This is a genomic window from Gemmatimonadales bacterium (genome assembly GCA_019637315.1).
GTDB lineage: Bacteria > Gemmatimonadota > Gemmatimonadetes > Gemmatimonadales > GWC2-71-9 > SHZU01.
Genome location: JAHBVU010000011.1, coordinates 57,672 through 109,453, shown reverse-complemented (window position 1 = coordinate 109,453; position 51,782 = coordinate 57,672). Strand labels below are relative to the sequence as shown.

The 51,782-nt window shown below is 66.7% G+C and carries 50 protein-coding genes (1 of these 50 only partly in view); 28 read left to right on the top strand and 22 right to left on the bottom strand.

Going from position 1 to position 51,782, the window contains the following annotated elements:
* The coding region (locus KF785_11880; protein ID MBX3147456.1) for a CocE/NonD family hydrolase at window positions 1-619 on the top strand (619 nt) is incomplete at its 5' end.
* Between the two features lie 164 nt (window positions 620-783).
* A complete protein-coding gene (locus KF785_11875; protein ID MBX3147455.1) occupies window positions 784-3,429 on the top strand; it encodes a carbohydrate binding family 9 domain-containing protein in 2,646 nt (881 codons plus the stop codon).
* A 65-nt stretch (window positions 3,430-3,494) separates the two neighbouring features.
* Here the strand turns inward: KF785_11875 and KF785_11870 are convergent, their stop codons facing one another.
* Both KF785_11870 and KF785_11865 read right to left on the bottom strand, forming a co-directional pair.
* On the bottom strand, window positions 3,495-4,190 hold the full coding sequence (locus tag KF785_11870) for a DUF4397 domain-containing protein (protein MBX3147454.1): 696 nt from the start codon (window positions 4,188-4,190) through the stop codon (window positions 3,495-3,497).
* A 99-nt stretch (window positions 4,191-4,289) separates the two neighbouring features.
* The gene (locus tag KF785_11865) at window positions 4,290-4,808 is read right to left on the bottom strand and encodes a fasciclin domain-containing protein (protein MBX3147453.1); all 519 of its coding nucleotides are present in this window, start codon (window positions 4,806-4,808) and stop codon (window positions 4,290-4,292) included.
* A 129-nt stretch (window positions 4,809-4,937) separates the two neighbouring features.
* On the opposite strand from KF785_11865, the gene KF785_11860 reads away from it, so the two are divergent.
* The 5 genes from KF785_11860 to KF785_11840 all read left to right on the top strand — a co-directional run bounded on the left by KF785_11860 (window position 4,938) and on the right by KF785_11840 (window position 10,354).
* A complete protein-coding gene (locus tag KF785_11860; GenBank protein ID MBX3147452.1) occupies window positions 4,938-5,870 on the top strand; it encodes a MerR family transcriptional regulator in 933 nt (310 codons plus the stop codon).
* A gap of 83 nt (window positions 5,871-5,953) precedes the next feature.
* The gene (locus KF785_11855; protein ID MBX3147451.1) at window positions 5,954-6,295 is read left to right on the top strand and encodes a PadR family transcriptional regulator; all 342 of its coding nucleotides are present in this window, start codon (window positions 5,954-5,956) and stop codon (window positions 6,293-6,295) included.
* Window position 6,296: 1 nt separating this feature from the next.
* Window positions 6,297-9,020 carry an ABC transporter permease gene (locus tag KF785_11850; GenBank protein ID MBX3147450.1) on the top strand — a complete coding sequence of 908 codons (2,724 nt, stop codon included), beginning with the start codon at window positions 6,297-6,299 and terminating at the stop codon, window positions 9,018-9,020.
* Window positions 9,021-9,181: 161 nt separating this feature from the next.
* Window positions 9,182-9,742, top strand: a complete 561-nt coding sequence (locus KF785_11845; GenBank protein ID MBX3147449.1) for a cupin domain-containing protein — start codon at window positions 9,182-9,184, stop codon at window positions 9,740-9,742.
* A gap of 24 nt (window positions 9,743-9,766) precedes the next feature.
* Window positions 9,767-10,354 (top strand): YdeI/OmpD-associated family protein, encoded by a 588-nt coding sequence (locus tag KF785_11840; protein MBX3147448.1) that lies wholly within the window; start codon window positions 9,767-9,769, stop codon window positions 10,352-10,354.
* 30 nt (window positions 10,355-10,384) lie between these two features.
* Here the strand turns inward: KF785_11840 and KF785_11835 are convergent, their stop codons facing one another.
* The gene (locus KF785_11835) at window positions 10,385-10,891 is read right to left on the bottom strand and encodes a hypothetical protein (GenBank protein MBX3147447.1); all 507 of its coding nucleotides are present in this window, start codon (window positions 10,889-10,891) and stop codon (window positions 10,385-10,387) included.
* A gap of 140 nt (window positions 10,892-11,031) precedes the next feature.
* On the opposite strand from KF785_11835, the gene KF785_11830 reads away from it, so the two are divergent.
* Entirely contained in the window at window positions 11,032-11,628 is a 597-nt protein-coding gene (locus KF785_11830; protein MBX3147446.1) for a hypothetical protein, read from the top strand.
* Here KF785_11830 and KF785_11825 read toward each other — a convergent pair.
* On the bottom strand, window positions 11,594-11,992 hold the full coding sequence (locus tag KF785_11825) for a VOC family protein (GenBank protein ID MBX3147445.1): 399 nt from the start codon (window positions 11,990-11,992) through the stop codon (window positions 11,594-11,596). The two genes, KF785_11830 and KF785_11825, sit on opposite strands and share 35 nt — an antisense overlap.
* Before the next feature lie 233 nt (window positions 11,993-12,225).
* Here KF785_11825 and KF785_11820 point away from each other — a divergent pair, with 233 nt between their 5' ends.
* From KF785_11820 to KF785_11810, 3 genes are all read left to right on the top strand, one after another.
* Window positions 12,226-12,642: a DUF1801 domain-containing protein gene (locus tag KF785_11820; protein MBX3147444.1), complete on the top strand. Its 417-nt coding sequence runs from the start codon at window positions 12,226-12,228 to the stop codon at window positions 12,640-12,642.
* The gene (locus KF785_11815; protein ID MBX3147443.1) at window positions 12,639-13,073 is read left to right on the top strand and encodes an HIT family protein; all 435 of its coding nucleotides are present in this window, start codon (window positions 12,639-12,641) and stop codon (window positions 13,071-13,073) included. The genes KF785_11820 and KF785_11815 overlap by 4 nt, the downstream gene beginning before the upstream one ends.
* 176 nt (window positions 13,074-13,249) lie before the next feature.
* Window positions 13,250-14,782, top strand: a complete 1,533-nt coding sequence (locus KF785_11810) for a serine hydrolase (GenBank protein ID MBX3147442.1) — start codon at window positions 13,250-13,252, stop codon at window positions 14,780-14,782.
* A 49-nt stretch (window positions 14,783-14,831) separates the two neighbouring features.
* Here KF785_11810 and KF785_11805 read toward each other — a convergent pair whose 3' ends face one another.
* Entirely contained in the window at window positions 14,832-15,278 is a 447-nt protein-coding gene (locus KF785_11805) for a hypothetical protein (GenBank protein ID MBX3147441.1), read from the bottom strand.
* Between the two features lie 198 nt (window positions 15,279-15,476).
* Between KF785_11805 and KF785_11800 the strand changes: the two genes are divergently transcribed.
* Both KF785_11800 and KF785_11795 read left to right on the top strand, forming a co-directional pair.
* Window positions 15,477-16,097 carry a hypothetical protein gene (locus tag KF785_11800; GenBank protein ID MBX3147440.1) on the top strand — a complete coding sequence of 207 codons (621 nt, stop codon included), beginning with the start codon at window positions 15,477-15,479 and terminating at the stop codon, window positions 16,095-16,097.
* Window positions 16,098-16,297: 200 nt separating this feature from the next.
* Window positions 16,298-17,941 (top strand): carboxypeptidase regulatory-like domain-containing protein, encoded by a 1,644-nt coding sequence (locus tag KF785_11795; GenBank protein MBX3147439.1) that lies wholly within the window; start codon window positions 16,298-16,300, stop codon window positions 17,939-17,941.
* Here KF785_11795 and KF785_11790 read toward each other — a convergent pair.
* The 5 genes from KF785_11790 to KF785_11770 all read right to left on the bottom strand — a co-directional run bounded on the left by KF785_11790 (window position 17,938) and on the right by KF785_11770 (window position 23,247).
* Window positions 17,938-18,582: a response regulator transcription factor gene (locus KF785_11790; protein MBX3147438.1), complete on the bottom strand. Its 645-nt coding sequence runs from the start codon at window positions 18,580-18,582 to the stop codon at window positions 17,938-17,940. The two genes, KF785_11795 and KF785_11790, sit on opposite strands and share 4 nt — an antisense overlap.
* Window positions 18,579-20,327, bottom strand: a complete 1,749-nt coding sequence (locus KF785_11785) for a sensor histidine kinase (GenBank protein ID MBX3147437.1) — start codon at window positions 20,325-20,327, stop codon at window positions 18,579-18,581. Before KF785_11785 ends, KF785_11790 begins: the two co-directional genes overlap by 4 nt.
* Before the next feature lie 45 nt (window positions 20,328-20,372).
* On the bottom strand, window positions 20,373-21,254 hold the full coding sequence (locus tag KF785_11780; GenBank protein ID MBX3147436.1) for a hypothetical protein: 882 nt from the start codon (window positions 21,252-21,254) through the stop codon (window positions 20,373-20,375).
* Window positions 21,255-21,556: 302 nt separating this feature from the next.
* Entirely contained in the window at window positions 21,557-22,882 is a 1,326-nt protein-coding gene (locus tag KF785_11775) for a thymidine phosphorylase (GenBank protein ID MBX3147435.1), read from the bottom strand.
* Between the two features lie 71 nt (window positions 22,883-22,953).
* Window positions 22,954-23,247 (bottom strand): YtxH domain-containing protein, encoded by a 294-nt coding sequence (locus tag KF785_11770; protein ID MBX3147434.1) that lies wholly within the window; start codon window positions 23,245-23,247, stop codon window positions 22,954-22,956.
* A 105-nt stretch (window positions 23,248-23,352) separates the two neighbouring features.
* On the opposite strand from KF785_11770, the gene KF785_11765 reads away from it, so the two are divergent.
* Genes KF785_11765 through KF785_11755 form a run of 3 tightly spaced genes read left to right on the top strand, consistent with a single transcriptional unit; the run spans window position 23,353 to window position 26,729 of the window.
* The gene (locus KF785_11765) at window positions 23,353-24,138 is read left to right on the top strand and encodes a GAF domain-containing protein (GenBank protein ID MBX3147433.1); all 786 of its coding nucleotides are present in this window, start codon (window positions 23,353-23,355) and stop codon (window positions 24,136-24,138) included.
* Window positions 24,135-26,153: an NAD-dependent DNA ligase LigA gene (gene ligA / locus KF785_11760; GenBank protein ID MBX3147432.1), complete on the top strand. Its 2,019-nt coding sequence runs from the start codon at window positions 24,135-24,137 to the stop codon at window positions 26,151-26,153. The genes KF785_11765 and ligA overlap by 4 nt, the downstream gene beginning before the upstream one ends.
* A gap of 9 nt (window positions 26,154-26,162) precedes the next feature.
* Window positions 26,163-26,729: a hypothetical protein gene (locus KF785_11755; protein ID MBX3147431.1), complete on the top strand. Its 567-nt coding sequence runs from the start codon at window positions 26,163-26,165 to the stop codon at window positions 26,727-26,729.
* A gap of 7 nt (window positions 26,730-26,736) precedes the next feature.
* On the opposite strand, the gene KF785_11750 is transcribed toward KF785_11755, so the two are convergent.
* The 3 genes from KF785_11750 to KF785_11740 are packed head-to-tail and all read right to left on the bottom strand — an operon-like array spanning window position 26,737 to window position 29,874.
* The gene (locus KF785_11750) at window positions 26,737-28,008 is read right to left on the bottom strand and encodes a hypothetical protein (GenBank protein MBX3147430.1); all 1,272 of its coding nucleotides are present in this window, start codon (window positions 28,006-28,008) and stop codon (window positions 26,737-26,739) included.
* A complete protein-coding gene (locus KF785_11745) occupies window positions 28,005-29,366 on the bottom strand; it encodes a TldD/PmbA family protein (protein MBX3147429.1) in 1,362 nt (453 codons plus the stop codon). Before KF785_11745 ends, KF785_11750 begins: the two co-directional genes overlap by 4 nt.
* Complete coding sequence (locus tag KF785_11740; protein MBX3147428.1) at window positions 29,359-29,874, bottom strand: hypothetical protein; 516 nt, start codon at window positions 29,872-29,874, stop codon at window positions 29,359-29,361. The genes KF785_11745 and KF785_11740 overlap by 8 nt, the downstream gene beginning before the upstream one ends.
* Window positions 29,875-30,135: 261 nt before the next feature.
* Here KF785_11740 and KF785_11735 point away from each other — a divergent pair, with 261 nt between their 5' ends.
* From KF785_11735 to KF785_11720, 4 genes are all read left to right on the top strand, one after another.
* Window positions 30,136-30,585, top strand: coding sequence for a tetratricopeptide repeat protein (locus KF785_11735; protein ID MBX3147427.1), 450 nt, complete (start codon window positions 30,136-30,138; stop codon window positions 30,583-30,585).
* Window positions 30,513-31,280 (top strand): hypothetical protein, encoded by a 768-nt coding sequence (locus tag KF785_11730; GenBank protein MBX3147426.1) that lies wholly within the window; start codon window positions 30,513-30,515, stop codon window positions 31,278-31,280. Before KF785_11735 ends, KF785_11730 begins: the two co-directional genes overlap by 73 nt.
* Window positions 31,277-33,127: a long-chain fatty acid--CoA ligase gene (locus KF785_11725; protein ID MBX3147425.1), complete on the top strand. Its 1,851-nt coding sequence runs from the start codon at window positions 31,277-31,279 to the stop codon at window positions 33,125-33,127. The genes KF785_11730 and KF785_11725 overlap by 4 nt, the downstream gene beginning before the upstream one ends.
* A 141-nt stretch (window positions 33,128-33,268) precedes the next feature.
* Window positions 33,269-34,342, top strand: a complete 1,074-nt coding sequence (locus KF785_11720; GenBank protein MBX3147424.1) for a transglycosylase SLT domain-containing protein — start codon at window positions 33,269-33,271, stop codon at window positions 34,340-34,342.
* Window position 34,343: 1 nt separating this feature from the next.
* Here KF785_11720 and KF785_11715 read toward each other — a convergent pair whose 3' ends face one another.
* Genes KF785_11715 through KF785_11705 form a run of 3 tightly spaced genes read right to left on the bottom strand, consistent with a single transcriptional unit; the run spans window position 34,344 to window position 35,895 of the window.
* Window positions 34,344-34,916: a hypothetical protein gene (locus tag KF785_11715; protein MBX3147423.1), complete on the bottom strand. Its 573-nt coding sequence runs from the start codon at window positions 34,914-34,916 to the stop codon at window positions 34,344-34,346.
* A gap of 3 nt (window positions 34,917-34,919) precedes the next feature.
* Entirely contained in the window at window positions 34,920-35,504 is a 585-nt protein-coding gene (folE, locus tag KF785_11710; protein MBX3147422.1) for a GTP cyclohydrolase I FolE, read from the bottom strand.
* Entirely contained in the window at window positions 35,482-35,895 is a 414-nt protein-coding gene (locus KF785_11705) for a 6-carboxytetrahydropterin synthase (GenBank protein ID MBX3147421.1), read from the bottom strand. Before KF785_11705 ends, folE begins: the two co-directional genes overlap by 23 nt.
* A 296-nt stretch (window positions 35,896-36,191) precedes the next feature.
* Between KF785_11705 and KF785_11700 the strand changes: the two genes are divergently transcribed.
* The 3 genes from KF785_11700 to KF785_11690 are packed head-to-tail and all read left to right on the top strand — an operon-like array spanning window position 36,192 to window position 38,331.
* Window positions 36,192-36,341, top strand: a complete 150-nt coding sequence (locus tag KF785_11700) for a hypothetical protein (protein ID MBX3147420.1) — start codon at window positions 36,192-36,194, stop codon at window positions 36,339-36,341.
* The gene (locus tag KF785_11695) at window positions 36,317-37,726 is read left to right on the top strand and encodes a DUF3943 domain-containing protein (GenBank protein ID MBX3147419.1); all 1,410 of its coding nucleotides are present in this window, start codon (window positions 36,317-36,319) and stop codon (window positions 37,724-37,726) included. Before KF785_11700 ends, KF785_11695 begins: the two co-directional genes overlap by 25 nt.
* Window positions 37,723-38,331: a hypothetical protein gene (locus KF785_11690; protein MBX3147418.1), complete on the top strand. Its 609-nt coding sequence runs from the start codon at window positions 37,723-37,725 to the stop codon at window positions 38,329-38,331. The genes KF785_11695 and KF785_11690 overlap by 4 nt, the downstream gene beginning before the upstream one ends.
* A 13-nt stretch (window positions 38,332-38,344) precedes the next feature.
* Here KF785_11690 and KF785_11685 read toward each other — a convergent pair whose 3' ends face one another.
* From KF785_11685 to KF785_11660, 6 genes are all read right to left on the bottom strand, one after another.
* Window positions 38,345-39,298 carry a GNAT family N-acetyltransferase gene (locus tag KF785_11685; protein MBX3147417.1) on the bottom strand — a complete coding sequence of 318 codons (954 nt, stop codon included), beginning with the start codon at window positions 39,296-39,298 and terminating at the stop codon, window positions 38,345-38,347.
* Complete coding sequence (locus KF785_11680) at window positions 39,285-41,714, bottom strand: SMC family ATPase (GenBank protein ID MBX3147416.1); 2,430 nt, start codon at window positions 41,712-41,714, stop codon at window positions 39,285-39,287. Before KF785_11680 ends, KF785_11685 begins: the two co-directional genes overlap by 14 nt.
* The gene (locus tag KF785_11675; GenBank protein MBX3147415.1) at window positions 41,714-42,892 is read right to left on the bottom strand and encodes a DNA repair exonuclease; all 1,179 of its coding nucleotides are present in this window, start codon (window positions 42,890-42,892) and stop codon (window positions 41,714-41,716) included. Before KF785_11675 ends, KF785_11680 begins: the two co-directional genes overlap by 1 nt.
* 97 nt (window positions 42,893-42,989) lie before the next feature.
* Entirely contained in the window at window positions 42,990-44,903 is a 1,914-nt protein-coding gene (locus KF785_11670; protein ID MBX3147414.1) for an ATP-binding protein, read from the bottom strand.
* The gene (locus KF785_11665) at window positions 44,900-45,829 is read right to left on the bottom strand and encodes a hypothetical protein (GenBank protein MBX3147413.1); all 930 of its coding nucleotides are present in this window, start codon (window positions 45,827-45,829) and stop codon (window positions 44,900-44,902) included. Before KF785_11665 ends, KF785_11670 begins: the two co-directional genes overlap by 4 nt.
* The gene (locus tag KF785_11660) at window positions 45,826-47,052 is read right to left on the bottom strand and encodes a pyridoxal phosphate-dependent aminotransferase (protein ID MBX3147412.1); all 1,227 of its coding nucleotides are present in this window, start codon (window positions 47,050-47,052) and stop codon (window positions 45,826-45,828) included. The genes KF785_11665 and KF785_11660 overlap by 4 nt, the downstream gene beginning before the upstream one ends.
* 147 nt (window positions 47,053-47,199) lie before the next feature.
* Between KF785_11660 and KF785_11655 the strand changes: the two genes are divergently transcribed.
* The 5 genes from KF785_11655 to gcvP all read left to right on the top strand — a co-directional run.
* A complete protein-coding gene (locus KF785_11655) occupies window positions 47,200-48,687 on the top strand; it encodes a DbpA RNA binding domain-containing protein (GenBank protein MBX3147411.1) in 1,488 nt (495 codons plus the stop codon).
* 61 nt (window positions 48,688-48,748) lie between these two features.
* Entirely contained in the window at window positions 48,749-49,354 is a 606-nt protein-coding gene (locus KF785_11650) for a thymidine kinase (protein MBX3147410.1), read from the top strand.
* Between the two features lie 2 nt (window positions 49,355-49,356).
* Window positions 49,357-49,971, top strand: a complete 615-nt coding sequence (gene coaE / locus KF785_11645) for a dephospho-CoA kinase (protein MBX3147409.1) — start codon at window positions 49,357-49,359, stop codon at window positions 49,969-49,971.
* Window positions 49,972-50,026: 55 nt separating this feature from the next.
* Window positions 50,027-50,416: a glycine cleavage system protein GcvH gene (gene gcvH, locus KF785_11640; GenBank protein ID MBX3147408.1), complete on the top strand. Its 390-nt coding sequence runs from the start codon at window positions 50,027-50,029 to the stop codon at window positions 50,414-50,416.
* A gap of 105 nt (window positions 50,417-50,521) precedes the next feature.
* A protein-coding gene (gcvP, locus tag KF785_11635; GenBank protein MBX3147407.1) for an aminomethyl-transferring glycine dehydrogenase crosses the window boundary here: on the top strand, window positions 50,522-51,782 show its 5' end (the start). 1,595 nt of this gene lie beyond the right edge of the window; 1,261 of the gene's 2,856 nt are visible here — the first part of the coding sequence; it begins with the start codon at window positions 50,522-50,524; its stop codon lies off the right edge, out of view.

Here is a 51,782-nt window from a genome sequence, read left to right as displayed (position 1 = left end):
CAGCACCCAGCTCCCAGCGCGCACCGGAGTCGATCGGTATCGCTACGACCCTGCCAACCCGACACCGTCCGCAGGGACCGAGAACGGTCACATCACCGGGGCGGCGGACACGCGCAGCTCATCAGGGCGAGCGGATGTGCTCGTGTATCAGACGCCGGTGCTGACGGAGTCAGTGACCATGATCGGGCCAATCGAGGCAACGCTGTACGCGTCAACCTCCGCCCGCGACACCGACTGGACCGTACGGCTGGTCGACGTGCATCCCGATGGCTACGCAGCACTGCTGGCGGACGGCGTGATCCGAGCCCGAAACCGCGACCCGGCGCGTGAGGGTCGCTTCACTGCGTCGGCGCTGTCGACCATCATGCCGGACAGCACCTATCAGTACACGATTCGTTTCTGGCGGGGCGTGGCCAACGTGTTCAAACCCGGGCATCGGATCCGGGTGGAGATTTCCAGCAGCTGGTATCCGTACTATCTCCGAAACCTGAACAGCGGGGCGGACAACGTCGGGCTGGTACGCGAAGATGAGGCAGTCGTGGCCGACCAGCAGATCAGCCATGGAGGGCGATACACGTCGCACTTGACCCTCCCGATCATTCCGAATCAGACGCGCTAGCGGCATCTGACATCGGTGGTGCCGCCGGAAACCTGGCCGGCGGCTCGTCCGTCTGGCGCAGTATCTCGCCGCTGACGTTCGCCCGCCGCCACTATCTTGAGGCCGGGCCAGTTGCCGGTATAGTGTTCCACGCCCTGGGCCAACCCAACCAACGACGAACCTACGTGACCCGACGAATCGATATTCGCCTGCTCCTGCTGACGAGCGCTCTTGCCGCAGGCCTGCCTGCGCTGGCGGTCGCTCAAGCCTCGCCCAAGTCTGCCCGTGCCGTCCGGCTCACCGGCTCGGCACCCCATATCGACGGCGATCTGCGCGACCCTGTCTGGGAATCCGCCGCGCCGATCGGCGACTTCGTCGAGAAGATCCCCGTCGAAGGCGCCGAGCCCAGCCTCCGAACCGAGGTCCGGATCCTGTTCGACGAGGATGCGATCTACGTCGGCGCCCGACTCTTCCGGCCCGACCCGCACAACATTCCTGTCGCCGTGACTCGACGGGATGCAGCCAGCAACGCCGAGTCGCTCGTGCTGTCGTTCGACACCTATCTCGACCGGAGGACCTCGTACAGCTTCGCGATCTCGTCGGGCGGGGTGCGCAGCGACTACTATCACGGCCAGGACCTCCAGACCAATCGCCAGTATGAGTTCGACCCGATCTGGACCGCCAAAGCTCGGGTCGACAGCCTCGGTTGGACGGCCGAGATGCGGATTCCGTTCTCACAGCTGCGGTTCAGCGCACGCGCCGAGCAGGTCTGGGGACTCCAGATTCAGCGCCTCATTCCCGATCGCAACATGGATCTGTACTGGGTGCTGATTCCGCGGGCCAACGAGATGTCGGGCTGGGCCTCCTTCTTCGGGCAACTGACCGGGATCGAGGGCATCCGAGGCGGACGCGGCATCGAAGTCGTGCCCTACACCGCCGGCGACCTGACCTTGCGCGGCAACCGAGATCCGCGCAATCCATTCGATCAGGCCTTCATCGGCCGGGCAGGCGCCGACATCAAAGCCGGGCTGGGCGCCAGCCTGACGCTCGACGCCACCGTCAACCCCGACTTCGGTCAGGTCGAAGCCGACCCTGCCGAGGTGAACCTCACCGCCTTCGAAACCGTCTTCGAGGAGAAGCGGCCCTTCTTCATCGAGGGGCATGAAATCCTGACCGGTCGCGCTCAGAGCTACCTCGGCCGGCCGACCTATTTCTATACGCGCCGGATCGGCGCGAGCCCTCGCGGCGCCATTGGCGGCGATTTCGTCGACCAGCCCCGCAACAGCACAATCCTCGGCGCCACCAAGGTGACCGGCCGGCTGCCATCGGGGCTCTCGATCGGGATGCTGACCTCTGTGACCGCGCGCGAGTCGGGTCGCGGCTACGATACGGCCACCGGGGCGTATTCTCGCGCGGCCGTCGAACCAGGCACCGGCTACGGGGTGCTCCGGCTTCAGCAGGAGGTGGGACGGAGCCGCTCGACGTTAGGCATGGTCCTGACCGGCGTACGACGCGACCTGGGCGAGACTGGCGGGCTCGACACCCTGCTGAGCCGCGACGCGGTTACCGGCGGGGTCGACTGGCGGCTTCGGTTCGAGCAGGGCAAGTACGAGATCACCGGCTGGGCCGGCTTCAGCCGCGTCGCCGGCGATGCCGCGAGCATCGACCGGGTCCAGCGGGCCAGCGCGCACTACTTCCAACGGCCCGACGCCGACTATCTGAACTACGACGCGCTGCGCCGCTCGCTCTCGGGCTACACTGCCTCGGTGCGCGCCGATAAGAACGCCGGCCGGCATACGCTCTGGGGCATTCAGGCCGGGGTACGATCGCCAGGGTTCGAGATCAACGATATCGGGCAGATGGCGCGCGCAGACGTCATCGACTTCAACGCCGACATCCAACTGCGAGACACCAAGCCCAACCGCTACTTCCGGTTTTTCAACATCGGGCACGCGGTCGTGGGTCAGTGGGACTTCGGAATGGAGCGGCAGTTGCTGCGCGCCAGCCAGAACACCAGCTTCGTCTTCAACAACTTCTGGAGCACCTCGTTCCGAGTCACCTACGCGCACCACGCGATGAGCAACACCCTGACCCGCGGCGGACCGTATATGGAGACGCCGCATAGCTGGACCTTCCAGGCATCGCTGGCCGGGAACTCGTCAGCCAAGACAACCTGGTCCACGTCGGCGGCCCGCCAGCACGATGGGCTGGGCGGTACGGGGTGGAGCCTCAACGCCACCATCCGGACTCGGCCCACTGCCCGGTGGGAGGCGTCGGTCACGCCCCGCTACGCCCGGCTGACCAATCCCCGACAGTACATCGGCCGCGCGGCCGGGGGCAGCGCCAGCACCTATGGCTCTCGCTACCTATTCTCGTTCATCGACCAGAGCACGATTGCCGCGCAGTTCCGGCTCAACTATGCCTTTACCCCGAACCTGACGATCCAGGGCTACGCCGAGCCGTTTGCGTCGAGCGGGCGGTACTATGGATTCGGCGAGTTGGCCGCGGCCCGGACCTCCGATCTGCGCACCTACGGATCAGCCGCCGGTACCGCTATCTCGACCGACGCGAACGGGCGCTATACCGTAACCGACGGCGGCGCGACGTTCGCATTCTCGAGACCGGACTTCAACGTCTTGTCCTTCCGTTCGAACCTGGTCATCCGCTGGGAATGGATGGCGGGCAGCACCTTCTTCCTGATCTGGCAGCAGAGCCGCGGCAATACCCTCAACGCCGGCGACTACGTTCGTGTCGGCTCGCTCTGGGATGCGGTCAACGCGCCAGGAGACAACTTCCTCGCCGCCAAGCTGAGCTATTGGTTCAAGGTGTAGCCCCCAAAAAGCGATGGCCCGGGTCGACCACCCCCGGGCCATGCGTCCAGCTGGCTCCCGAAACATCAGTTCCGATCCGGCAGCAACAGCGCCGACAGGGGCGCTCCACCGCCCTGCGCTTCGACGGCAATGGCAGTGCGAACCTGTCCAGCGGCCAGCGTCAACGTGCCGGTGTCGATCGCAACCGTCTTGGTACCGGCGGGGGTGATGCGGACCCGGTAGCTGCCTGCCGCAACTTCCAGGTAGTTGCTGGCACCCTTGAACGGCACACCGGTCAAGGTCGGCGACAGCGTGGCGATGTCCGCTCCAGGTGCGGTCACGTAGATATCAACGGACCCCACGTTCGGTGCGCCATGCACCAGCCGGAGCTTGATGTTGCCCGCGGCAGGCGCCGCGAGGTTGTCGGTCAGCACCAACGGCTCGATGCTGGCGAGCAGGTTGGTGGCGATGATGGTGTAGGCCCCGCCGGCCGCCACCGCCGGGTTGGCGTTGATGACCGAGGTGGTCGTGTTCGCCGCGTTGACCCTGACGTTCCGGGTGCCTGCGGGCACTTCGAGATACCCCGAAAACTGTCTGTAGGCAACGTTGCTCAGCACCCGCGTGCCATCGACGAGCACGTCAACAGCGGGGGCATTCGGTGAACCATGCACCACCCGGACCTGCGCGGTCGCATCGGGGCCCGTGGTCGAGTCACTGTCACATCCCGCCAACAGGGCGGTTGCCGCCAGAGCGGCCATTCCATAGCCAGTCAGTCTGAACATTGGTACTGCTCTCCTCATTCTGAGTTTCGTTCAAGCACGCCGCCCTGCGCGACCGTGCGAATGCGATGCGGTCGCGCCGCTCGCGTGCCGTACCGTTGATTACGCCTGCGGTGGCAGAACCACTGCATCGATCACATGAATGACGCCGTTGCTGGCCATGACGTCGGCCGCAGCAACGTTGGCGCGCTGCTCACCAACCTGGACACCATTCGCACCGAGGCGAATCCGCAGCGTCGACCCCTGCACCGTCTTGAGGGTCACGTTGCCGTCCTTGTCGGCCCGGGCCTTGAGGTCCTTAGCCGTGAGCGCACCCGCGACGACGTGGTAGGTCAGAATGCCCGTGAGCTTGGTCTTGTCTTTGAGCAGGCCCGGGACGGTACCCTCGGGCAGCTTGCCGAACGCGGCATCCGTCGGCGCGAAGACGGTAAAGGGACCTTTGCCCGACAAGGTCGGAATCAGATCAGCCGCCTGCAGTGCAGCGGCCAGCGTCTTGAACTGCCCCGCAGCAACGGCGGTTTCGACGATGGTGCCCGGGGCGGCCGACTGGGCCAGGGCGGACCCGGAGATGGTTGCGCCCAGTACCAGAAGGGCGGCGGTCGAGAGGCTCAGCTTGCTCATGACAGAACTCCTGTAGAAGATTGTTTGTACAACTCACGTCTAACAATCTCTAACAATAGTTCAACTTTGTCAAGGCTTTGTCTATGTATTTATCTTGACACAACTTATACAAGTGTATAGAATGGAATCATGTCTACCCCAACAGCCGACCCGAGGGATATCCCGCGTCACCCGGTCAGGGTCGCGGCCCAGAAAACCGGGCTGTCGAGCCACGTGCTGCGAGCCTGGGAACGGCGCTACGGAGTCGTGGCGCCAACCAGGACAGAGGGTGGGCAACGGCTCTACTCCGACGCCGACATCGAACGCCTGACCCTGCTCAGTACCCTCGCCTCGCGCGGCGGCGCCATCGGCCAGCTGGCCGACCTGCCGACCGCCGAGTTGACCCGATTGAGCCGGGAAGACATGGTGGCGGCACCGACCCCGGAGGTTCAGGACACCGCACGGTGGCGGGAGCTGGCATTCCACGCGATCGAAGCAATGGACGGGTCGCGACTGCGCCGGGAGCTGAGCCGCGGCGTCATGGCACTCGGCGTGACGGCATTCCTCGAAGAGGTCGCCGACCCGCTGTTACGGGAATGGGGCACGCTGGCACGAGGGGCGCCCTCAGCATCGCGCAGGAGCACCTCGGTACGGTGGTGGTGCGAGAGGTGCTCGGCTGTCCGCGAGTCGGCCGAGACGTCGGACTCTGCGCCGAGACTCGTCGTGGCAACCCTGGTCAACCAGCTGCACGAAGGCGGCGCCCTGCTTGCCGCCGCCGCCGCCGCCGCGGAAGGGTGGCGAGTGACCTATCTCGGCACCAATCTCCCGAGCGCCGACATTGCCGCAACCGCCGTTCGCACCGGCGCCCGTGCCGTCGCCGTCAGCGTGATCTTTCCCGCCGACGACCCGGCCGTGCCCGGCTACTTCGCGACCTTGCGACAGGGCTTGCCGGCGCACGTCGCCCTGCTCGTCGGGGGCAGCGCGACGGCGTCATACAGCGACGCCATCGATGCCGCCGAGGGAGAGATCGTCAGCGACCTGCCGGGGCTGCGCAGCCTGCTGCGAGAACTCGCCCGCCCCTGACCCCGGCCCTGGCCCTGGCCTGCTCTCCTTGACGGGATAGGAGAAGGCTGTCATTGTTCTCCTATGCAACTTAGGAGAACGGCATGACCCGCCAAGCCGACCTGCTTCCCGGCAATCTCGATCTCGTCATCCTCAAAGCGGTCTCGCTCGGCGAGGTGCACGGTTACGGCGTGCTGCTCCGGATCGAGGCCATCTCCAGGGGAGCGATTCTGGTGCAGCAGGGCGCTCTGTACCCGGCGCTCTACCGCCTGGAGCATCAGGGCCTGCTCGCGAGTACGTGGGGCACCTCGGAGAACAACCGCCGCGCCAAGTACTACCGGCTGACCCCACTCGGTCGCCGGCAGTTCGAAGCGGAGAAGGCAAGCTGGGGCCGGCTGGCCGACGCGATTGCCTTGTCGCTTGCTGCCACACCGCAGGAGGTGTGAGGTGACGGGTCGCCCCAGCATCGCGGGCCTGACAGCTCGGATTCGCTCGCTCGTGCGCGGCTGGCTGCGCCGAAACGAGGTCGAAGCCGAGATGCGCGAAGAATTTCAGCATCACATCGCGATGCGCACCGAGCACCTGCAACGTCAGGGGCTCAACCCCACCGCCGCCGCACGGCAAGCGCGGGTCGAGTTCGGGCACCAGGACTCGCACCGAGAAGAGGCACGAGCGTCACGCGGCCTTCGACTCCTCGACGAAGCCCGTTTCTCCTGGCTCGACATCAAGCTCGGCGCTCGGATGGTTGCTCGCCATCCGATGCTCAGCCTCGCGGCGATCTTTGCCCTGGCGGTGGGCATTCCCATCGGCATCGCGCCGAGCCATGTCGCCAATGCGCTCGAGGCGCCGCTTCCGGGAGACCCGGCCCACCGAATCCGCGCCATCCGAACCTGGGATCCGGTCGCATCGAGGGTCCACTCGACGCTCTATGAGGAGTTCGCCTTCTACACCCGCGAGCTCAGGAGCTTCAGCACGCTGGCCGCGTTCCGGACCTCCTCGTACAGCGTGGGGTCCGACGATGGCCGAGCCGCCCCGGTGGCTGGTGCTGAGCTGACGGGAGGAGGTTTTGCGGTGCTTCGCGCCGCGCCACACCTCGGTCGGACCCTCACCACGGCCGACGACGAGTACGGCGCACCGGCCGTGGCCGTGCTGGGCTATCACCTCTGGCAATCACGATTCGGCGGGGATCCTGGCGTCGTGGGTCGGCCAGTTCGAGTCGGCGGCACCGTGCGCACCGTTGTCGGTGTCATGCAGGAAGGCTTCCGATTTCCGAACGACGAGCAGATCTGGCTACCGATGACCGCGGCAAACGGTAGCCCGGCAGCCCGGAGCGCCCGGGTGCAACTCGTCGGCCGCCTCGCCGACGGCATCTCGGCCGAACAGGCGCAAGCGGAGCTGGCGGCCATCGGGCCACCGCCGCTCACTGATCCAGTCGAGGGACGGCGTCAGCTGCGACCTGAAGTTGTGCCGTTCGGCCTGCTCTACATGGGCCTCCCGCGCAACGGACTCGACAGCATGCCGGAGTACTGGCTGGTGCAGGCGCTCAGCCTGGCGCTCCTGCTGGTCGCATGCGGCAACGTCGCCATGCTCATCTTTGCCCGCACGGTTACCCGCTTCAAAGAGATGGCCATCCGCACCGCGCTCGGGGCCAGCCAGGCAAGGATCGTGAGCCAGGTCTTCGTCGAGACCCTGGTGCTGGCGGTCATCGCGGCAGGGGCAGGTGTCCTCACGATCGACTGGATCATCCGGCATCTGAACCTTGCGGCGCTCGCCGGAGCAACGGCCCTGCCCTACTGGCTGTCACTCAACGTCACGGGCAAAGCCATGTTGCAGGCCGTGGCCCTCGCGGCAGCCTGCGCCACGGTTGCCGGAGTCGTACCGGCTCTTCGGATCACGGGCCGCGCGGCGCGCGAGCGGGGGGCTGATCAGTCACCTTCGCGGTTCGGGGGGCTTACCTCCGCCCTGGTCGTCGGAGACATTGCGGTCTCGGTCGCGGTCGTCGGACTGGCGCTGGCCATGGCCGACCGCGCAACCGACCTGAAACAGGACGATCGCGCGGCAGGCATTCCAGCCGCGGAGTACCTCGCCGTCGAGCTCCGCCTGCCCGACGATGGGCAGCTGGCAGGCGGAGGACCGGCGCAGCAACTCTTCGCCGATCGCCTTGCAACCGTCCAGCGCGAGCTGGTCGCGGCACTCGAACGGCAACCCGGGGTCATCGGTGTGGCAGTCGCCGATGCGCTGCCTCGGATGGACCAGCGGGCCCGCCCATACCGAATCGAAGGGCGAGACCAGTCTGCCGATGCACGGCCGCGCTGGGTCAGCACTGCACGGGTCGACATCGGCTTTCTCGCGGCGCTGGGGCAATCAGTCGTCGCGGGTCGAGACTTCACGGTGAGTGACATCGCGGACGCGCGACCGGTCGTGATCGTCAACACGGCCTTCGCGGCGCGCGAGTTCGGGAGCGAAGACCCCCTGGGTCGACAGATCAGTTTCGTGAGCTCCGACGATGGCCAGCCCGTATGGCACGAGATTGTCGGGGTGGTTCCACACCTCGGCATCAACATGATCAACCCCGAGAAGGGAGCCGCCGTTTACGTACCAACCGCACCAGGGCTGCTCAATCCAATGCATCTTGCGATTCATGCCGGGCCGACGCCGGATCGGCTGGTGCCCGCGCTTCCTGCGCTGGTAGCATCGGTCGACCCGACCCTGGCAATGGGAGCGCCCGTCGTGCTGAGTGAGCTGCGCCAGAGCGACTGGTACCTCGTCATGGCTGTCGCAGGCGGGCTCCTGGTACTGGTCGGTGTACTGGTGACACTCGCCGCGTCGGGGCTCTACGCGATGCTCTCCCTCGCGGTGTCCGAGCGCACGCGCGAGATCGGCATTCGCTCGGCTCTGGGATCATCGGCCGGTGCGCTGGTCAGGACGATTCTGCGCCGCTCCCTGGTGCAGATCGGCGCCGGAGCGTTGATCGGCCTGCCGTTTGCTGCGCGGTTCGTCTTCGAGCTCCGGGGTGGCGCCGACGGGACGGCCTCAGCCGCAGGGTCACTCTTGTCGGCAATCGGCCTGGCTGGCATCATTGTGCTCATCGTAGGATTGATTGCCTGTCTGGTCCCGACCCGACGCGTGCTGGCCATCGAGGCGAGCGAGGCGATGCGAGCCGAGGGCTGATCGGCAGATTCGACATCAAAGTCTGTGCGGCGTCAGCGGTGTGGTCGGGACTCAAGCTGGTAGTCCGGAAGGGGTTGCGAGGAAAGCGCAGCTGACGCCAGCAGGGGACGTGTAGATTTCGCCGACTCGCGGGACGCGTGACGACCCCTTCTGGAGCCATCATGTTCTCCTATCCGCATACGATCGACAACGGACTCGGCGAAAGAATCACCTTTCTGCGCCGGGTCGCGACGCCGGAGGGCGAGGCGCTCGAGGTCAAGAGCGCCGTTCAGCCCGGCATCGGCCCGCCCATGCATACGCACCTGCTCCAGGAAGAAGCCTTCACCGTGGACAGCGGACGCGTCGGCTACCAGCGCAAGGGCGAGGAGGCGCGGTTTGCCGGGCCAGGCGAAGCCGTCGTCTTTCGCGCCGGCGAATCACACCGATTCTGGAATGCGGGACCGGACGAGTTGCGGTGCACCGGGTACATTCGCCCCCCGGACAACATCGAGTTCTTCCTCGGCGCGCTGTTCAACGCCCAGAGAGCATCAGGCAGCACTCGACCCGACCCGTTCGATGCCGCATTCCTGATTTCGCGGTATCGGAGCGAGTTCTCGATGGACGAGATACCGGCCCTGGTGCAACGCCTGCTGTTCCCTGGCCTGGTGCTGCTCGGCTACGCGCTTGGAAAATATCGAAAGTTTGCCGACGCCCCGCCGCCGGTGAACCGCCGACCAGCCTGAATACCCATGAGTCAGCTGGAGACAATGATGCCCGTACCAAGTGAGAGGGTCGACGCCTTCGTCAGCCGGGCATCGTCCTGGCAGGGAGAAATCAGAAGACTGCGGGCCATCCTCCTTGGCACGGGTTTGAACGAAGAGCTGAAGTGGGGCAAACCGTGCTACACGTTCGGAGGAAAGAACATCGCCATCATTCAGCCGTTCAAGGCGCACTGTGCACTGATGTTCTTCAAGGGCGCGCTCCTCGAGGACACCCATGGCTTGCTTCGGAGCCAGGGCGAGAATACCCAGTCGGCGATGCGGCTCGAGTTTACCGGCGAAGCGTCGATCAAGCAGTCGGTCATTGCCTCCTACGTGAAACAGGCCATCGGGGTGGAACAGCGCGGCGAGACGGTCGCGTTCCCGGCAAAACAGACTCTCGATCTGCCGGTCGAGCTCGACCGAATCCTGGCGGATAACCGCAAGCTGGCCAAAGCATTCGAGGCGCTGACCCCCGGACGGCGCCGGGCCTACGTGCTTCACTTTGCCAGCGCCAAGCAGGCCGCGACCCGGCTGACCCGAATCAAGAAAGCCGTGCCCGCTATTCTCGCCGGCAAAGGGATACACGACCGCTAGCCGCCTTCGCCAATCGATCGTTCCCAACCCTCATCGATCGCGGTGCCGTTCTCTCTCGGGGGCAAACCTGGGCGCGTTCGAATCCGGCACCGTGTAGGCCGAGGCGGCGCCATGACGATAGACCAGCTCACCCCCGGAGTGCCCGACCTGATATCCCGCAACGGTCAGGGCCAAGGTCGCCACCAACCCCAGACCTCGAGCGATAGAACCGACCCGCCCTCCGGCCAGGCCGACGACCATGATCGTGAGAACACCCAGCGATCCGACCAGGAAGCGATCGGCCGCCGCCTCGTGGGTTTCGAGCGGAGCCTCCGCCACGACCGTTTCGACGCGCTCCTCCTGGTCCTCACCAGTTTCGGTTGCTGCCCAGGCGGACAGCGACAGCGCTGCTGCCAAGGCGACGGGTGCCGCCCAGGCCCGCCGAGCTCCCGTCCCCCGGCGAATGGCCCACAGTGCAATGCCCGCGACGATCGGTAGCAGGACCGCAAATACGATCGGAAAATGAACTACGGCCGGGTGGAGCGGATCGGGAACCATGGTGCCTCCGTGTGATGGTCGAACCAGCGGCCTGACGTGATCACGTTGGACAGCCGAGCGGCGGCGCGCAATCCGACAGGTGCCGGAGGGGCTCCTCCCAGCCAGATTTAGGAGGTATCCGACATCTGGCGGAGGGCACCGTGGCCGATGAGACCGAGGCGAAACTGCGATTACCCCTGATCGGGCTGCTCCTCGCCATTGCGGTGGGGGGTGCGGTGGACGTCGTTCTCGACGCCCCAACGACCTGGCGTTCGCTTCACCTGCTCTACGAGCTGGGACTGATCATCGCCGCGTTGGCGATGGCCTCCTACCTCTGGTTCAGATGGCGAGCAGCGGAGCGACGGACGGTTACGCTGGAGCGGGAGATCGGCCAGCGCCAGGCAGAGCGGGATGCCTGGAAGGCCAACGCGGAGGCAGCGCTGGAAGGCATGGCGCACGCCATCAGTCTCCAGCTGGCGGCGTGGCAACTAACCCCTGCAGAGCGCGACGTCATCGGCCAGTTACTGCGGGGCCGGAGCCACAAAGAAATTGCCGCCGCCACAGGACGAAGCGACCGGACGGTACGACAGCATGCCGCGGCAGCGTATCGAAAGGCGGGCCTCTCCGGCCGAGCAGAGATGGCGGCGTACTTCCTGCGAGATCTGCCCCTCGAGGCGGCGGCAGCGCCTGCACCAGCAACCGCCGCTCCGGATTCAACTTCGATCAGCCGCCCAGCGGCGTCGAGACCCCTAACTTGAAGCCGTCCGGATCGCGGAACTGAAACATCCGGGCACCCCAGGGACGGTCGGCCGGCTCATCGATCAGGGTGCCGCCAGCAGTCTTGATCCGTTCGGCCGCGGCGTCGACATCGGCTGGGGACTTGACGTTGATCTGGAGGTAAAAGCCCTGGCCCTTGATCCGATCCCAACCGAGGGCGCCGTCGTCCTGATTGAGGACGATCCGAATATCACCCGCCACGATGACCGCGCCGACCAGCTTACCGTCGCTCTCGAAGGGAAAGGCCACAGTAAACCCGAGGGCCTGTTCGTACCAGCGAATCGAGGCGGCAACATCCTTACAGGTGATCGAGCAGCCAAGGGTAGTGGCATTCAGGGCGGACATCGAAACTCCAGGTTGAGGAAGGGTCCGCAAAGATAGCCCGCCGCGAGGAAACGGCGAGTCGGAGACGCCGCGGCGGAGAAGCGCGTGGCGACTGCAAACCGGCTGGTGAGCCAAGGACCGTGATGGTAGGTTCGATGGTCCCGACCAGCCGTGCCAACCCGACCAGACCACCGGCTCATCGGAACGAGCCGATCCACCTCAGCTCGCGACCGGACCACCGGTACGCACCCACGATGGCGACGAACAAGACCCAGCCAACCGAGGCCAGCATCGAGGACTATCTCGAAGCAAGAGGAAGCGAGGAGCAGCGTGCGGATTGCCGCGCACTGATGGCAATCCTCCAACGCGTCACGAAACAGAAGCCCAAGATGTGGGGGCCGAGTATCGTCGGCTACGGCTCGTACCGGTACACTTACGATAGCGGTCGGTCTGGCGAGGCCTGCCTCGCCGGCTTTGCCATCCGCGGCAAGGAACTAGTGGTGTATGTGTTCGCCGAGAGCGAGGCGCAACGCGCGCTGCTGGCCAAGCTTGGCAAGCACCGGATCGGCAAGTCGTGCCTCTACTTCAAACGTCTGTCGGACCTCGACAGCTCCGTACTGGAGGCGATCGTCGCGGGTTCGGTGGCTGAGATCAAGCGGCAGTACGGATGACGCCCTGCGCGTTCTGTGACATCGTCGCGGGGCGGCAAGCGGCGACCCTCATAGCCGCTGATCGCGACACGGTCGCGTTCCTCGACCTCCGGCAGTTCCACCCTGGCCACGTGCTGGTCGTGCCGCGGGACCATGTCGCGGACATCCGGGGGGTCAGTGACGATCTTGCAGCCGCGATCATGCTCACTGTCGCCCGGATGGCACGCGCGGTGAGCGCCGTTTTTCCGAACGACGGCCTCTCGGTCTGGCATTCGGCGGGTCCTGGCGCCGGTCAGGAAGTGCCCCACCTGCACTTCCACGTGCACCCCCGCATCGCCGGCGACGAGCTGCTCCGGATCTATCCAGCACCACCCAACCACCCCGAGCGAGCAGAGCTCGACGCCTGGGGGCATCGTTTGCGGCGCGCGATCGAGCAGTCCACCTCCCGATAGCGCCGAACGCGGGTCACCCAGGATCACACCTCTGGCCGGATGATCTGCCCCGGTCCATCTTTATCTGACAGCGTGCCCCTCACGGCACCGTCGAGCCAAGACCCTTGAACAATCAGAGAGCCGAGATGCCTACAGGATCACGAGCGGGAGCGTGTCTGGGAGCAATGCTATGCGGTGTGCTGATCGCGGCGCCCGCGACGGCGCAGCGAACAAGCAGCACCGCCAGCCCGGCCAAAGTGTTGACCGCCGCACAGCTTCGCGCCCTGGACAGCCACATCGAACAGGTCCGGCAGCAGTGGAGTATCCCCGGGCTGTCCATCGCAATCGTACAGGGTGACTCTGTCGTCTTTGCCAAGGGATACGGCGTCAAGGAAGTCGGCAAAACCGATCCGGTTGACGACCGAACCCTCTTCTCGATCGGGTCGAGCGGCAAATCGATGACCGCTGCCGCGACCGCGATGCTGGTCGATGAAGGCAAGATGCGGTTCGATGCCCCGGTCTGGACTTACCTGCCGGACTTCCGGGTCGAGGATCCTTTCGTGAGCCGGTACGCCACGATTCGCGACCTGCTGGCACACCGCACCGGGGTCGAGAACTCCACCGGCGCCTGGTATGGCTCACCGCTGAGTCGAGCGCAGCTGATCAAGCAGCGGTTCCGCTACCTCAAACAAAGCTTCGATTTCCGAAGCCGAATGCTCTACAACAACCTGATGCTGATGGCGGCGGGTGAAGCCGCAGCAGCCACGGCAGGATTGTCGTTCGAGGATCTGCTCGACCAGCGTCTCTTCAAGCCACTCGAGATGCGTTCGACCGTGGTGAGCATCGTGCAGGTTCCGCCCGGCAGCAACATCGTGACACCCCATCGGGTGATCGACGGCGCGCCGGTTCCGATACCGCACCGGAACACCCAGAACATCGGCGGAGCAGGCGGATACTACTCGAGTGCCCGCGACATGGCGCAGTATCTCCGCTTGCAGCTGGGCAACGGGGTCTATCGAGGCAAGCGGCTGATCTCGGAAGCATCGATGGCAGAGATGCGCACCGTCAGCATCCCCGCCCGAACGCCCGTCGTCCTGTCCGACAGCGGCACCACGTCGCTCGGCTACGGCCTGGGCTGGTTCCTCGAGTACTATCGCGGCTACCGCTCGATCGACCACGGTGGAGCGATCGACGGGATGCTGGCCGCGATGACGGTGTTGCCCGAAGCGGGGATCGGCGTCGTCGTGCTGACCAACCGCGATGGCCACGCCATGCACACGGCGCTGGTTCAGCGCATCTTCGACATCGCGCTCGGCCTCCCGGAGCGCGACTGGAACGGCATGGCATTGGCACGGATGACGCGCGCCCAGAACGCGCAAGGTGAGCAGGCGGCCGCGCCAACGGGGGCACCTCCGTCTCTTCCGGTGGCCGAATACGCTGGCACCTACGCCGATTCGCTGAACGGACCCGTTCGAGTCACCTTCGAGGCCGGGACCCTGCGTCTTGCCTGGGACAATCGCCCCGGGTTCTCGGCCCGGCTGACGCCGTTCCGATTCAACACCTTCCGGATCGTCGACTGGGAAAGCGCCGGCGTGCTCGCGCCGCTGGCTTCGCTGGCCACGTTTCAGCTCGATCCGTCAGGCAAGCCGTCCAGCCTCGAAATCAACAACCTGGGCAGCTTCGGCGTCGTGCGCGAGCGCGGCGGGCGGAGCGGTCCAGCGGGCAACTGACCCGGTCCGCGCAGAACTAGCGTTGGCCCACCCCGCCTGGCAGATGGCGTCAGACGGGTGGGCCAACATCCTCGTCCTCACCAACCGACGCCGGCAAGGCCCGCTCCGCCCCGCGCCGCGCCAGCGCGAGCGACCCTCCCGCAGACGCAGCGCCGGCCGTCCCAAATACGACGGAGAGACCCAGAAAGTCGGCCGCCGACCCGGAGACCAGCGCCATAGCGCCGGACAGCGCCATCCCGCCCACGGCCCCCCACGCGGCAAAACGGGGCACCGACATCTGATCGAACCGGCGGTGCCGCTCGACCATCGCGAGGATCCCGGAGAAGGCAGCTCCCGCGATGAAACCCAGAAAGCCGAAGAACAGGGGAAACGGCACGTCTGCAGCGTCGAGGCCGATAATCGCCAGCAGAATCATCCCGGCTCCGAACCAGGCAGCCGCCCACGCCAGCCCCACGCCGATCGCCCCCCTCAGCCGCCGTACCCAGTTGCCTCTCATCCTGCCACCGTCCCCTTGATCGCCCTCTGGAAACCGATCAGCGCCCCTGCAGAATCCACTTTATAGTACAAAGTAGATTCTGATATGCAAGTCCCCCTTTGGCCCGCACGGCATTGGGGACGCTTGCACCATCGCCAAGCGGACCGCACCTTAGACCATCATCTGAGAGCGGGGCCGTTCGACGAGCGAGGATCCGTCATGTACGTACGCCACTACTTCGTCGCGATCAGCCTCACGCTGCTGCTCCTCTCCATCGTCGCGTTCTCCGACAACCTCTTCACCGACATCCATCAGGACAGCAACCGCGATCCCAAGTTCGTCGTTCACGGCATCTTCTGGTTGGCCTGGTTCAGCCTGTTCTTCGTTCAGAGCAAGCTGATCGGCAGCGGCAACCGTGCGCTGCACCGCAAGCTCGGCATAGCTACCGCGCTGGTGGGGCTTGGAGTCTTGATCAGCACGGTGTACGTCTTCGCTGCCGTCTTTACCAGCTGGCGCGAGATGCCCTACTTCGTCAAGGCCAATCGATTCCTGATGACGGGCTTCACGATCCTCGTCGTGGCAGCTCTGGTCAAACGGGGCACGCCGGCCTTGCACAAGCGGTTCATGCTGTTGGCCAACCTTTACATTCTGCAGCCAATCATCGATCGGGTGGCCGGCCATCTCGACTTCGAGACACTGATCTTCTCACCCGTGCTCTGGAACCTGCTGTTCGGCTCGATGTTCTACTACGACTACCTGACCCTGCGCCGGATTCACCCGGTTACCTGGATCGGATTCGTGGTGTTCTGGCTGCTCTGGGCGGCGGCGGCTGCTCTGTAGCAGCCGGATCGGTTCAGGTTCACTCTGCGATGGACTTTCCGCCGTTCCCGGCGCGCCTCGAACCGGTCGAGACACCGTATCCCAGGCTCAGAACCGGGTAGTAGGTCTTGACCCGCTACCGAGAACCGGGAGGGGGGTGCGCCGGGCGCCCGACCCGCCTAGCATTCGTGCCTGAACCTCTGCGACCGGTTACTCCGACGATGTCCCGGCTGTTCGCCACCCTGCTCCTGCTCCTCGGCGCCACCCCCCTGATCGGCCAAACCGTGACGGTTCGGGTTCGGAGCGACACCGGCCCAATTCCAGGCGCCCTGGTGCGCCTGCTCGATCCGACCGGCGCCGTCCGCACGAGACTGCTGGCCGACGAACGGGGCAACGCCCGGCTCACGCTACCAGCCGGAAGGTTCAGTGTAAGGGTGGACGGGATCGGATACGCCACCCGCCTGATCGAGGGCGTCAGCGCATCGGGCGCGTCGACGCTCGATGTCGTGCTCGAACGCAAACCGTTCGTGATCGATGAGCTTGCCGTCCGCGGCGACGAGTCCGGATGCCAAGTCGATCCGAAGGCAGGCACAGCCGCGGCCGAGATCTGGGGGGAAGCGCGCAAGAACCTGGAACTGGTGCTGGCCGGCCGCCACCACCGCCCTACTCCGCTCGAGATCACACGTTTTACCCGCCACCTGAGCGACCGGGAAGTGATAACGCGCGAGCAGACGACCCGCGATCGGGGCTACTTCGTCCAGCCGTTTAGCTCCGTCAGCAGCGAGATCCTGCTGAGCGACGGCTTTGTACAGAGCGTGAACGACGAAACGGTCTACTACGCCCCGGATGCGGCGCTCTTCCTGTCCGACGCGTTTGCCGGCGTCTACTGTTTCAGGGCGGTGTTGCCGCCACGTCCGAAACGCGGCGAGCCGCCCTCCCCTCTGGTGGGCATCGCGTTCGAACCGCAGCGGATCGTCAAGCCGAGCATTGCCGGTACGGTGTGGCTCGACAGCCGATCCGGCTATGTCACCTCGCTGACGTACAACTACCTGGGCATCCCAATGCCCCACGGCGCCGAACGGCGGGCCGGCGGCCGCCTCACCTTCCGGCGGGCCGCGCACGGTCTCATCATCGTGGAAGAATGGGCCATCCGGATGCCGCGGCTGGCGTCCACTGTCGGCGCGGGCGGCTCGAGCCGCCTGTCACTGCTGGGCTTCCTGGAGGTGGGTGCCCGGATTTCCGAGCCAACCGATCGGCCGCGGCGTGACGCAATCATCACCGGCCGCCTCTTCGATTCGACCTCGGGTCGGCCCCTTGCCGGTGCGCAGATAGCGATCGGTGACGGGGCTGCGCAAACGAGCAGCGACGACAACGGACGGTTCACGATTCGCGCCGAGCAGTCTGGCGACTATGCACTGCAGGTCCGACACCCGCGCATCGAGCTGCTCGGCCTGCCGGTTCTGGAACAGACAGTGACCGCCCGCGCGGGAGACACCACCCGGGTCGTTCCGCAGCTGCCAAACCGGCTTGCCGTGATTGCCGCGGCGTGCCCGGCGGCAGCCAGCGACACCACGACCAGTCTCTTCGCGGGACGAATCGTCGATGGGAATGGAGCCGGGCGCGCAGGAGTCCCGCTGACGGCCCGCTGGCAGGACCTCCGCAAATCGGGCTCCGCACTGCTGGTAACTGATCGGGAGGCCAGGCTCGAGTCCGACACCCTGGGCATCGTGCGGCTTTGCGGGCTGCCGACCAACCGAGCTGCCGAGCTGTTCGTCACGCCCCCCGGTCACACCCCTGTGCGGCTGTACCAGCTGCCGCCGGAGCGACCCCGGCTCTCGTTGATCGATCGCATCACGACGCCCTAGAGGAGTTTGGCCTCGATCGCGAACCGGGCCAACCCCGCGGCACTCGGAATGCCGAGCTTGCGGGTGAGCGTTTCCCGGTAGGACTCGACGGTTCGGACGCTGAGGCCCAGGTCGGTGGCGATTTCCTTGTTGGTCTTGCCGCTGGCAACGCCAAGCAGCACATCACGTTCCCGTCGCGTCAGCAGGTTGAGGCGCTGAACCGCGGCCGCCAGAATGGGCGCCGCCGTCTCGACCGACGCGCCCCCCTCCGCCGCCCCGAAACAGGTCTGGCCGGAGGCAACTTTCCGAATCGCGGCACGCAAGTCATCGGGCAGACTGTCCTTGCGCAGGTACCCGTGCGCACCAGCCCGGATGCTCTCGAGCACATACTCGGGGTGGTCGTGCACGCTCAGCATCAGGACCCGGACGTCCGGCAACCGGGCCCGGAGCCGCTCCGCCGTGACGATGCCGGAATCGCCCGGCAGGCTGATGTCCATGATCACGACGTCGGGCCGGAGTTCGGCGGCACGCTCGATTCCGTCAGACCCGTTGCCGCTTTCACCCACCACCTCGAACCCCGGCACCGACAGGGCCTGGCGAATGCCTTCCCGCACCAGCGGGTGGTCGTCGACAATGACGACTCGGACCGTCTGCTCGCTCATAACACCCGCTCCAAGGGCAGCTCGGCCGCAACCGAGACACCGGATCCCGACTGCGACCGCAACATGACCGACCCACCCAGCGCGATGATCCGCTCCCGCATCCCGAAGAGACCCGAACGCCCCGGACCGCTCTGCAGCCGATCGAGGTCGCCTGCCGAGAGACCATCGCCGTCGTCTTCGATGCTCAGGGTCACGAGCCGGTCGGCCACCTGGAGGTGCACCGCGATCCGGGTGGCGTGAGCGTGACGCGCGACATTCGACAGCGCCTCCTGCAGGGTCCGAAAGAGGGCCAGCTCAGCCTCTGACGACAAGCCTCGAACCTCGGCCGGCGCCTCGAATGTCACCGTCAGGCCACTCCACTCCCGAAAGTCGCTGATCAGCGCACGAAGCGCCGGTACCACGCCCAGATCTTCGAGCACCGCAGGCCGGAGGTCGTCCGTCACACTCCGAATGCTGCGCGTCCCGGCATCGACCAGTTCCACCAGTCGATCGACTCGCGGCGAAAGCTCCACCGGAGCGCTTTCCCGGAAAGTACCGAGCTGCAGCTTGAGCGCCGAGAACACCTGGGCCGTTTCGTCGTGCAACTCACGACCGAGCCGACGACGCTGCTCCTCGTGCTCGCTCAGCATCCGCACCGAGAGACGCTCGAGATCCGCGGTGCGCTGCTCCAACCGGACGGACAGCTCCGACCGCTCCAGCGCGGATCCGATCTGCTCACCAACCGCCTCGAGCAGACTCTCATCGAGCGCAGCAAACGACGCCGCCAGGTCGCCTGAGATCACCAGCACCCGATTGCCGCCCCCGGCGCCTCCGAGCCGGATCACCCCGGTATAGGAGGGCGTTGCCGTGGTCTCGGCAGACTCGCCGACGAGACGCGACTTGCCGGCTGCCATGGCCTCCGCCACCACAGCGCGCACGGTCGCCGGGATGCCGGTCGAGCCCCAGTCGCGACAGATCCCGACCCCACGATCGAAGACAGGCCCGTCCGGCCCGACGTACAGCAATGCCGCGCCATCGACCCCGCGGAGCGCCAGGGGGCGCGCCAGGAGCGCCGCGCGAGAATCCTCGAGGCCCTCCCGGCGAAGATCACCAGACAGCGCCACCAGAGTACCGAGGCCTTCGCGCAGCTCCTCGAAAATCAGCAGCATGATGCCGGCGCCGGTCGCGAGGACGAACACGGTGTCGAGCATGTAGCCCCAGGGGCTCCACGCCCCCCGAGCCCGCAGGATGGGGTAGTCCAGGTGATGCAGGCCCCACAGCAGCAGTGTAACGGCCAGGAACCCCGCCGCCGCCGAGCCGGTCCGCTTGCGGTAGCGCCAGAAGACGACGCCGGTCCACCCTGTCGTCAGCGCCAGAAACCCGACCATGGGCCCCGCCGCGAGGGCAAAACTTTCCAGTACGAAGATCGCGATGTAGGCCCAGCCGACCGGAAAGGCCAGGTAGCCGAGATACCACCAGCGCCACCGCAAGCCATGACGGGCAAAGACGAGCGCCGCATAGAGGAAACCCAGCGCGGTCCAGCCGATGATGATCTGGTGCCAGTAGAGGAAGCCGCGGGCTTCGGTGAGGATGAAGGTGACGATGGCCGCGGGCGCGAGGGAGTAGAGCCCGAACGCAATGGCCCACCAGAAGAAGTGGATCTTCCCGTAGCGGCGATAGAGGTAGGCAAAGAACCCGGCCAACCCCGCGAGGACCGCCGTCTGAAAAATGGCCGCCGACAGCTCGGCGAGCTGAAAATCCGGCATCGGGCCCAAGCAAACCGCGCCGAGGCCCTGGAGCAAGGCCCCGGTCTAGCGGTGGTCTCTGACTTTGGTGAGGTAACGCTCGAAGCAACGGAGGGTCCAGCCAAAGCCGCCCGGGTCGCGCAGCACCTGCGGGACTTCGTTGGTGCAGCGTTTGAGGAGCCGACGCAGCGCAGAACCCGACGAGAACCCGAGCGACCGCGCAATCACCGCCACCGGTTCGGTCGTCTTCTCGAGACGGTAGGCGGCCACCAGGGCCTTGCTCCACATCACCAGGGCACTCACCGGCGGGAGGCCAACCCGCCGGAGCTGCACGCCAAGCGCCTTCGGTGTGAGGCCGACGGACCGGGCAATCACGTCCGCCCGGGGCATGCTGGCCGCATGGTCGAGACAGTACCGTACCACCGGAATGAACGGATACGGCACCCGGCGATGCAGCGCCTGATCGGTCAGCTGCTGGAAGGCAACGTCGCTCGCCCGGGTTATCGCCGAGAGGAGGCGCCGTTCGAGTTCGGTATCGTCGCGAAAGACGACGCTCGAAATGCCGGCCGTGGCAAGCGCACCGAGATGCTCGGCAGCGGCGGCACGATCACACCAGAGAATGGCCGGCAGCTCCGGACGGCGAGTCCTGATCCGAGCCACAGCCGCCGCGGTGGAGGCGCCGCCGCGATCCGTCAGATCGACCACGACCGCCAGCGCCTCACGCGCCGACGACCGGGCAACCAACTCATCGAGATCATCGCACCAGACGACATCCCCGAAGGCCTTGCACGCTTCGGCAAAGCGAGGCCGGAGCGCCACCTCGCTCAGCTGAACCAGAATGTGGTGCAGCGTGGCAAGCCCGCGCGCGTCGAGTGCCCGGGGTCCCTGCACCGTTCGCCCGCCCTCACCGCCGGTCGGGGTGAGCCAGGCCGCAACCGACACTGTCATGGAACTGCAACCTTCGGCATGACCCGATCCTTGGTGGACGCCCACCGCTTGCGTTTTGCCGCAACCGCACCCCAGCGCCCTGAAGCACCGCTGAGAGCTAAGTCCAAGGCGCACCGGAACCTGCCCCGCGTCGCCGAGGTACCCCGTGCCGTTGACCGAGCAATCAGCACGCCAGCACGAGGCTGGGTCGGGATGCACAACTCTGCAGTGTGCGGGGTCGCTTCCGCGCCTATCGAGGGGGAGACGCCGATGGGTCTCACGAACAGCACGACTCAATTTCGATCGAACGAGGAGCGCCGGAGTCAGGTGAGCGGGATGACACCATCACGGGAGACGCGATGACTGACGAGCGGCAGCGGGGCCGCGGATTCGCCGATCGGGAGTGCAGCACTGAGGGCGGCCAGCGCGGCCGGAACCTGATCGGCGCTACGAGCCAGCACCGTGGCCAGTCGAGCACCCCGATCGACCCCGTCACCCGGCTTGACGTACACCCGGAACCCGACGGCCGGGTCGACGGCGTCTTCGGTTCTGGATCGGCCGCCGCCTAACGCTACGATCGCGTGGCCGATGGCGCGCGGGTCGGCCGACGTGACGACTCCTGAACGGTCAGCGAGCAGGTCGACCACGACCGGCGCTTGGGGCAACCGGGCTGGATCGTCGATGACGCGAGGATCGCCTCCCTGCGCCTCGATCAGGCGGCCGAACCGCTCCAGCGCGGCGCCACTCGCCACCACCGCCTCGACCTTGCGCCGAGCCTGATCACGGTCGGCTTCGAGCGAGGAGGCCAGCAGCATCTCGGCACCGAGCGCGTAGGTGACCTCCATCAGATCGGGCGGCCCCGCGCCACGCAGGCCGGCAATCGCCTCCTCCACTTCGATCGCATTACCGCAGGCAATGCCTAGCGGGCGATCCATCGCCGTCAACAGCCCGACCGTGCGGCACCCGCTCGCCTCACCGAGCCGGATCATCGTCTCGGCCAGCACCAGCGACTGCCCGGGATCACGGATGAACGCACCGCTGCCCGTCTTGATGTCGAGCACCAGCCCGGTGAGAGACTCCGCCAGCTTCTTGGACATGATGCTGGCGGCAATCAGGGGGATCGACTCGACCGTGCCGGTGACGTCCCGAAGCGCGTAGAGCTTGCGATCGGCAGGCACCAGTTCGGGCGTCTGCCCGACCATCACCGCGCCGATCCGCTCGAGTTGCGCGCGAGCGGCGTGGAGGGTCAGCCTGGTATCGAAACCCGGTATCGCCTCCAGCTTGTCGAGGGTGCCTCCGGTGTGGCCGAGCCCGCGTCCCGAGATCATCGGAACGGCCACATCGAGCACAGCAAGCATGGGAGCGAGCAGCAGTGAGGTCTTGTCGCCCACGCCACCGATCGAGTGTTTGTCGACCCGGGGTCGGCCAAGATCGGCGAGCGCGAACTGGTCGCCGGAGGTGCGCATGGCAGCCGTCAGCGCCACCAGCTCATCGGCCTCGAGGCCGCGAAAAACGACGGCCATGGCCAGCGCCGCCATCTGATAGTCGGGGATGTCGCCCGTAACGTAGCCCTGGATCAGGGCCTGCCACTCGCCGGGCGTCAGGGCAGCGCCGTCCCGTTTCCGCTCGATCAGGCGGGGAACGAGGATGCCGGGCGCACTCACGTCGGAGCACGCCCGGCAAAGTGATGCGGCACGTCGAGCGGCCGCGGCATGGTCGGCTACCGATCGCGCCGACGGCGGATCTCGCTACGGACCCGATCGTCCAGCTCTTCCAGCCGATCGCCGACCTGTTCCTTGGCCTGGCGGATTCGGCGGCGCAGGTGACGCCGGGTTTCCCGACCCGAGCCGGGCGCAAGCAGCAGAGCGGCCATACCGCCAAGCAACGCGCCTACGAACAGGCCCAAGCCAAAACTCCCGGCGGAATAGCGGGGCGTGGTGGTAAAGCGCACGGGCGTTTCCTCCTCGACTTCGTCGTCGCTCTCGATCTCGATTTCTCGGTCGTCAGTGCTCATCTCTCGAAGCTACCCAACCCGTCCGCCCGGTACAACCGATGGCTCGCTTGACCGGCCCCGACCCGCGCGACCAGTTTTCACCCCCTCTGCCGACCCCGGACCTCCATGATCTCGACCACTCGCCTTCCGCCGTCCGACGCCGACCAGTTGCGGGCCCGCGTCGAAGAGCTGGAGGCCGATCGCCGGCGGCTCCTGATGGTGATCGAGCTGTTGCGGGAACTGGCCGGGTCGCTCGACTACCGGGATATCGTCCATGCGGTGGCGCGCCGGATCGGCTATGCCCTCGAACTGGATCGCTGCTCGGTGTTCCTGACCGAAAAGGGCGGCACCACGGTTCACCTCGTCGCCAGCTACGAAGACCCCGCCTTGCGGAGTCAGATCATTCAGCTGGGCCGTTACCCGGAAATCCGCCAGGCGCTCGAGACCGCCTCGGTCGTCAACATCCCGGATGTGCTGCACGAGCCTTCGCTCGAGGCGGTCCAGGACCAGCTGGCGGCTCGCCGGGTGCAGTCGATCACGGTGATTCCAATTGCCTGGCGCCGAGTCGTCATCGGCGCCCTGTTTTTGCGCACCGACCGTACCCGGCCCCCGTTGTCGCATCCCGACATCCAGTGGGCCAAGCTGGTTGCCGGCGTCACCGCACAGGCCCTCCGTACCGCCCACAAGTTCGAGCGGCTCCAGGCCCGCCGCCGCGGCGATGACGGCGCCGCCCTCGAGCGCGATCGGGAACGCGCTGCCCTGATTGCCTTTCTGGCCAAACTGCTGGCCGGCTACCAGAGTCAGGATGAGGGCACGGCAGATGACGAGCTGGTTCCGCGCACCGGTCAGGCCGAGCTCGATCGGCTGGTGGGCGTCGCGCTGACGGTGCTGCGCCGAGAGCCGCGAGGATGAGCCTCAAAGCCGCCCGGGCCCGCGCGACGGAACTCCGCGCGGTGATCGATCGTGCCAACCACCAGTACTACATCGACGACGCACCCGAGCTCTCCGACGCCGAGTATGATCGGCTCTTCCGGGAACTCCAGGCGCTCGAGCTGGAGCACCCGGAGCTGGCCGATCCCGACAGCCCGACCCAGCGCATCGGCGCCGACCCCGCCGTGTCGCTGCGCAAGCACACCCACCGCCGGCCGATGCTCTCGCTTGCCAATGCGTTCGACGAGGCGGAAGTGGCTGCCTGGGAGGAGCGCAACGCGGGCATCAATGCGGACGTCCGGAGCGGCGGCTACACCACCGAGCTCAAGATCGACGGCGCCGCCGTCAACCTCACCTACCAGCGCGGCGCCCTGCTGATCGGCGCGACGCGCGGCAACGGCATCATCGGCGAAGACGTCACCGCCAACCTGCGCACAGTTCCCGATGTGCCGCTCGTGCTCAAAGGGTCCGGCCACCCCGACCTGATGGAAGTCCGGGGCGAGGTGTATTTCTCCCTGGGGGCCTTCAGGAAACTCAACGCTCGCCGCGCAATCGAGGGCGAACCACCCTTTGCCAATCCGCGCAACGCGGCCGCCGGGAGCCTCCGACAGCTCGACCCCGAGGTCACGCGCAGCCGCCGGCTCCGTTTCTTTGCCTTCAGCATCGAAGCTATCGAGGGCAGGCTTCCGGTTGCCACGCAGACCGAACTCCTGGCGCTGCTCCAGGAGTGGGGCTTTCAGGTCGCCTCGCACCACCGGCGCTTCGCGTCGCTGGCTGAGGTCCAGGCGGCGGTACCGGAGTACGAAGCGCTGCTCGGCAGCCTGCCGTTCGAGTGCGACGGCGTGGTCATCAAGGTCGACCGGCGCGACCTGCAGGACGATCTTGGCATCGTGGGTGGCCGGGTGCCCCGCTGGGCGGTGGCCCGGAAGTTTGCCCCCGAAGTGGCCGTGACCCGATTGCGGGAGATCCGAATCAACGTCGGGCGCACCGGGGCGCTCAATCCCTATGCCGTGCTGGAACCGGTCGAAGTGGGCGGAGTTACCGTCTCCAACGCGACGCTCCACAACGAAGACCTGATTGCCCAGAAGGACATTCGCGAGGGCGACTGGGTCGAGATCATGCGGGCAGGCGAGGTCATTCCCCAAGTGATCGGTCCGCTGCGCGACCGGCGCGCCGGCAGCGAGGAACCGTGGGCCATGCCCGATCGCTGCCCGGCCTGCAGCACCCCGGTCGAGCGGTTGCCCGACGAGGCCATGCGCTACTGCCCCAATGCGAGTTGCCCGGGCCGGATTCTCGAGAGCATCGTCCACTTTGCCTCCCGCGACGCGCTGGACATCCGGGGCCTGGGCTATGAACGGGTCCGACAGTTGCTCGACGCCGGCCTGATCCGCAACGTGGCCGATCTCTACCAGTTGACCGTCGATCAGTTGATCGAGCTGGACCGCTACGCGCAGCAATCCGCGACCCAGCTCGTCGAGGCCATTGCCGCGTCGAAGGCGCAGCCGCTTTCGCTGCTGCTCTTTGCCCTGGGCATTCGTCATGTCGGCAAGAATGCGGCGCAACTGCTGGCTCGCCGCTTCGTTTCGCTTCCCGCTCTCGCAGCGGCCAGCTCCGAGGAGATCGGCAGCATTGCCGGAATCGGCCCGACCATTGCCGACGCCGTCGTCGAGTTCTTCCGGAACGAGGCCAATCAGGCTCTGATCGAGAGGCTCGCAGCAGCCGAGGTCAACTTCGTCGAGCCCAACGCCGCTCCCACCGGCGACGCCCTGGCCGGCAAGAGCTTCGTGCTGACCGGCACGCTGCCGACGCTCTCGCGCGCGGATGCGGCGGCGTTGATCGAGGCGCATGGCGGGCGCGTGACCAGCAGCATCAGCAAGAAGACCGACAGTCTCGTCGCGGGCGAGGAGGCCGGCTCCAAGCTCGACAAGGCCCGAGCGCTCGGTGTCGAGGTGATCGATGAGGCCGAGCTCTTGCGTCGAATCGGGCGCAATACCTAGCTTGGATCGATGGCAACTACCCATACCCCGCCCCGGTTGGCCCTCGGTCGCGCCACGCTCGACCAGGTCCGCACCGTTCTCGAGCGCGAGCTGCCGCAGCAGGCCGCGAGCTTGCTCCGGGAAATCGGCTTTGCCGCCGGTGATGCCTGCTTCGAGGGCTTCGTCGCGTCGGTCGTAGAGCGGTACGGCGTGGAAACGCCCCAGGCGCTGGATGCGCGGTATCTCTCCGAGGCGGTTGGCGGATATTTGCGCGAAGAGGGCTGGGGTGCGGTGGCGCTCGAAACGCTCGCCCCCGGTCTCGTCGCCCTCGACAGCCCGGATTGGACTGAAGCCGGCGGTCGCAGCGCTGCCGTGCCTTCCTGCCATTTCAGCTCAGGCATGCTGTCCGACTTCTTTACCAGGCTCGGCGGTTATCCGGCGGCCGTGATGGAAGTGGAATGCCGCAGCCGCGGTGATGCGCGCTGCCGGTTCCTGACGGGCAGCCCGGATGTTCTCACCTGGATCTACGAGGGCATGGTCGCCGGAACAGCCTATACGCAAATGGCGGATCAGCTCCGCACCGGTACCCGAAGCTGATGCGCTGCTAGCACCGGAGTTCAGCTCCAACCCCATCGATCAGCAGCGACGGCAGCAGGGCGCCACCGACCGCCTCGGTCGTTGTGCCGATCGCCACGACCCGCGCCAGCAGTTCGAAGACGTCGCCGGTCAAGACCACACCCTCGAGCCGGCCTGTGACCCTCCCCCCTTCCATCCGGTAGGCCCAAGGCGCCTCGGCGCGAAAGACACCAGCGGCCGGGTTCGGCGCCGTGCCAAAGGTCCAGTCCGCCAGGTAGAGGCCGCGCCCCAGCTCCGCAGCAAGCTGATCGTCCGTTGCCGTGCCCGCCCTGAGCACGAGATTCGAGAACCCGGCATGCGGCGGCGCAAAACCGCGGCGCCAGCCGTGACCGGTGGCGGGCCGGCCGGTCCGCGATGCCACGGTCAGGTCGAGGATACCCTCCACCAGCCGGCCATCATCGATCAGGGTGATCGACCGCGTCGGCACTCCGTCGTCACAGATCGGCCGACTGCCAGGCCGGCCGTCGATCAGCGGATCATCGATCAGGGTGATCCGATGGTCGAGCCCGGGCCAGCGATCCCGGCCGGCCGCCCAGCGTTCGCCGATCAGACGTGGCAACAGTGGCGCGAGCAGCGCCCGCACCGCCCGCGGGCCGAACCAGACCCGTTCGGCCCGAGCGACAGCCCCCTGCTCGAGCAGGGGTGGCGACAAGCGGCGCTCCACCTCGTCGACCAGGTCAGCCACGTCATGCGAAGCGAGCGGCGCCACCTGACTGTGATAGATCCGGCAGATCTGGCCGTCTCGCGTGGAGGCCTCGACGCCGAGGCCAACCAGGCTGACGTCATAAGCGGCGTGCACCCCGCGCGTGTTGCCGACCTCCACCGTGCCAGCGGAGCGTTCGGCCCAGGTTTCCAGCTGCCAGCCGTGTCGGCGGAGTCGGTCGCGCAGCTGGCTGGCATCCTCGAGCAGCTCCCGGGGGCCCAGCATACCCGCCGCCGGTGAGCGCGTCACCACCGCAGGCAGCGGCGCCGGCGCCGGCAGGAACAGGGCGGCCGGACCCGCGCACGCGGCCGACCGGTAGGCGGCGTCGATCACCTCCCGGACCGACCGGGTTGCGCCGGCGGCCCAGCCGACCCGCCCATGCTGCGCCACCCGGACGTGGACCGAGTGATTACCGTCGGCGGATACCGACGCGGCGCCGTCGGGATCGAGCGAGACGGTCAGGGTATCGTCGACGACCAGCGTGACGTCGGCTTGTGCGCCTCGTGCCGCGAGGTCGCCGAGTAGCCCGCCGATCATAGATGGAGTGGGGAGATCTCGAGGTCGATGAACCGGGTGTGCGGCGCTCCGGTCGTGACCGGGCGGAGAGCACCGCCCTCCTGCAGGGTTGCCGCGCTGGGGTCCCAGCTGAAGTCGCCGGCCACCCGGTCGAGGCGGCCGTACAAGCTGAGCAGGTCGGAAGTAATCGGCGCGCATTTGACCGGCTCCGCCAGCTGGCCGCCCCGGATCATCCGCGCCACGGCCGGCGTGATCGTGACGTGGCGACCCTCGACCGCCACACCGAGCACATCGGCCACGTAAACACCGAGCGGGATCTCCTCGATCAGTTGCGCGGCGGATCCCTGGGTACCGGCTACGTAGGTGTTGGCAGGCCGAGCCGCGGGCACCGAACGGAGGGTCGGCGCGAGGCCGTGACCGGTAGGCGCCACGCCGGCGCGCGCGGCGGTTTCACGGGTGTGCAGGTGACCGACGACGACGCCGTTGCGGACCACCATTGCGTGGGTCACCGGGGTGCCTTCGTCGTCGAGGACCAGGCTGGTGCGCAGCCCGGGGGCGGTCGGATCGTCGCCGACGGACAGGCACTCCGGCCCGATCCGCTGTCCCAGGGGCAACAGGTTCCGATCCACTCCGCGCGAGGGCGCCCGGCACAGATTCGTGATGGTCTGCAGCGCCAGCGCACCGCTCGCCCGGGGGTCGAAGACGACGGGGTACCGCGCCGAGACGATCGGCTTGGCATGGAGCCGGGCGATGGCCCGCTCCGCCACCTGGCGGAACATCGAACGGCGCTCACCGAACGCGCCCCACCCGCCTGCCACGGCGATGGATTCGAGGGCCCGTTCCTGCCCGCCATCCTCGCCCGCCACGGCCAGCGCACCGAGCGTGCTCTCGCTCCGCAAGTCGTGGAGCCAGGCGCCTTCGCTGGTCACCAGCCAGGTCTCCAGCACCGTGTCGCCGTAGCTGGTGCGCGAATCGACGATGCGACGATCGACTCCATGCAGCTCGGCGGTCAGCCCGTCGAGCAGATCGCGTTTGTCCGGGAGGGCCGCGAGGCGAGGGTCGTCGGTCAGCCCGTCGGCCCGCTCCACCTGGCGGACGGGAATCGGCGCGAGGATGATGTCCCGATCGGGGCGGGTTTCGGTGGAGAGCTCATAGGCGCGCTGCACTGCGGCAGCCGCCTGCTCCGCATCGGTGAAGGCCACCGCCCCCCAGCCGTGCCCCGGTGCGAGGCAGCGGACCACGCCGCCACTGGCGTGGTACTCGGTGGCCACCTCGAGCCGGTGACGACGGAACACCACGGCGGTCGACCACCGCCGTCGCAACCGGATTTCGACGTACCCGGGTGCGGCCGTCAGCGCCCGGGCCAGCAGTTCACGCATTCGGTTCGGGATCGAGCGGCCATTCGGGACGGCGGACCAGTTCACCGTTCCTGATCACTTCGCGGTCCCACGGCAGGATGATGACCTTCTCCGTCTCGAAGGAAAAGAAGTCGGGCCGAAACGATCCGGTCTTGAAGGACACCGCAGTGCGGATCTCCGAAGGACCAAGCGCGCGGACCTCGTTCAAAGCCAGCTTGAGCGTATGGCCGGTGTCGCAGGTTTCGTCGACCAAGAGAACCCGACGCCCCCGCAATGACGCCGGCGGACCGCTGACCAGTTCCGGATCGCCGCCGGCCCGACGACGGGTGACGGTCATCGAGCTGAACTCACGCTCCAGCAGGGCCGAAACGACGGCACCGGGAATCACGCCGGCCGTCGCGATACCGAGCACGATCTCGGGGTCATACTCCCGGGCCACTTTGAGGGCCATGGCCCGGCAGAGCTCACCGAAGAGCGCCCAGTCGATCTCCAGAAAGCCGCGAGCCGGATCCAGCCGTGGACGAGGCATAGGGTTCCTCCGATTTCGGGTCAGCGGGTCGAACCGCACGCCAGAGAGCCTGCCCCCGGTTCGCCCAAGTATACGGCCTTGTCATGAGGTCCGAAAGTCGGCCGCAAGGTCGCGGTGATCTCGTAGATGCCACAACAACTTGTATTGCACCGCTTGAAGAACTTTCTTATGTTGTAGCAGCGGTGCATCGCTCCGCATCAGTCTGCGCCGGATCCCATTCGATCGCAGCGACTTGCGAGCCTAGAGGAGCAGCCACGGATCATGAGCTTCTGGCAACGCGTCTTCGGTAAACTGAACTCGGACCAATCCGGGCCCCAGCGCCTCGACTATCTCAACGAAGCGCTGGCGCTCGAGCGTCAGGGCGATTTCACCGCCGCGATTACCTCGTATCGGCTCGGCCTGCGGGAACATCCGGATGACCCTCGGATCCTCCAGAATATGGCCATTGCCTTTACCAAGACAGGCCAGCCCGACGAAGCCATTCGCCACTACCGCCGCGCCCTGGAACTGGACTCTTCGCTGACGGGCGCCCATTATGGATTGGCGTTCCTGCTGCTCAAACGCGGGAACGAGGAGAAGGCAGCGGAGCATTTGCGCGCCTTCCTCAATCGCCCACCCCGTGGACCGGACGCCGACCGTTGGATTCAGCACGCCGAATCAACCCTGCGGGAACTCGAACCCGTCGCCGCCAAGGCCTACGGCTCGGCCTGATCGGCGCGGGCCTGGCGGTTGCCGCCTGTAGCGGCATCTCCGAGAACAACGACGGTATCGCCTCACTGGAACTCCGCTACCCCGCGACGACCTTTCTCGAAGCGGGGTCGTCCGTCCAGTTGTCGGCCGTTGCGCTCGACCGCAATGGCAATGTGGTGGAATCTGCCCCGCTCCGCTGGCGCACGCCCGATACGACTGTCACCGTCAACGAGACGACCGGCCTGGTCCAGTCACAGGTCGGCGCAACCGGCAGCGCCCGAATCCAAGTCGGCGTCTTCGGTTCAGACACGATCGCCACCTCGCTCACCGCGCTGACGATCACCCTCACCGGCAGGGCGGACACCGTATACCTGGTGGGAGACGATTCGCTCACGGTCGCGAGCGACAACGGCACCGCGTCATTCCAGATCCGCGCCGATGGCGGATCACCAGCCGTCGGAATCCAGCAGCGTCCGATTACGGCCCGCATCATCGAGCCCGTCCCGGTCGATTCGCCGACGGTGGTCTTCCAAAGCGGGCGCGTCAACGATTCCTTGATGACCGCGAGCAACGGCGTTGCAACTTTCACGGTGCGCAACCTGCCCAATCGGCCGGTGCCCGACCGCGCCGTGATCCAGATCCGCGCCCGCCGGGCCAACGGCAATGAGATACCCGGGTCCGGGCGGACCCTGGTCGTCCGGTTCCTGCACCAATGAGCGCCCCCCAGACAGGCGCCGAGCCGACCACGCTCACCGGGCTCTACTTCGGAGCCATTGACCGCTACCGCGACCATCCGGCCGCGATGCGCGTCAGGCGGAATGGCGAGTGGATTGCGGTCACGCACGCGGAAGTGGCTGAGCAGGTCGAAGCCTTGAGTCGCGGTCTGCTGGCGCTCGGTATCGCCCCCGGCGATCGGGTCGCCATCCTCTCGGAAAACCGGCTGGAATGGGCTCTCGCGGACTATGCCTGCCTGACCGCCCGCGCGATCGATGTTCCGATCTATCCGACGCTCACGCCGAAACAGATCGGCTACCTGCTGCGCGACTCGGGAGCGCGGCTGGTGTTCGCCTCGACCGCGGCCCAGTATGCGAAGCTGACGGAAGTCCTCGCCGAAGCACCGGCGGTGGAATGGGTGGTGGGCTTCGACCCCGACATCGAAGGACCACAGGTGCTCTCGCTCGAGGCGCTCAAGGCCAAAGGCGCCCAAGCCGCGCACGATCACGCGGCCTGGCGCGCCGCCGCCTTGGCCGCCGCCCCCGACGATCTCGCCACCATCATCTACACCTCAGGCACGACCGGCGAGCCCAAAGGGGTGATGCTGACGCACGGCAACATTTCCTCCAATGTTCGCGGCGGCTTTGCCGTGCTCTCGATTGCCCCCGGCGACGAATTCCTCTCGCTGCTGCCGCTCTCGCACATCTTCGAGCGGATGACGGGCCATTACTGCATGTTCCACGCGGGCGTGGTCATCAGCTACGCTCAGAGCATCGAGACCGTGGTACAGGACATCGGCGAAGTCCGGCCAACCGTGGTGGCCGCAGTGCCTCGGCTCTACGACAAGATTTACGCTCGGGCGCTCGAAACGGCATCCCAGGGCGGCAGCCTCAGGCGCTCGATCTTCCTCTGGGCCGTGCGAGTCGGCGGTCGCTGGGCCGACCTGCGGGTAGCGGGACAACCGATCCCGTTCGGCCTCGGGCTGGCTCACGGCTTGGCCGATCGGCTCGTCTTCAGCAAGCTGCGCAAGCGCGTCGGCGGCCGGATCCGGCTCTTCCTGTCGGGCGGCGCCCCGCTCTCCGGCGATATTGCCCGGTTCTTCTATTCGGCGGGCCTGCCCATCCTGGAAGGCTACGGTCTGACGGAAACGTCACCGGTGATTACCGTCAACAGCTTCGAGCACCTGCGCTTTGGCACCGTCGGTCGCGCCATTCCCGAAGTCGAGGTCCGGATCGCGGAGGATGGTGAGATTCTGACGCGCGGCCCCCACGTGATGCGCGGCTACTACAAGAAACCCGAGGCCACCGCGGAGGTGCTCGATGCCGACGGCTGGTTCCACACCGGCGACATCGGGGAAATCGACAGCGACGGTTTCCTCAAGATCACCGACCGCAAGAAGGACCTGATTGCCACTGCGGGCGGCAAGAAGATCGCACCCCAGCCGATCGAGAACGAACTGCGGAAGAACCCCTTCATCGCCAACGCCGTGATGTTGGGCGACCGGCGCCGATTCCCCATCGTGCTCCTGGCACCGGAGTTCCCCCCGCTGGAGGCCTGGGCCAGGTCCGCCGGGCTGCAGTGGAGCTCACGGGAAGAGCTGATCGGCCTGGAACAGGTTCGGAAACACCTGGAGGCCGAAGCCTCCAAGCACCTGCGCGAGCTGGCCCGCTACGAACGGCCCAAGAAGTTCCTGATCGTTGCGCGCGAGTTCTCGATCGAAACCGGCGAGCTGACCCCGAAGCTCTCGGTGCGCCGCAAGGTGGTCGAAGAGCATTATCGCGAGTTGATCGATGCAGCCTACGATGACGCAGAATCCGACGGGCACACCGACAGCCACCTGACGCTGTAGGGAAAAGTTGGCCGCGACCCGGCCGGCCTTGCCGGACCGACCGGGCACACGCCGCCAGTACCGACCACCGCAACCACCTGCAAATCAACAAGTTACAGAGATCCGCCAGGGACGGCTCGGTGCCTGCACTCCGGCCCAGCTATGCGACGCCTCATTCCCCTTCTCGGCCTGGCCCTGCTGGCGACCCCCGGTTCCGGGAATGCACAGCGTGACTCGTCTTCGATCGACGCCGAGTTGCTGCAACGACCCGACGTAACCCGGTACATCGACTTTTTTACCGGGCCCGCGCGTGACCGGATGAGCCAGTGGCTCAACCGGGGCACCCGGTATCGCGAGCTGATCGACGAGCATCTCGAACGGGAAGGACTGCCCCGCGAGTTTGCCTATCTCCCGATGATCGAAAGCGGCTTCTCGAACACCGCCGTCAGCCGGGCAGGCGCGGTCGGCATGTGGCAGTTCATGCCGGCAACCGCGCGCGATTATGGCCTCCGGGTCGATCGCTGGGTCGACGAACGCCGCGATCCGTTTCGGGCCACGGACGCTGCGGTGCGCCACATCCGCGACCTGAACCGAACCTTCGGATCGTCGCTGGTAGCGGCAGCTGCGTACAACGGAGGCGCCGGTCGACTCACCCGCAGCCTGGCACAGCTCCGCGGTGTTTCCCTGCGCGAAGGAGGCAGCGCGACGGACCAGGATTTCTTCGCCCTTGCCGGGCGCGGGATGGTGGCGAAGGAAACCCAGAACTACGTGCCCCAGCTGCTGGCCGCGGCAATCATCGGGCGGGACCCGACCAGGTTCGGCTTTTCGGTGGACTCACTGGCGCCCATTGCCGTGGATTCGATCCGGCTCGAGAAGCCGATCCGGCTGGCGGCTGCGGAGCAGGCCCTTGGCCTCGATCGCCAAACGCTGACCCAGCTCAACCCGCAGTTTCTCCTCGGGGTAACCCCGCCCGGCGGCGCCTGGCTCCGAATCCCGGCCGATGCCGAGTCGGGGGCGGCAGAGCGTCTCAACGGGTTGCCGAGCGCGTCACTCCATCGCCTCGAGGATCGGCCGCGCTACCGGCTCGGCGAGCTGGTCCGTGTCAAACGGGGTGATTCGCTCGGCGATATTGCCCGGCGACACGGCGTCGACGAGGCGGCACTTCGCCGCATCAACGCGATTCCCGAGTGGTATCGGATTCGAGCCGGCCAGGCGCTTCGGCTGCCGGCGAGCTGAGCTAGACTCGCACCACCGATACCCCGCCCGCCTCAGCGAGAACCTGGGCGCCGGCCCGGACGGGCACGGGCGCCTCGACCACGGCCCGATTGCCAGGCAGCACCGCGCCGAGGGCGGCATCGACCCAGGCAGGGTCGCCGTGGTCAGCGGAGACAACGACGCCTCGCATGCTCCGCTCTTTGATGGGCAATCGATCGGCATGGAGCACACTGGTCCAGGGCGACTCTCCGCCGCCGGCCGGCGGATTGACCAGCACCCAGCGAATCCCCGGCATCAGCGCGGTCAGCGCGTCCGCCAGCCCGCCCGCCGCACCGAGCAGCGCGACGTAGCCGCCGGGACCATCGAGGCCGAGCAGCGCAGCAACCGCCTCTGCCGTGAGCGACGTCGACCGGACCGGCGGGGCCGCTCCGAACGCCGCCACCCCACCCTCGATTCGCACTTCCCGATTGCAGATCGGGCACCCCAGCACTCCGGAGACCACCCGACGGCCTTCGAGCGCGTCCGGCAGCAGAACGAGGAATGCCTCAGGGTGCGGTTCAGTACAGCGAAGGTGATCTGTCAGCTCGATGAACATCGATCAGATCGTCTGGGTCCGCGGTCCGTGCACCAGGCGGAGGAACTCCTCCCGCGTCCGCGCGTCGTCGCGAAAGACGCCCCGCAGCGCGCTGGTGATGGTCGTCGAGTTCTGCTTCTCGACACCGCGCATCATCATGCAGAGGTGCGACGCCTCGATCACGACGCCGACGCCACGGGGATGGAGCACGTCCATCACGGCATCGGCCACCTGATCGGTCAGGCGCTCCTGCACCTGCAGACGGCGGGCAAAGACATCCACGATCCGGGGCAGCTTCGACAGCCCGATAATCTTGCCCGCCGGGAGATACGCGACATGCGCCTTGCCGAAGAAGGGCAGCATATGATGCTCGCACATCGAGTACAACTCGATGTCGCGCACCAGGATCATGTTCTCGTGGCTTTCGTCGAAGACGCCGTCCCCCACCACCTCGGCCACCGACATCTCATAGCCGCGCGTCATCCAGCGGTAGGCCTTGGCAACCCGCTCCGGGGTACGCACCAGTCCATCGCGCGCAGGGTCCTCTCCCAGCGCCTCGAGAATGGCGAGAATGTGCTGCTCGAAATCAGGACCCGTGGTATTCGACATAGTTCCGCGGCGTCTCCCAGAGCCGAATCAGTTTGAGGCGCCCGGCCGGCAGTCTCGGTGCGATCTGCTCCCAGCAGAAGATCGCGATATTCTCCGCCGACGGCAGGCGGGTGCTGAACCAGGGTACGTCGAGGTTCAGATTCCGATGGTCGAGCAGATCGAGAACGTGCTCCTGCGCAATGGCTTTGAGAACGGCAACGTCGACGACGTAGCCGGTCTCGGGGTCGATTTCGCCTTCGACCAGGACATCCAGCTCGTAGTTGTGGCCGTGGTAGTTGGGGTTGTTACACACCCCGAAGGTGCTCCGGTTCCATTCCTCGGAGCGAGCAGGGTTGTGCAGCCTGTGCGCAGCATTGAAATGCAAGCGGCGCGCGACCACGCAGTGAGCCATACGGTGACGGGCCTCTCGCTAGGGGCTTGCCAAAACGAGAGGCGCCGACCCGACTCGCGTCGATCGGCGCCCCAAGCGTCGACTGGCAACCAGGAGGTTTCTTGAAGCCCGAAGAAGAATGTTCGGCGCCCTCACCACAAGATCTGCCTTCCCCTGGGGGGCATGGCATCACCTACAGTATGTGGGCCCAACCTCGGACCTGTTGGCTCAATAACGTGGTTCCCAGTCACCAGCCGACGCCTCTATAATACGGACGGCGCGGCAGAGCGTCAACGTACCCTGGTTCGAGGTGATCTGTGGTAAATCTGATCGGCGCGGTGCTGGCTCTGATCGTCTGGTTCGTTCTGACTTTCGTTACTCCGGTCGGCATTGGACTGGTCCACCTCCTTCTGACCATTGGCGTGGTCCTGCTGATCCGCTGGTGGGCACTCCGACCCGCCGAGTAGCGCGCGGCCTGGCTCTGGCCGCCTGCTGTGCTGTGCTCGCGCCGACCCCGGCGCGAGCCCAGCAGCGGCCAGACAATCCCGTGCCGGCAGACTCGCTCGCTCTGCGAGTTCCCTCCCGCGCCCTCCGTAGCATCGGGACGGGGCTGGTCGTCAACGTTGCCGTCAATCGCTTCAACATGTGGGTCCTGAAGGAGGACTTTGCGCGGGTCACGCCCTCGTCCTGGATGCGCAACCTCCGCCTCGGATGGGAGTGGGACGAAAATCAGTTCGGCACCAACATGTTCGACCACCCCTATCACGGTTCGCTCTATTTCAACGCCGGCCGACATAACGGTCTCAGCTACTGGGAGTCGATCCCGCTCGCGTTCATCGGCTCCTGGACCTGGGAGTATCTGGGGGAGCGGTATCGCCCGTCGCTCAACGATTTCGTAATGACGAGCTTCGGCGGCGTTGCCCTGGGGGAGATCTTCGGCCGGATCGGCGCGGGCATCCGACAGGCGGCTCCCGGCAGTCCCGCGCCACTCTGGCGCGAACTCATGGCGCTGCCCTTCGACCCGATCGGGAGCTTCGATCGCCTGACCGGCGGGCGCGGGCGCCGGACCCACCCGACCATGATGGCGCACCCCGACGCCTTCATGCTCCGCACCTATACGGGCATTCGGACGACCGGCGACCGTGAAGTCGCCGACAGCTCGGCACGATCGATCACCGCGCTGATCGATTTTCTCTACGGCGACCCGCTGGACACGCCGTACACCGCCCCCTTCGACGTCTTTGCCATCCGGGGCCAGGTGAGTTCCGGCGGCGGCCTGCACCAGCTCCGGGCGACCGGGCGGCTCTACAGCCGGAACATCACCCGACCAACGGCTCGGCACCGGCACCAGCTGACTGTCAACCAGCGCTTCGAATACATCGACAACCCGGCGCAGCGTTACGGTACGCAGAGCGTGGAACTCGGGATCCACTCGCGCTGGCGCCTGTCCAACACTCTCGGGGTCAGAACCCAGGCGTTCGGCAACGCGATTCTGCTCGGCGCCATCGACGCGCCCGACGCCGGCGTGGGCGAGCGCGACTACGACTTCGGACCCGGGGGAGGCGTCCGCATCGAAGGCCTGCTCGAGTTCCGGGGCCTGCCAGTCATCGCCGCCTACGCACAGACCGAGTACCTGCGATCCGTCAGCGGAGCCACCGCCGATCACGTGGCGCATTTCGGGGGCCTCGAGTTTACCGTGCCCGTCGGACGGGATTTCGGCATCGGGATTCATACCGGCTACTTCAGCCGCCTGAGCCGCTACTCCGACCGGCCCGAGCAGCGACGCGAGTATCCCGAGGTGAGGCTGATCAGCACCTGGACGATTGGCAACACGGGACGGAGTGCGCCATGATGAGGCGCGGCACCGTCATCGCGCTCCTGGCCACCGCACTGCTCGGCTCGACCAGCGCGCTCACGGCGCAGGAACGTTTCCGCAGCAAGCTCTGGCTCGAACTCGGCGGCGGCCCCGGCGTCGGGCGAATTTCCTGTTCCAACTGCGACCGGGTGATCTCCACGGCAGGCACAAGCTCAAACTTCCGAATCGGCGGCGTGCTGTCGGAGAAGGTGCTGGTCGCCCTCGACAATTTCACCTTCGTGAATCGCGGCTTCAGCCTCGACGAGGAGGAGGGCAAGGTCGTCGCCGAAACATCGACGGCGGCCCTGAGCGTGCTCTGGTATCCGGGCCGATCGGGATTCTATGCGAAAGGCGGCGTGGGGGTCGCGTACGGAAACTTCACAGTCGACGCCATCGACAGCGAGCCACTGGTGGCGTCAGGGGTCGGCCTCGGACTGACCTCGGGAATCGGTTACGACTATGTGCTGTCGCGGCGGTTGCTGATCACCTTCAATGCTGGTGCGCTGGTGGCCGCCATCGGCGACATCACCCTCCGCACCGGACGGGTCGACGACGTGATTGCCTCACTCTACCAGTTCACCGTAGGTCTCACGGTTCGTTGAGCAGCCCTGTCGCTCAGATTTCCCAGTTCGAAAGTACGATTCCTTCAGCCGGCCGCTGTTCAGGCAAGTCGCGGAGCGACATCCGGAGATCGGTCCAATGGGCTCGGAATCCAAGGTCGAGCAGGGCCTCATAGGCCGCAGCCTGCGCCGTCTGACACCGCACCCCTAATCGATGGATGCCCCGAGCCGTTGCTGCAACCATGACACCGTCGATGACCCGGCAGAAGGCGGCCGGATCGACCGCGGCAACCTTGAGGATCCGAATCTCTTCGACCGGGCGCCCCTGGGCCAGGGGCACATCGTGCCAGAGCGCAAACGCCAGCCACTCGCCGCTGTCCGCGACGACGGACAGATCACCGATGCCCTGTGTCAGCGTCTCGTCGATTTCCCGGGTGAAGTCGACCCCCGGGGCGAGCCGATCGAGCAGGCGGCGACCCTGCGGCCGCCACAGGTCCCGATCACCAAGGTCTCCGCTCCGCAGCGCCGGGACACCAGCCCCGCGCGGAACGGCCAGCTGCATCGAAATCGTGAGATGGCCGGGGCGAAAGCCGAGTCCACTGTAGAAACCGATATTCTCGACGGTGCGCGGCATGGTTTCGAGCCCGATGACTCGGCAGCTGCGCTCGCGCAGATAGTCGATGCCCGCCCGCACGATCAGACGACCCACGCCACCACGCTGCAAATCCGAACGCACCGCCAGCGGACCCATCCACCCTTCCGTTCCCGACACCCGGGCAAGGTTGAACGCAGCCAGCGCTCCCGACTGGTCACGCCACTGCATGGCACCATCCCCCGCCACCGCGAGGGCGTAACGCCAGATGGCCGGATTGAGCGGAGGAACCCGGACCCCCATCATCCCATCCCGGTGGTAGCGATCGGTAAACGCATCCGAAAACAGCTGGTTGAGATCACCGATCCCCTCGACCCCGATCGGTATCGGACCGGTCAGGCGCTCACGCCGCGGCATGCGACATCCCGCCTCGCTGCGGATCTTCCTCCCGCGCGGAGGCAACCCCGGACTCGACATCGTAGTCGATCCGAACAATCCGATCAAAGCTGTCGCGCACCGACTCGATATGCGTAATCAGAATCACTTGGGGGAACCGATCGGCCAGGCCGCGCAGCAGATCCATCACGGCGTTGCGACGCTCCTCATCGAGCGAACCAAACACCTCATCGAGGATCAGCAGCGAAAACGGTTGCCCCGCCCGCTCCGCAATCATCTGACTGATGGCGAGCCGCAAGGCCAGGTTGGTGACATCCTCTTCACCGCCTGAAATGACCTGTTTGGGCTCGCCGTCGTCCACGATGGTGGCGAGGTAGTCCTCGTCCAGTTCCAGGTCCGTGTACCGGCCATTGGTGAGATCTCGCAGCAGGGTCGAGGCCGCATCCGCCAGGTCGGGACGCAAGGCCGCATTGAGGTCATCCCGCAGCTCACTGAAGGCCCGATCCAACTCCTGGTTCATGGCCAGGTCGCTCCGCAAACGCTCGGCCTCGGCAAGACGCCGATCACGCTCCTCCCGCCGCCGTGACAGCGAGGCTCGCTGCTCCAGCGCAGCGGCATGCTCGGCTTGCGCCCGTACCAAAGCCAGGTGGGCGTCACGCGCCTCGCGCTCGGCTGCCAGGAACGTCTCTTTGAGCAGGGCAAACGCCTCGACGGACCATCCCAGCGCGGAGAGCTTGTCCCGCAGCGCCTGAGCAGTTGCTTCGAGCCGCGTCAAGTGCTGCTCGGCCGCAGTAGCCTTCTGGAGCAGCTCGGGGGCACGATCCGCCCGGGCCGCGATCCGCATCAGTTCATCCCGCAGCGGCGTCAGCTCGGCAACACGAGCGCGCACACGAACGTGTTCGGTTTCGTCGTACGACGACGGCGTCGCCGCGAGACGGGCATCGAGGTCGGCCAGCCGTTCCCGCTGCGCGACCAGAGCCGCCTCGATCCGGACCCGCTCCGCCACCGCCTCCGTCATCCGCCCGACTCCCGCGGTCAGACGTTTGAGATCGGCCTCGGCCTGCTCCAGCACCCGTTTGGCCGCCACAACACCCTCGGGCTCGCTCGAGAGCTGATCGATCCGGGCCCGATAGTGCTTGCCGTCGCCGCGGATGTCGGCCAGGCGCCCTTCCAGATCGTCGAGCACGCCGCCATACTCCGCACCGAGCGGCTTACCGCAGGTCGGGCAGATCCCGGCTGCGCCGGCCGCCTCGAGACGCGCTTTCTGCTCCGCCACTTCTTCGTATTCGTTGAGCAGCCCTTTCCGCATCGTCTCGGCGTCCTGCTTTTCGCGGACCCACTCGGTCCGCTGCTCTTCGAGCGTGTGCGCAGCCTGGTGGGCGCTCTCCTGCAGAATCGCCAGCTCCGCCCGAGCCGCATCGAGGCGGGCCTGATCGGGCAGTTCGCTCAGCCGCGTCTCCTGACCGGCCAGGAGCTTGCGAACCTCAGCCGCCTGAGCATCCATGGCCCGCCGCTCGGAAAACGCCGACGCAGCCTGTTCGAGCCCGTCACGTCGGGCCACCAGCGCGTCCCAATCCGCCAGACGAGGGGCCAGCTCTTCCCGCTTGGTGCTGGCGGCAATGGCATCCGCCATATCGAGGTCGATTGCTTCGAAGGCACGCTTGGCCTCGACTGCCGCATGCTCGGCAATGCTCAGGTCGGTCTGGATCGCGGCGACTTCATCACGACGGCGCTGAGCCTCTTCCCATTCCGGCGCCAGCGAGGCCAGCACGGCATCGGCCGTCTCGCGTCGGGCGCCGGCTGTGCCCAGCGCGGTATCCGCGGCGGCGACCCGCGCTTCGACCTCCGCCGCCTCGCGGTCGAGCTCCGCCAGGTCGCCCAGCGCAGACTCGGCCACGCCTAACGCTCCCCGGAGACCGGTTCGCTCGTCGCGCAACTTGAGCTGAACCATGGCCAGACGTTCGTAGCCCAGCACCCGGCTCAGGAACTTGGCCCGCTCCGGCGCCGACATCGACGCCATGATCGCCAGTTCCTTCTGACCCGTGAAGTAGGTGTTGAAGAATTCGTCCCGCGTCATCCCCAGCAAGCGGGTGATCTTGTCGGTGACGGCCGCGCCGCTGTTGGCAATCGGCGAGGGACCCCCGTCCTGGTACAATGCCGCCGTCTGCAGCGACCGCACCACCCGATAGACCTGGGCTCCGATGGCAATCTCGAGCTCGACCTCGACCCGGGACCGCGGCGGTGCATTGCGACGCCGGATGCTGTCGCGGGTGCCGCGGGCCGCCTGGGTACCGTACATCGCCCAGGCCACCGCCTCGAGCAGGGTGGACTTGCCGGCGCCGTTCGGTCCGATGATCCCGGTCAGCCCGGACTCGAACGCGAGCGTGGTGTCGGCATGCTGCCGGAAGTTGAGCAGACGGAGGCGCCGGATCTGCATCAGCCCTCCGACGCCGCCGCCGAAACCGCATCGAGCATGGCCGTCCCGCGAGTCACGAAGGCATCGCGGTCGACCCGCTCAGGCAAAGGGCGCCGAGCCAGGAAGCCCCTCAGCACGTCCGTCAGCGTCTGGCGCGCTCCAGGCGCACCAACCCCGACCGTCCGATGCACTTCCGGTCGCCGCAGATCGAGACGGAAATGGAGCGCGGTGGCCTTGGCGGTGCGAATCGCCGCATGATCCAGCTCGCGAGCGACATACCGGGGCACATCCCGCACAACCAGGCGAACCAGCTGCTCGGCATACCCGCCCCGGATACTGGCCAGCCTCTCCTGGATAGCTCGGTCGATCTCCGACGCGGCGAGGTCCCGCGCCTCGATCGGTGGCAGGTCGATCAGCCGCCTGGCTGACTCGAGGTACTGCGGCATGACTTGGCGGGTTTCGAGGTCGACCAGGAGCCACCCTTTGGCCGGAACCTTGTGCGCCTTCTGCTTCGCCAGTTCGCCCCAGGGGTTCGGGGTGACATAGTCGAGCGCCCCCGAATACCAGGCGTGCGGGCCAACCTTCAGCATGACGTGATAGTGACCGAGCGCGACGTAGTTCCAACGGGGGTCGGCAAACTCGCTCGGATCGACCGCCGCCCCGCCCGGCTCGGCCCACCAGCGGTCGAGCGGGTCGAGATCGGGGGTGTCGCCGTGGAGCACCAGAACCTGGTAGCGCTCGTCACCCTCGGGATCGAGACGCGGCCGGTCGTCGGCTACCAGCGCGGCGTGCGGCACCAGCTTGACCGCCAGATCGAGGTCGGGATACCGCACGATGGCCGCGTCGTCCGTCGCCACCTCGATCCCGAGACCGGCAAAGAGCTTGAGGATCGAACCGGTTTCGGTGGCCCGAGGCGTGTCGTGGTTGCCGGCCGCGATCAGGACCTTTGCAGCGGGAAGCGCCTCTCGAATCCGCTGGAACTGCCGGAAGCAGTGAATGATGGCCTGGTTGGTCGGGCGCACCGCGTGGAACAGGTCGCCCGCGACGACAATGACGTCAGGCTGCTTGGCAATGACTTGATCGACCGCCTGGACGAACGCGCGCGCGACGTCGGCCTCGCGCTGGTTGATGCCCGCGGCGGTCTGACGGTAATACTGGCGGTAGCCGAGATGCAGATCGGCAAGGTGAGCGAGCAGCACGGTCTAATCTAGCCCAAGAGTCGCGCCCCGGTCACCTCGTCCGAGGGGTTCGAGGTCGGCGACCGGCGGGTTCGTGCGGGGGCGACTCCACCACAGGTCAGGCGTAGGGGTCGTCGACGCTCTTGAGGCGGGTAACCCCGCCGTTGGTCGGTGCCACCGACCGGGTTCGAACCTCGCGGCCGAGGCATTTGACGAAGAAGGCGACCACATCGCCTGGCCGGTTGCGGATGGTGGCGTGGAGCGCCCGCACCACGTCATCCTGAGCTCGGCCGGCAATCAGGTCCTTGATCCGATTGCCGGGCAAGCCTGGTTCGAGGGCCCGGAGCCGGCGCACCACGGCATCCTCGAACGGCACCTCGGGTTCCGGCGGATAGCGATCGATGCCTTCCCGCCCCGACAGTACCGACGGCCGCGGAAAACGAAGAAAGATGGGCTGGGTAAAATGCGGGTGACGGATCATCAGCTCGCCCTTGGGCAGCGCCGCCAGCTTGGCCTTGATGGCCGGCGACAGAATCCCGTACCCCGGCGTAGCGAGCTCATCCGCATCGAGCCGGCCGTAGACCGCCGTACCCGCATTGCCGACGACCCGCTTGTGCACCTGGGAGCGAAACTGCTGCGCCGAGAAGAGCACCAGGCCGAGATAGCGACCCCGCTCGGAAAGGTCGAGCAACATCTTCCGAACGTAGGTGTCGTGCCCTTCCTGCGGAGCATACTTGTTGAGCTCGTCGACGAAGACCGCGACGTGCTCGACGCCAAGATCCCGACGCTCGAGATGTTCGCGCAGCTTGGACACGATCCGCGCAAAGACGAGATCCTGCGCCAGCGGATCGAGACCCGCGACGTCCACGACATAGACGGTCCGGTCGCCGAACTCGCCCCACGGCAAATCATTGACCTCACCGTTGTCGGTCACCAAGCCCTTGGACCGGGTGCTGATATTGCCAAGCCGATTGCGGATTTTCCGAATGGTGGCAACATGATGCGTGCGCCAGATCTCGCTGCCCCGAGTCGTTTCGAGAAAGTTGAAGATCGCCTTGAAGAAGTCTTCGAGCTCGGCAAAGCTGCGCACCGCAAAGGTCTGCCCCGACACCTCGTCATTAAACTCTTTGCCGACGACCCGCTCCGCCAGGAAATCGATGAAGCCGTCGGCCTTGGCATCGATGTCGTCGCGGTTGAGCAGCACTTCGGTGTAGTCCAGTACCTCGCGAAGGCCCCAGACGAGCGGCTCGGTCGGAATCAGCTCGGGATTGGTGCGCAGGGTGTTGAGATTGACGCCGTCATTCTTGAACGGCGCAAAGTAGCGCACCCGATCGAAGGGCCGCGGCTCGAGACCGAGCCGGTCATACAGGTGGCGATCCTGGTCGTTCAGGGTGCCCTGCCGATCGAGAAACAGCAGGTCAGGGCCTTTGACGTTGAAGCAGAGCGCCGCGACCCGCCCTTTGTGCGGCGGAAACCGCTGAAAAATCGAGGTCAGAAAGAACTCGACCGCCGAAGTCTTCGTGGCCAGACCGGACACCCCCGTAATGTTGAGATGCGCGGCTTCCGGGCCAAGCAGAAAGTCGGCGTCGAGGTACACGGGAGCCTCGAGCCCGCCTGCGGCATAGACGCCGACGGGCACGCCGGTCGGCTTGTCGCCGCCGATGTAGGCGTCCATCCTGAGCGCAAAGGCCACATCTTCGTCGGAGGCAAGGTGCACCTCACCGAGCGGCACGGCCTGCAGTGGCTCCTCCGGCTCGTGGCGCAGCACGGCGGTCTGGAACAGGCGGATCTCACTCCGCTCGCTGGGCTCGACCGGGCTGTTGGGATCGCCGTCGGCGCCGTAGACCGCGTCCATCGGGGTTGCCAGGTCCGAATAGGCAAACGCATCCGTCACGACGCCATAGACTGATCGCCCGGGCGACTCGACCCGGACGATGGAACCGATGCCTACGGCCGTGTCTCGCGCGGTCCAAAACAGGAACTGATGCGGCGTACTCGGTTTGAGCTCCGTCGCGACGACACGTCCGATCATCGGGCCCTCAAATGGCGTTCGACCTGGGCCACGCCGTACAGCAAGCGGTCCCACCGCGCGTCGGGCCGAGCAATCGGGGCCCGCTCGGCCAGGAGCCAGCCCGAGACGCGCTCGGCGTGCTCAGCCCGCTCGGTGCGGGCCGCGACTTCGATGCGCACCAGGCCGTGGAAAAGATCTTTGCCCTCGTGCGCCCAGAGTCGAAGCGCCCAGGAATCGACCGGTGCCGCGTGGGGCGTCGCGGGGCGGAACACACTGGTCCGGTGCCCCTGCGGCAGCGACAAGTACAGGTGACTGGTCTCGGGATCGTCGAAGGGCAGCGTCGCGTGGCTTTTCGACACCCCGATGACGCGCGGATCAGACCCGAGCCGATCGAAATGGGGTAACACACCGTCGACGACGAGCCAGGACGGATCGTCACGGCGAAACTGCGCAGCGACCCGCCACTCCAGCGCGCTGCGGTAGTCATCGACCGCTCGGTGCGCCTTCTCGAGTTCTTCGAGGGGATGAACCGGGCCGTCGAGATCGAGCTCGACCCGGCCAAAATCCGGCAGCCGATCGGCAAAGGCAGCCAGCGCATTCGGCGCACCGATCAGCAGCCGGCCGCCGTCGTGCGCCACCGTGCGGAACTGCCCGTCGACCCGGAGGCGGACCGCGGCGCCAATCAGGGCCGCCACCACCGGCGAAGTGCCGACATAACTGACGACTTCGTAGCGCTGCGTGCCGTCGAGAAAAGCAATCGGCTCAGGGCACGGGCTCCGGGTCACCGGATGCACGGCAAGAGTCGACCCTTCGACGACGGTCGACTGGATCTGGCGGTAGACATCGGGGCGCCCCTCGACAGCCGGCGGCATGGTCGAGGCCGCCACGGCGCCGGGGGTGCCCTCAATCGCCCGGCGCACTCGTGCAAAGAGGAGCCGCGTACTCACACCCCGCCCGCTTCGAACTCCGCGATGCAGCGCATCAACCGATGGATCGCCTTCTCGAGATCCTTGTCCGACGCGGCGTACGAGAGCCGAATCCAACGGTCGTCGCCGAACGCGGCGCCCGGCACCGCCGCCACACCGTGCTCGGTGAGCAGGCGTTCGCAGAACTTGGTACCGGTCACCACCGGCTTCTGGCGAATGCCGTCGACCCGGAAGAACAGGTAGAACGCACCCAGCGGCTCGACGAACTCGATGCCGGGCGCTTCGGTCCGAAACCGCTCGACCAGCCGATCGCGCCGCCGACGAAATGCGGCCGTCATCTTGACGACTTCCTGCTCGACCTTGGGATCCGAAAAGGCCGCTGCCGCCGCTACCTGGGCGGGATGATTGGCCCCGGTCGTCGTGTGCGACTGCAGGTTGGCCATGGCCTTGACGATGGTCGGCGGCGCGTAGGCCGCGCCGATCCGCCAGCCGGTCATCGCATACGCTTTGCTGGCGCCGTAGATGACGACGGTCTTCTCGAGATACTCGTCCGGCAGGTCGAAGAACGACGGAGCCGCCCCCGGCCCGTAGTAGATCCGGCGGTAGATCTCGTCGCTGATGACCCAGATGTTGTGCTTCCGGGCCCAGTCGCCGATGGCACGAAGTTCTGACAGGGTGTAGACCGCCCCGGTCGGATTGCACGGCGAGCAGAGAATGATGCCGCGCACGAGCTTGTCGAAGTGCCGATCGAGATCTTTGACGCTGACCTTGAGCCCCCACTCGACTTCGCCCGGCACCATCACCGGCTCGGCCCGCGAGAGGTGCACGATCTGGGGATACGAGACCCAGGCCGGCGCCGGAATCAGGACCTTGTCTTTCGGCCCGAACAGCGAAAAGCAGGCGTTGAAGAGCGATTGCTTCGACCCCGAGCTGATCACGAAGCGATCCGGATCGACCGCGCGGCCTCCCGAGAGCTGGCTCAAATGGGTGGCCATGGCGTTCCGTAGTTCCGGAATGCCGACGTTGGGCGGATACCGGGTCTGCCCCTTCTGAATCGCCTGGATTCCCGCCTGCGCCACCGGCGCCGGCGTATCGAAGTCAGGCTCCCCGACGCTCAGGTCGACCACGTCCTTGCCCAACGCACGGAGTCGGCGCGCCTCGGCGTTGATGGCGACCGTTTCGGAACCTTTGATGTGGGTCAGATTGCTGGACACAGGATCGGGGAGGCGAAGCACCTTCGTCACGGGGATTTGCTCGGGAAGTTGAGGTTTCGCGAAGGTTCGTGGGTTGCCCGAGCGAAGTCAATGTTAGATTACGGTGTTATGCTGATACCGGTGCGGTTGGGCCGCACCCGGGCGTAACGAGCCGTTTCATTGACAATCGAGGTACCCGTGTCCGACGTCGAACTGACCAACCCGCCGGTGAGCGGGTCGCTGGAAGCCTTTGGGGTAGCATCCGCCGCCGCCGTAGCCGCCCGCGGCAACAGCCTCGTCTTGGCTGCCCCGCCGGCCCCGGCCTACACCCTTCCCGTCCTTGCCGCCCTGCTCGGGCGCCCGGCCGAATCGGCCGAGGCGGGACCGGTCCTGGTCATCGCCCCGGACGCGTCCCTCGAAGCCTGGGGCCAGGCCGTTGCGCTGGCCGGTCGACAAGCCGGCATCACGGTCGCCGTCGCGCCGAATCCCAGTCGGGCCGCGCACCACCTCGCCTCCAGCCGCGTTGCCGCGCTGGTCCTGTCCCTCGCCACCACCACCGAACTGCTCCGCCGCAGCCAGCTGCGCACCGATGGGATCCGGGGCGTGGTCATCATCTGGCCTGAACTGGAGCTGTCCGACGAAGGCTTCGTGCCGATCTTTGCCGACCTGCCGAAGGAAACCCAGCGGGTCGTCGTGACGACCGACCCGGCAGGGACCGCCACCTTCGCCGAACGCTACGCTTGGCGCGCACCGACCATGGGGCCGCTGGCCAACCCGACCCAGCCGGCGCAGCTCGGCCGGGTCCGCGGTGCCGCGGTCCGCTGGGATGACCGGCTCGCCGCCGTGGCCCGCGCCGCCGACCTGCTCAACCTGGACGAGGTCGAAGTCTGGACCGCGTCGGCCGACTCGCACGAGGCGCTGACCGAACGACTCGCCGGGCATGGTGTCACCGCCCGACCGGTGGCCGGCGCCATTCCCGCCGGACCGGCCACGATCTTTTTCGATGCCCCCCCGCCGGAACTGCTCGCCCAGGCCGCCCTCGACACGAGCGTCGTGCTGATTGCCCCGGGCGCCGAGCGCTACTTTGCCCGGATTGCCGGGCGGATCGACCCACTGACGCTGCCCGGCGGCCTCGACCAGGCCGAGCGAGCCATTCAGGAAGATCGGCGCGCCATCCGCTCCCGACTGGAAGGCCCGATCGATCGGGGAGCTTACGCCACCGTCGCCCCGCTGCTGGACCGCTGGAGCGGCGCCGAGGTGGCGGTGGCCGTCCAGAGCCTCTGGACCGAAGCCCGGACCCGAGCACCCGCGCCCGCAGCCACAAGCGCGCCGCTGACGTCGCCCCATCCCAAGGTCTGGATCAATCTCGGTCGCAAAGACGGTGCAACCCCGGCCGAGCTGCTCAGCGTGGTCCTCGGCGCCGGCGTCAAGCGAGACACGCTTGGTCGGCTGGAACTCCGCGATGGCTTCTCACTCGTGGAAATGACGAGCGAGTTCGACGCGATCAACGCCGCCGAGAAGCTCGCCGGCCACGAGTACAAGGGACGCCGCCTGGCGGCGCGACTCGACCGGAGCCGCGAGAGCGACTCTCGCGATCGTGATTCACGGGATCGCGAATCGCGGGACCGGGCGCCGCGAGACCGGAAGCCCCGAGACGGCAGCCGTCCCCCGCGACGACCGGCTTGACCCGATCCGGCTGGTCATCTATCGTCGGACTCCTTCTCGTCCGAACCCCAGGAAAGCGCGGATGTATCACGCCTCGCGTACCGGCACCATCGAGGTCATTGCCGGTGTCATGTTCAGCGGCAAGAGCGAAGAGCTGATCCGGCGGGTGCGGCGGGCGTTGATTGCCCGCCGCCGCGTCCAGGTCTTCAAGAGCCACCTCGACGACCGCTACGGCGGCGTGGCCCGCGTCTCGAGTCATAACGGCGCCGACATCGAGGCCGTTCCGATCGACTCGGCCGCCGAGATTTTTCGGCAGGTACGGCCCGATACCGAAGTCGTCGCGATCGACGAGGCACAGTTCCTCGACCATGGAGTGACCGCCGTGGCCACCTCGCTGGCCGAGCGCGGCGTTCGGGTCATCCTGGCCGGAACAGATACTGATTTTCGCGGGCAGCCTTTCGGCCAAATGGGACCGCTGATGGCGGTGGCCGAAGACGTCACCAAGCTGCAGGCCATCTGTGTCGTCTGCGGCGACCTCGCCTGTCGCAACCAGCGGCTCATCGGCGGTCGGCCCGCGCGCTGGGACTCGCCCACGATCATGGTGGGCGGCACCGAAGCGTACGAAGCGCGCTGCCGCCGCTGCCATCGGGTGCCCAGGCAGGACGAAGACCAGACCAGGATTCTGTAGGCATGCTCAGCGTCGGCCTCACCGGCAATGTCGCCTCGGGCAAGTCGTCAGTGGCCCGAATGTTTGCCGAGTGGGGCGCCGTCGTCATCGATGCCGATGCCATCGTCCACGAGCTGCAGCAGCCTGGCACGGCGGTGTTCAAGGCCATGGTGGAGGAGTTCGGCCGGGAGATTCTGGCGGCGGACGGCACCCTCGACCGCGGGGTGCTCCGCGCCTTGATCTTCAACGACCCGGCGGCGCGCAAAAAGCTCAACGCCATTACCCACCCCGCCGTACGGGCCCGCCGCGACGGCATCATGGCCGAGGCTCGCCAGGCCGGCACTCCAATCGTGGTCCAAGACATTCCGCTGCTCTTCGAAGTACTCGACCCCGCGAGCTTCGATGCGGTGGTGCTGGTCGATGCTCCGATCGAAACCCGTCGCGCCCGGATGGAACGGATCCGCGGCCTCGACCCGGAAACCGCGCAAGCGATGATCGAGGCGCAGATTCCATCCGAGGAAAAACGCGCCCGCGCCACCTACGTAATCGACAACGACGGCAGCCTCGACGACCTCGAAGCTCGCGCGCGCGCCGTCTGGACCGACCTGATCCGGCGGGCCAACGGTCTCTCGGCTTGACCCTGCCCCCCCTGCGGGGTATCGTGTTACCCGTCTCACCACAAGGAACCACCCGGTGGCCAACGTCCCGGACGACCTCCGCTATACCGCCGAACACGAATGGATTCGCCAGACGGGCGAGGCCGGCGTGATCGAAATCGGTATCACTGAATACGCACAAGGCGAGCTGGGTGACGTCGTCTTCGTCAATCTGCCCAAAGTGGGCGACACCTTTTCGACCCATCAGGCCTTCGGCACGATCGAAGCTGTCAAAGCCGTTTCCGACCTGTACTCGCCGGTTGCCGGTGAGGTCGTCGAGGTCAACGGCGCGCTGGACACCGATCCGGCCCTCGTCAACCGGACGCCGTTCTCCGATGGTTGGATGATTCGGCTCAAAGCGTCGAACCCGGCAGAGCTCGACGGGCTGCTCGACGCAGCTGCGTATCGATCCCACATCGGCGCCTAACGCACCTCCGGATCGGATACGCTTGTCAACGCTGTCGCGGTGCCCCGGGGGTGAGACGCCTTCGGGGCATTTGCATTTGAACACCATCGGAACGTCACTACGACCATGAAGAATCCCGCTACGACATTCCTCGACCGCCATCTCGGGCCCCGGCCAACCGACGCCGACGCGATGTTGAACAGCCTGGGCTACCCGAGCCTCGACGGGCTGATCGACGCCGTCGTGCCGGCGGATATTCGCACCTCCGCCGCGCTCGACATCCCTGCCGCCGTGAGTGAGACGGAAGCCCTGGCCGAGCTGGCGGAACGCGCCGCGGCCAACGAAGTCTTCCGCTCCTGGCTGGGCATGGGATACTCGAACTGCCACGTGCCCGGCGTGATCCAGCGTAACATCCTGGAAAACCCGGGCTGGTACACGGCCTACACACCCTATCAGCCCGAGATTGCGCAGGGCCGGCTCGAGGCGCTGCTCAACTTCCAGACGGTCGTGAGCGACCTGACGGGCCTGCCGGTGGCCAGCGCGTCCCTACTCGACGAAGCCACCGCCGCAGCCGAAGCGTTCGGAGTCGCACTCGGCGTCACGACGGTCAAGGGCGACAAGACCTTCCTGATCGACAGCCGCTGTCACCCCCAGACGATTGCGGTCGTCGAGACCCGTGCCGAAGCCCGCGACGTTCGCATCGTCGTGGCCGATCCGAATGACTTCCTCTTCGATCCGTCGGTCATCGGCTGCCTGCTGCAGTATCCCTGCACCGAAGGCAGCGTGCGCGACCTGGCGTCGGTCGCTGCGCAGGCGCACGGCGTCAAAGCCCTGGTGGCGGTGGCCACCGACCTGCTCGCCTTGACCAAGCTCCAGGCCCCCGGCGACTGGGGCGCCGACCTGGCCGTCGGCAACACCCAGCGTTTCGGCGTGCCGCTGGGCTACGGCGGACCCCACGCCGCCTTCATGGCCGCTTCCGACGCGCTCAAGCGGCACCTGCCTGGCCGACTGATCGGCGTCTCCAAGGATCGCGAAGGCAAGATGGCGCTCCGGATGGCGCTGCAGACCCGCGAGCAGCACATCCGACGCGAGAAGGCCACCAGCAACATTTGCACGGCGCAGGTGCTGCTCGCGGTCATGGCGGGGATGTACGCGGTCTATCACGGCCCGGAGGGCTTGCTACACATTGCCAACCGGACACACCGCTTCGCCAAGTTGCTCGCCAAGCGAATTACCGCGGCGGGACACCGCCTGGCGCACCGGGCCTATTTCGATACCATCGCGATCGATGTCGATCCGGCAGCCGCCGCAGGCATTCATGCTGCCGCGCTCGAGCGCCGCATCAACTTGCGCGCCATCAGCCCGACCCGGATCGGCATCGCGCTCG

What these genes read in the sequence shown, in the direction of transcription:
- KF785_11870 (MBX3147454.1), bottom strand. Translation starts at nt 4,190, where the DNA reads ATGTTCAGACTGACTGGCTATGGAATGGCCGCTCTGGCGGCAACCGCC.
- KF785_11865 (MBX3147453.1), bottom strand. Translation starts at nt 4,808, where the DNA reads ATGAGCAAGCTGAGCCTCTCGACCGCCGCCCTTCTGGTACTGGGCGCA.
- KF785_11860 (MBX3147452.1), top strand. Translation starts at nt 4,938, where the DNA reads ATGTCTACCCCAACAGCCGACCCGAGGGATATCCCGCGTCACCCGGTC.
- KF785_11855 (MBX3147451.1), top strand. Translation starts at nt 5,954, where the DNA reads ATGACCCGCCAAGCCGACCTGCTTCCCGGCAATCTCGATCTCGTCATC.
- KF785_11845 (MBX3147449.1), top strand. Translation starts at nt 9,182, where the DNA reads ATGTTCTCCTATCCGCATACGATCGACAACGGACTCGGCGAAAGAATC.
- KF785_11840 (MBX3147448.1), top strand. Translation starts at nt 9,767, where the DNA reads ATGATGCCCGTACCAAGTGAGAGGGTCGACGCCTTCGTCAGCCGGGCA.
- KF785_11835 (MBX3147447.1), bottom strand. Translation starts at nt 10,891, where the DNA reads ATGGTTCCCGATCCGCTCCACCCGGCCGTAGTTCATTTTCCGATCGTA.
- KF785_11825 (MBX3147445.1), bottom strand. Translation starts at nt 11,992, where the DNA reads ATGTCCGCCCTGAATGCCACTACCCTTGGCTGCTCGATCACCTGTAAG.
- KF785_11820 (MBX3147444.1), top strand. Translation starts at nt 12,226, where the DNA reads ATGGCGACGAACAAGACCCAGCCAACCGAGGCCAGCATCGAGGACTAT.
- KF785_11815 (MBX3147443.1), top strand. Translation starts at nt 12,639, where the DNA reads ATGACGCCCTGCGCGTTCTGTGACATCGTCGCGGGGCGGCAAGCGGCG.
- KF785_11805 (MBX3147441.1), bottom strand. Translation starts at nt 15,278, where the DNA reads ATGAGAGGCAACTGGGTACGGCGGCTGAGGGGGGCGATCGGCGTGGGG.
- KF785_11800 (MBX3147440.1), top strand. Translation starts at nt 15,477, where the DNA reads ATGTACGTACGCCACTACTTCGTCGCGATCAGCCTCACGCTGCTGCTC.
- KF785_11795 (MBX3147439.1), top strand. Translation starts at nt 16,298, where the DNA reads ATGTCCCGGCTGTTCGCCACCCTGCTCCTGCTCCTCGGCGCCACCCCC.
- KF785_11790 (MBX3147438.1), bottom strand. Translation starts at nt 18,582, where the DNA reads ATGAGCGAGCAGACGGTCCGAGTCGTCATTGTCGACGACCACCCGCTG.
- KF785_11785 (MBX3147437.1), bottom strand. Translation starts at nt 20,327, where the DNA reads ATGCCGGATTTTCAGCTCGCCGAGCTGTCGGCGGCCATTTTTCAGACG.
- KF785_11780 (MBX3147436.1), bottom strand. Translation starts at nt 21,254, where the DNA reads ATGACAGTGTCGGTTGCGGCCTGGCTCACCCCGACCGGCGGTGAGGGC.
- KF785_11770 (MBX3147434.1), bottom strand. Translation starts at nt 23,247, where the DNA reads ATGAGCACTGACGACCGAGAAATCGAGATCGAGAGCGACGACGAAGTC.
- KF785_11765 (MBX3147433.1), top strand. Translation starts at nt 23,353, where the DNA reads ATGATCTCGACCACTCGCCTTCCGCCGTCCGACGCCGACCAGTTGCGG.
- ligA (MBX3147432.1), top strand. Translation starts at nt 24,135, where the DNA reads ATGAGCCTCAAAGCCGCCCGGGCCCGCGCGACGGAACTCCGCGCGGTG.
- KF785_11755 (MBX3147431.1), top strand. Translation starts at nt 26,163, where the DNA reads ATGGCAACTACCCATACCCCGCCCCGGTTGGCCCTCGGTCGCGCCACG.
- KF785_11750 (MBX3147430.1), bottom strand. Translation starts at nt 28,008, where the DNA reads ATGATCGGCGGGCTACTCGGCGACCTCGCGGCACGAGGCGCACAAGCC.
- KF785_11745 (MBX3147429.1), bottom strand. Translation starts at nt 29,366, where the DNA reads ATGCGTGAACTGCTGGCCCGGGCGCTGACGGCCGCACCCGGGTACGTC.
- KF785_11740 (MBX3147428.1), bottom strand. Translation starts at nt 29,874, where the DNA reads ATGCCTCGTCCACGGCTGGATCCGGCTCGCGGCTTTCTGGAGATCGAC.
- KF785_11735 (MBX3147427.1), top strand. Translation starts at nt 30,136, where the DNA reads ATGAGCTTCTGGCAACGCGTCTTCGGTAAACTGAACTCGGACCAATCC.
- KF785_11725 (MBX3147425.1), top strand. Translation starts at nt 31,277, where the DNA reads ATGAGCGCCCCCCAGACAGGCGCCGAGCCGACCACGCTCACCGGGCTC.
- KF785_11720 (MBX3147424.1), top strand. Translation starts at nt 33,269, where the DNA reads ATGCGACGCCTCATTCCCCTTCTCGGCCTGGCCCTGCTGGCGACCCCC.
- KF785_11715 (MBX3147423.1), bottom strand. Translation starts at nt 34,916, where the DNA reads ATGTTCATCGAGCTGACAGATCACCTTCGCTGTACTGAACCGCACCCT.
- folE (MBX3147422.1), bottom strand. Translation starts at nt 35,504, where the DNA reads ATGTCGAATACCACGGGTCCTGATTTCGAGCAGCACATTCTCGCCATT.
- KF785_11705 (MBX3147421.1), bottom strand. Translation starts at nt 35,895, where the DNA reads ATGGCTCACTGCGTGGTCGCGCGCCGCTTGCATTTCAATGCTGCGCAC.
- KF785_11690 (MBX3147418.1), top strand. Translation starts at nt 37,723, where the DNA reads ATGATGAGGCGCGGCACCGTCATCGCGCTCCTGGCCACCGCACTGCTC.
- KF785_11685 (MBX3147417.1), bottom strand. Translation starts at nt 39,298, where the DNA reads ATGCCGCGGCGTGAGCGCCTGACCGGTCCGATACCGATCGGGGTCGAG.
- KF785_11680 (MBX3147416.1), bottom strand. Translation starts at nt 41,714, where the DNA reads ATGCAGATCCGGCGCCTCCGTCTGCTCAACTTCCGGCAGCATGCCGAC.
- KF785_11670 (MBX3147414.1), bottom strand. Translation starts at nt 44,903, where the DNA reads ATGATCGGACGTGTCGTCGCGACGGAGCTCAAACCGAGTACGCCGCAT.
- KF785_11650 (MBX3147410.1), top strand. Translation starts at nt 48,749, where the DNA reads ATGTATCACGCCTCGCGTACCGGCACCATCGAGGTCATTGCCGGTGTC.
- coaE (MBX3147409.1), top strand. Translation starts at nt 49,357, where the DNA reads ATGCTCAGCGTCGGCCTCACCGGCAATGTCGCCTCGGGCAAGTCGTCA.